General features: G+C 62.0%; 52 protein-coding genes (2 of these 52 only partly in view). 16 read left to right on the top strand and 36 right to left on the bottom strand.

Annotated elements, in window-relative coordinates:
* Nucleotides 1-677 carry the 5' end (the start) of a TonB-dependent receptor gene (locus ACF8R4_RS05350; protein ID WP_060497911.1) on the bottom strand. Its footprint begins 1372 nt before the window's first position, so the window shows 677 of its 2049 coding nt (coding positions 1-677); it begins with the start codon at nt 675-677; its stop codon lies beyond the left edge, outside the window.
* A gap of 164 nt (nt 678-841) precedes the next feature.
* Between ACF8R4_RS05350 and ACF8R4_RS05345 the strand changes: the two genes are divergently transcribed.
* Nucleotides 842-1063, top strand: a complete 222-nt coding sequence (locus tag ACF8R4_RS05345) for a VF530 family DNA-binding protein (RefSeq protein ID WP_003252112.1) — start codon at nt 842-844, stop codon at nt 1061-1063.
* Between the two features lies 1 nt (nt 1064).
* Nucleotides 1065-1700, top strand: coding sequence for a Pr6Pr family membrane protein (locus tag ACF8R4_RS05340; RefSeq protein ID WP_060497910.1), 636 nt, complete (start codon nt 1065-1067; stop codon nt 1698-1700).
* Between the two features lie 57 nt (nt 1701-1757).
* Here ACF8R4_RS05340 and ACF8R4_RS05335 read toward each other — a convergent pair whose 3' ends face one another.
* The 3 genes from ACF8R4_RS05335 to ACF8R4_RS05325 all read right to left on the bottom strand — a co-directional run bounded on the left by ACF8R4_RS05335 (nt 1758) and on the right by ACF8R4_RS05325 (nt 6293).
* A complete protein-coding gene (locus ACF8R4_RS05335; protein WP_060497909.1) occupies nt 1758-2519 on the bottom strand; it encodes a siderophore-interacting protein in 762 nt (253 codons plus the stop codon).
* A complete protein-coding gene (locus tag ACF8R4_RS05330) occupies nt 2512-3057 on the bottom strand; it encodes a PadR family transcriptional regulator (protein WP_060497908.1) in 546 nt (181 codons plus the stop codon). Before ACF8R4_RS05330 ends, ACF8R4_RS05335 begins: the two co-directional genes overlap by 8 nt.
* A gap of 89 nt (nt 3058-3146) precedes the next feature.
* Nucleotides 3147-6293: a transglycosylase domain-containing protein gene (locus ACF8R4_RS05325; RefSeq protein WP_060497907.1), complete on the bottom strand. Its 3147-nt coding sequence runs from the start codon at nt 6291-6293 to the stop codon at nt 3147-3149.
* A gap of 392 nt (nt 6294-6685) precedes the next feature.
* Between ACF8R4_RS05325 and ACF8R4_RS05320 the strand changes: the two genes are divergently transcribed.
* Complete coding sequence (locus ACF8R4_RS05320) at nt 6686-8104, top strand: amino acid permease (protein WP_060497906.1); 1419 nt, start codon at nt 6686-6688, stop codon at nt 8102-8104.
* Nucleotides 8105-8145: 41 nt separating this feature from the next.
* Here ACF8R4_RS05320 and ACF8R4_RS05315 read toward each other — a convergent pair whose 3' ends face one another.
* Nucleotides 8146-9765, bottom strand: coding sequence for an FMN-binding glutamate synthase family protein (locus tag ACF8R4_RS05315; RefSeq protein WP_016713720.1), 1620 nt, complete (start codon nt 9763-9765; stop codon nt 8146-8148).
* A gap of 238 nt (nt 9766-10003) precedes the next feature.
* Between ACF8R4_RS05315 and ACF8R4_RS05310 the strand changes: the two genes are divergently transcribed.
* Nucleotides 10004-10417 (top strand): NUDIX domain-containing protein, encoded by a 414-nt coding sequence (locus tag ACF8R4_RS05310; RefSeq protein WP_104833330.1) that lies wholly within the window; start codon nt 10004-10006, stop codon nt 10415-10417.
* Here the strand turns inward: ACF8R4_RS05310 and metR are convergent.
* Nucleotides 10401-11318: a transcriptional regulator MetR gene (gene metR / locus ACF8R4_RS05305; RefSeq protein ID WP_392491831.1), complete on the bottom strand. Its 918-nt coding sequence runs from the start codon at nt 11316-11318 to the stop codon at nt 10401-10403. The two genes, ACF8R4_RS05310 and metR, sit on opposite strands and share 17 nt — an antisense overlap.
* Nucleotides 11319-11514: 196 nt before the next feature.
* On the opposite strand from metR, the gene ACF8R4_RS05300 reads away from it, so the two are divergent.
* Nucleotides 11515-12510 (top strand): alpha/beta fold hydrolase, encoded by a 996-nt coding sequence (locus ACF8R4_RS05300; RefSeq protein ID WP_156867759.1) that lies wholly within the window; start codon nt 11515-11517, stop codon nt 12508-12510.
* A gap of 25 nt (nt 12511-12535) precedes the next feature.
* Here ACF8R4_RS05300 and ACF8R4_RS05295 read toward each other — a convergent pair whose 3' ends face one another.
* From ACF8R4_RS05295 to ACF8R4_RS05265, 7 genes are all read right to left on the bottom strand, one after another.
* Nucleotides 12536-12871 (bottom strand): GlpM family protein, encoded by a 336-nt coding sequence (locus ACF8R4_RS05295; protein ID WP_104833329.1) that lies wholly within the window; start codon nt 12869-12871, stop codon nt 12536-12538.
* Between the two features lie 25 nt (nt 12872-12896).
* Nucleotides 12897-14225 carry a sigma-54 dependent transcriptional regulator gene (locus ACF8R4_RS05290; protein ID WP_060497901.1) on the bottom strand — a complete coding sequence of 443 codons (1329 nt, stop codon included), beginning with the start codon at nt 14223-14225 and terminating at the stop codon, nt 12897-12899.
* Nucleotides 14222-16126 (bottom strand): ATP-binding protein, encoded by a 1905-nt coding sequence (locus tag ACF8R4_RS05285; protein ID WP_060497900.1) that lies wholly within the window; start codon nt 16124-16126, stop codon nt 14222-14224. Before ACF8R4_RS05285 ends, ACF8R4_RS05290 begins: the two co-directional genes overlap by 4 nt.
* A gap of 73 nt (nt 16127-16199) precedes the next feature.
* The gene (locus tag ACF8R4_RS05280; RefSeq protein WP_003258023.1) at nt 16200-16934 is read right to left on the bottom strand and encodes an amino acid ABC transporter ATP-binding protein; all 735 of its coding nucleotides are present in this window, start codon (nt 16932-16934) and stop codon (nt 16200-16202) included.
* Complete coding sequence (locus tag ACF8R4_RS05275; RefSeq protein ID WP_060497899.1) at nt 16931-17602, bottom strand: amino acid ABC transporter permease; 672 nt, start codon at nt 17600-17602, stop codon at nt 16931-16933. Before ACF8R4_RS05275 ends, ACF8R4_RS05280 begins: the two co-directional genes overlap by 4 nt.
* Complete coding sequence (locus ACF8R4_RS05270) at nt 17603-18349, bottom strand: amino acid ABC transporter permease (RefSeq protein WP_060497898.1); 747 nt, start codon at nt 18347-18349, stop codon at nt 17603-17605. It lies immediately after the preceding gene.
* A 146-nt stretch (nt 18350-18495) separates the two neighbouring features.
* A complete protein-coding gene (locus ACF8R4_RS05265) occupies nt 18496-19413 on the bottom strand; it encodes a glutamate/aspartate ABC transporter substrate-binding protein (protein WP_060497897.1) in 918 nt (305 codons plus the stop codon).
* A 339-nt stretch (nt 19414-19752) separates the two neighbouring features.
* Between ACF8R4_RS05265 and ACF8R4_RS05260 the strand changes: the two genes are divergently transcribed.
* Nucleotides 19753-24063 carry an NEL-type E3 ubiquitin ligase domain-containing protein gene (locus ACF8R4_RS05260; protein WP_104833327.1) on the top strand — a complete coding sequence of 1437 codons (4311 nt, stop codon included), beginning with the start codon at nt 19753-19755 and terminating at the stop codon, nt 24061-24063.
* A 34-nt stretch (nt 24064-24097) separates the two neighbouring features.
* Here ACF8R4_RS05260 and glpD read toward each other — a convergent pair whose 3' ends face one another.
* The 4 genes from glpD to ACF8R4_RS05240 form a co-directional block, all read right to left on the bottom strand.
* Complete coding sequence (gene glpD, locus ACF8R4_RS05255; protein ID WP_060497895.1) at nt 24098-25636, bottom strand: glycerol-3-phosphate dehydrogenase; 1539 nt, start codon at nt 25634-25636, stop codon at nt 24098-24100.
* A gap of 172 nt (nt 25637-25808) precedes the next feature.
* Nucleotides 25809-26564: a DNA-binding transcriptional repressor GlpR gene (glpR, locus tag ACF8R4_RS05250; protein ID WP_016713733.1), complete on the bottom strand. Its 756-nt coding sequence runs from the start codon at nt 26562-26564 to the stop codon at nt 25809-25811.
* 102 nt (nt 26565-26666) lie between these two features.
* Nucleotides 26667-28166, bottom strand: a complete 1500-nt coding sequence (gene glpK / locus ACF8R4_RS05245) for a glycerol kinase GlpK (RefSeq protein ID WP_060497894.1) — start codon at nt 28164-28166, stop codon at nt 26667-26669.
* Nucleotides 28167-28217: 51 nt separating this feature from the next.
* Nucleotides 28218-29069 (bottom strand): MIP/aquaporin family protein, encoded by an 852-nt coding sequence (locus ACF8R4_RS05240; protein WP_156867756.1) that lies wholly within the window; start codon nt 29067-29069, stop codon nt 28218-28220.
* A gap of 303 nt (nt 29070-29372) precedes the next feature.
* Here ACF8R4_RS05240 and ybaK point away from each other — a divergent pair, with 303 nt between their 5' ends.
* Nucleotides 29373-29843, top strand: coding sequence for a Cys-tRNA(Pro) deacylase (ybaK, locus tag ACF8R4_RS05235; protein WP_016488787.1), 471 nt, complete (start codon nt 29373-29375; stop codon nt 29841-29843).
* A gap of 38 nt (nt 29844-29881) precedes the next feature.
* Here ybaK and ACF8R4_RS05230 read toward each other — a convergent pair whose 3' ends face one another.
* A complete protein-coding gene (locus ACF8R4_RS05230) occupies nt 29882-30991 on the bottom strand; it encodes an ABC transporter ATP-binding protein (protein WP_060497892.1) in 1110 nt (369 codons plus the stop codon).
* Nucleotides 30988-31908 carry an ornithine carbamoyltransferase gene (argF, locus tag ACF8R4_RS05225; protein ID WP_060497891.1) on the bottom strand — a complete coding sequence of 307 codons (921 nt, stop codon included), beginning with the start codon at nt 31906-31908 and terminating at the stop codon, nt 30988-30990. Before argF ends, ACF8R4_RS05230 begins: the two co-directional genes overlap by 4 nt.
* Before the next feature lie 374 nt (nt 31909-32282).
* On the opposite strand from argF, the gene ACF8R4_RS05220 reads away from it, so the two are divergent.
* Together ACF8R4_RS05220 and grxD are read left to right on the top strand one after the other, a co-directional pair.
* Nucleotides 32283-34391 carry a molybdopterin oxidoreductase family protein gene (locus ACF8R4_RS05220; RefSeq protein WP_156867755.1) on the top strand — a complete coding sequence of 703 codons (2109 nt, stop codon included), beginning with the start codon at nt 32283-32285 and terminating at the stop codon, nt 34389-34391.
* 91 nt (nt 34392-34482) lie between these two features.
* Entirely contained in the window at nt 34483-34818 is a 336-nt protein-coding gene (gene grxD / locus ACF8R4_RS05215; RefSeq protein WP_016713741.1) for a Grx4 family monothiol glutaredoxin, read from the top strand.
* Nucleotides 34819-34875: 57 nt separating this feature from the next.
* On the opposite strand, the gene bfr is transcribed toward grxD, so the two are convergent.
* Together bfr and ACF8R4_RS05205 are read right to left on the bottom strand one after the other, a co-directional pair.
* On the bottom strand, nt 34876-35349 hold the full coding sequence (bfr, locus tag ACF8R4_RS05210) for a bacterioferritin (protein ID WP_060497889.1): 474 nt from the start codon (nt 35347-35349) through the stop codon (nt 34876-34878).
* A gap of 201 nt (nt 35350-35550) precedes the next feature.
* Entirely contained in the window at nt 35551-35769 is a 219-nt protein-coding gene (locus ACF8R4_RS05205) for a bacterioferritin-associated ferredoxin (protein WP_060497888.1), read from the bottom strand.
* Nucleotides 35770-35993: 224 nt separating this feature from the next.
* Between ACF8R4_RS05205 and ACF8R4_RS05200 the strand changes: the two genes are divergently transcribed.
* Nucleotides 35994-36596 carry a peroxiredoxin gene (locus ACF8R4_RS05200; RefSeq protein ID WP_003254945.1) on the top strand — a complete coding sequence of 201 codons (603 nt, stop codon included), beginning with the start codon at nt 35994-35996 and terminating at the stop codon, nt 36594-36596.
* Nucleotides 36597-36731: 135 nt separating this feature from the next.
* Here the strand turns inward: ACF8R4_RS05200 and rnt are convergent, their stop codons facing one another.
* A complete protein-coding gene (rnt, locus tag ACF8R4_RS05195) occupies nt 36732-37343 on the bottom strand; it encodes a ribonuclease T (RefSeq protein WP_225917480.1) in 612 nt (203 codons plus the stop codon).
* A gap of 59 nt (nt 37344-37402) precedes the next feature.
* Nucleotides 37403-38449, bottom strand: coding sequence for a dihydroorotase (pyrC, locus tag ACF8R4_RS05190; RefSeq protein ID WP_016713746.1), 1047 nt, complete (start codon nt 38447-38449; stop codon nt 37403-37405).
* Nucleotides 38450-38579: 130 nt separating this feature from the next.
* Between pyrC and ACF8R4_RS05185 the strand changes: the two genes are divergently transcribed.
* Both ACF8R4_RS05185 and ACF8R4_RS05180 read left to right on the top strand, forming a co-directional pair.
* Nucleotides 38580-39506 carry an OmpA family protein gene (locus tag ACF8R4_RS05185; RefSeq protein WP_104833323.1) on the top strand — a complete coding sequence of 309 codons (927 nt, stop codon included), beginning with the start codon at nt 38580-38582 and terminating at the stop codon, nt 39504-39506.
* Nucleotides 39507-39791: 285 nt separating this feature from the next.
* Nucleotides 39792-41009, top strand: coding sequence for an argininosuccinate synthase (locus ACF8R4_RS05180; RefSeq protein WP_060497886.1), 1218 nt, complete (start codon nt 39792-39794; stop codon nt 41007-41009).
* Between the two features lie 61 nt (nt 41010-41070).
* On the opposite strand, the gene ACF8R4_RS05175 is transcribed toward ACF8R4_RS05180, so the two are convergent.
* Entirely contained in the window at nt 41071-41547 is a 477-nt protein-coding gene (locus ACF8R4_RS05175) for a hypothetical protein (RefSeq protein ID WP_060497876.1), read from the bottom strand.
* A 369-nt stretch (nt 41548-41916) separates the two neighbouring features.
* On the opposite strand from ACF8R4_RS05175, the gene ACF8R4_RS05170 reads away from it, so the two are divergent.
* Nucleotides 41917-42540 (top strand): response regulator transcription factor, encoded by a 624-nt coding sequence (locus ACF8R4_RS05170; RefSeq protein ID WP_019096559.1) that lies wholly within the window; start codon nt 41917-41919, stop codon nt 42538-42540.
* A 56-nt stretch (nt 42541-42596) separates the two neighbouring features.
* Here the strand turns inward: ACF8R4_RS05170 and ACF8R4_RS05165 are convergent, their stop codons facing one another.
* From ACF8R4_RS05165 to metG, 7 genes are all read right to left on the bottom strand, one after another.
* Nucleotides 42597-42773, bottom strand: a complete 177-nt coding sequence (locus tag ACF8R4_RS05165) for a PA3496 family putative envelope integrity protein (RefSeq protein WP_012273877.1) — start codon at nt 42771-42773, stop codon at nt 42597-42599.
* A gap of 104 nt (nt 42774-42877) precedes the next feature.
* The gene (gene nth, locus ACF8R4_RS05160; RefSeq protein ID WP_009684568.1) at nt 42878-43516 is read right to left on the bottom strand and encodes an endonuclease III; all 639 of its coding nucleotides are present in this window, start codon (nt 43514-43516) and stop codon (nt 42878-42880) included.
* 4 nt (nt 43517-43520) lie between these two features.
* The gene (locus ACF8R4_RS05155; protein ID WP_060497875.1) at nt 43521-44045 is read right to left on the bottom strand and encodes an Rnf-Nqr domain containing protein; all 525 of its coding nucleotides are present in this window, start codon (nt 44043-44045) and stop codon (nt 43521-43523) included.
* The gene (locus tag ACF8R4_RS05150) at nt 44038-44640 is read right to left on the bottom strand and encodes an RnfABCDGE type electron transport complex subunit G (protein WP_060497874.1); all 603 of its coding nucleotides are present in this window, start codon (nt 44638-44640) and stop codon (nt 44038-44040) included. Before ACF8R4_RS05150 ends, ACF8R4_RS05155 begins: the two co-directional genes overlap by 8 nt.
* A complete protein-coding gene (locus tag ACF8R4_RS05145) occupies nt 44637-45611 on the bottom strand; it encodes an RnfABCDGE type electron transport complex subunit D (protein WP_392491819.1) in 975 nt (324 codons plus the stop codon). The genes ACF8R4_RS05150 and ACF8R4_RS05145 overlap by 4 nt, the downstream gene beginning before the upstream one ends.
* Complete coding sequence (locus tag ACF8R4_RS05140; protein ID WP_392491817.1) at nt 45608-46156, bottom strand: Rnf-Nqr domain containing protein; 549 nt, start codon at nt 46154-46156, stop codon at nt 45608-45610. Before ACF8R4_RS05140 ends, ACF8R4_RS05145 begins: the two co-directional genes overlap by 4 nt.
* An 89-nt stretch (nt 46157-46245) precedes the next feature.
* Nucleotides 46246-48285 (bottom strand): methionine--tRNA ligase, encoded by a 2040-nt coding sequence (metG, locus tag ACF8R4_RS05135; protein ID WP_060497871.1) that lies wholly within the window; start codon nt 48283-48285, stop codon nt 46246-46248.
* Nucleotides 48286-48444: 159 nt separating this feature from the next.
* On the opposite strand from metG, the gene apbC reads away from it, so the two are divergent.
* Complete coding sequence (gene apbC / locus ACF8R4_RS05130) at nt 48445-49539, top strand: iron-sulfur cluster carrier protein ApbC (protein WP_060497870.1); 1095 nt, start codon at nt 48445-48447, stop codon at nt 49537-49539.
* Between the two features lie 104 nt (nt 49540-49643).
* Here the strand turns inward: apbC and ACF8R4_RS05125 are convergent, their stop codons facing one another.
* Nucleotides 49644-49853 (bottom strand): cold-shock protein, encoded by a 210-nt coding sequence (locus tag ACF8R4_RS05125; RefSeq protein WP_003254922.1) that lies wholly within the window; start codon nt 49851-49853, stop codon nt 49644-49646.
* 328 nt (nt 49854-50181) lie between these two features.
* Here ACF8R4_RS05125 and dcd point away from each other — a divergent pair, with 328 nt between their 5' ends.
* Together dcd and ACF8R4_RS05115 are read left to right on the top strand one after the other, a co-directional pair.
* Nucleotides 50182-50748: a dCTP deaminase gene (dcd, locus tag ACF8R4_RS05120; RefSeq protein ID WP_003258001.1), complete on the top strand. Its 567-nt coding sequence runs from the start codon at nt 50182-50184 to the stop codon at nt 50746-50748.
* Nucleotides 50749-50842: 94 nt separating this feature from the next.
* Nucleotides 50843-51070: a hypothetical protein gene (locus ACF8R4_RS05115; RefSeq protein WP_060497869.1), complete on the top strand. Its 228-nt coding sequence runs from the start codon at nt 50843-50845 to the stop codon at nt 51068-51070.
* Nucleotides 51071-51076: 6 nt separating this feature from the next.
* Here the strand turns inward: ACF8R4_RS05115 and pdeM are convergent, their stop codons facing one another.
* From pdeM to ACF8R4_RS05095, 4 genes are all read right to left on the bottom strand, one after another.
* Nucleotides 51077-51727: a ligase-associated DNA damage response endonuclease PdeM gene (pdeM, locus tag ACF8R4_RS05110; RefSeq protein ID WP_060497868.1), complete on the bottom strand. Its 651-nt coding sequence runs from the start codon at nt 51725-51727 to the stop codon at nt 51077-51079.
* Nucleotides 51724-54174, bottom strand: coding sequence for a ligase-associated DNA damage response DEXH box helicase (locus tag ACF8R4_RS05105; RefSeq protein WP_104833318.1), 2451 nt, complete (start codon nt 54172-54174; stop codon nt 51724-51726). Before ACF8R4_RS05105 ends, pdeM begins: the two co-directional genes overlap by 4 nt.
* Nucleotides 54175-54241: 67 nt before the next feature.
* Nucleotides 54242-55357 (bottom strand): succinylglutamate desuccinylase/aspartoacylase family protein, encoded by a 1116-nt coding sequence (locus tag ACF8R4_RS05100; protein WP_060497866.1) that lies wholly within the window; start codon nt 55355-55357, stop codon nt 54242-54244.
* 100 nt (nt 55358-55457) lie between these two features.
* Nucleotides 55458-56035 carry the 3' portion of an ATP-dependent DNA ligase gene (locus ACF8R4_RS05095; RefSeq protein WP_200929142.1) on the bottom strand. It continues 1081 nt past the right edge of the window, so 578 of the gene's 1659 nt are visible here — the last part of the coding sequence; the start codon falls outside the window, past its right edge; its stop codon occupies nt 55458-55460.

The raw sequence follows: 56035 nt of genomic DNA, 5'->3' as shown, positions 1-56035 counted from the left end.
TCCAGGCGGTGCTTGCTGCCGGGCTCGTCAGCGTCACGTACCTTGGAACTGCGGGCATAGCCGGGGATGCGCAGGTCGTTGAACTGGCGACTGTTGGCATCCAGGTGTAGGGCAAAGGCACCGTTGCCGGCCTCCAGCTTGCCAGCGCTGCTGCGGGTGGTGTCGGCGCCGCCGTAGCGCAGCTCACCGGCACCGTGAATGCCCTCGATGGGCGTATCCGGGATGCGGTTGTCGAAGGTGTTGACCACACCGCCGATGGCGTTACCGCCGTACAGCAGGGCGGCAGGGCCACGGACGATCTCGACACGGTCGACGGTGACCGGGTCCAGCGGCACGGCATGGTCGTAGGACAGCGACGAGGCATCCAGCGCGCCGACGCCATTGCGCAGTATACGAATGCGGTCGCCGTCCAGGCCACGAATCACCGGGCGGCTGGCGCCCGGCCCGAACCAGGTGGAGGCGACACCGGGCTGTTTGTTCAGGGTTTCACCGAGGCTGCCGTGCTGTTGCTGCAACAGGTTGTCGCCTTCAAGCACGGTGCTGGGAGCGGCCAGCTGGCGATTGCCCAGCGGGTTGGCGGTGATGACCTGGGGTTCGAGTTCCACGGCCTGGCTGGGCGATGCAGCCAGCCAGAGCGCGACGGCAAGTGGGGAGAGGCGAAGCGGTGAGTACAGCATGGGGATGGGGCGTTCCTTGGCAGAGGCTTCTGTAATGTTACAACATAACATATGCATTTCAGCACAGAGGTTTTGCCCATGGCCAGCGGTTTTTCTGTCGAGTCGACTGATCCCACCCACCACTACACTCGTGTAAGGTGCGCATCTTTCCTACGGAGCACAGCATGAGCACGGCCCAACACAACGCGCTACACGGCAAGACCCTTGAGCAGATCCTTACCGAGCTGGTGGCGCACTACCAATGGCAGGGCCTGGCCGAACGCATCGATGTGCGCTGCTTCAAGAGCAACCCGACCATCAAGTCGAGCCTGACCTTCTTGCGCAAAACACCGTGGGCGCGGGAAAAGGTCGAGCAGTTGTATGTGAAGCTGCAGCGCCAGGCCTGACATGGCACAGCGTCCATGGCTGAGCGGTATGGCTGTACTGGGCTGGTTCGGTCTGACTGTGCAGGTGTACCTGGTGCTGGTGGCGCGCTGGCAGGAACAGGCCAGCCTGATTGGCGGCCTGATCAACGTGTTCGGGTACTTCACCGTGCTGAGCAATACCTTGGTGGCGACGGTGCTCAGTTATGCAGCGTTTGGGCGGGAAGGGCGTGCCAAGCGTTTTTTCCTGTCTCCTTCGGTGAGTTCAGCCATTGCTGCCAGCATCCTGCTGGTTGCGTTGGCCTATAGCCTGTTGTTGCGCCATTTGTGGCAGCCGCAAGGCTGGCAGTGGCTGGCGGATGAACTGCTGCACGACGTGATGCCGGTGCTGTATGCCTTGTATTGGTGGTGCGAGGTGCGCAAGGGCACGTTGCGGCTATGGCACCTGGCGGTCTGGGCGATATACCCGGCGGTGTACTTTGCCTATGCGCTGTGGCGGGGGAGCGAGATTGGCGTGTATGCCTATCCGTTCATCGATGTGGCGAGCCTGGGGTATGGGCAGGTGATGCTCAATGCCTTGGGCGTGTTGGCGGGGTTCTGGGGGATTGGTCTCGTTTTGCTGGGGCTGGATCTGTGGCGTGGGAGGTACAAGTTTGCTTAGCCTGTCCCGGCCTCTTCGCGGGCTGCCCGCGAAGAGGCCGGACCTGGAAACGACAGTTTATTCGTCGTCCGCAGTCCCGTCAGCACGCCAGTAGGCCGCAGCCTTCAGCGCATCTTCCGGCACCCCTTTTTCCAGCAGCAGCGCCTTGGCCTGGCGGGTCAGGGCTTTTTCCAGCGCCACCCAGCCATACAACCGGCCTTGCGGCAAGGTCAGGTTCTTCACCAGTGCCAGCAAATCTTCCTGCTGGCGGCGCACCCAGATCACTTCAACCTGAGCCTTGCTCGGCAGTGGCTGGCGCTCCTGCTCATCTTCGATCTGAATCACCGCCAGCACCTGGCGGCCCGCTGGCAACGCTTCCAGCCGACGGCCAATTGCCGGAATGGCCGTTTCGTCACCAATCAGCAAATAGCTGTCGAAAATGTCCGGCACCACCATTGAGGCCCGTGGCCCGGCGATATGCAGGGTTTGCCCCGGCGCGGCCTGCGCAGCCCAGGTGGAGGCAGGGCCGTCACCGTGCAGCACAAAGTCGATATCCAGCTCATTGGCCACCAAGTCGATACGCCGTGGTGTGTACTCGCGCATGGTGGGCCGTGCACCACCGTCACGCCCCAGATTACGGGCCTCGATAGCCTGCTGTTGTTCTGGCGTTTCGGCGAATAGCAGCTTGATATGGTCGTCGCTGCCCACGCTGGTGAAGCCTTGCAGCTCGGTACCACCCAGGGTGATGCGGCGCATGCGCGGGGTGAGGTCGGTGACCCGCAGTACCTGCAGGCGGCGTTGGCGGATCTCGTGATTGACGCGGTGGATGGTGTCACTCATGGGGGGGCTCCCTGACAGGTTCGGCCGGCCCGGAGGCAATGGCCTTGGCGGTATGGTTGAGCAGGTCGCGAACCCGTTCGATTTCTTCCGGTGTCCAGCGGCCGCTGTGCATGTGCAGTGCGTGGCGCAGGTTGCCGACCGCTTCGTGAATTTCTGGCGGGCGGTCATGGCCGCGCAGGGCGCGTTTGCTGACTTCGATGCGCATACGCACGCCATCCAGCGCGACAGCTTGCTCGGCCAGCGCATGGCGGCCGGCATCGGTAATGGCGTAGAGGCGTTTGCTGCCCTGTATCTGGCCGCTGATCAGCTCGGCTTCTTCAAGGAAGTTCAGCGTGGGGTAGATCACCCCGGGGCTTGGGCTGTAGCTGCCGTCGAACAGGTTTTCGATCTGGCGGATCAGGTCGTAACCGTGGCCGGGCTGTTGGGCCAGCAGGTCGAGCATCAATAGCTTGAGGTCTCCGGGGGCGAAAACGCGTGGGCCGCGCTCGCCACGGCCAGGGCGCCGTTCGAAGGGATCATGGGGGGTGTGTTCGCGCATGGGGACAGGGCTCCGTCGTTTGCGATATATCGTAAGATATTACTCAAGATATATCTAAAGACAAGCCCTTTAATGCCAATGATTATCATCTATTCATTCGATACGTTCCCAGCTGCGGGTGTGTGCACGGCAACCTGCGGCGGTTTGCATTCATTCGGATTGCCCGGCTGCAGGTACGGCATGAGGATCGGGGCCATGCCCTTAAGCACCTGCACCGGCAGCGCCGAGGTGAATTTGAACGCCTCTGCCGAGCGCCCCGGGACGAAGGCGGTGAGGGTGCCGAAGTGGTTGTCGCCCAGGAAGAACACGAAAGTGGCGGTACGGTTCAGCGAGCGCGAGCCAATCAACCGGCCGCCGGCGCCGAAGCTTTCGATGCGGTTGTCACCGGTACCGGTCTTGCCACCCATCACCAGTGGCGTGCCGTCCTGCAGCTTGAAACTGCCGGAAATACGCCGTGCGGTACCTGCGTCTACCACTTGCGACATGGCGCCTTTCAGGGCACGCGCGACTTCAACCGGCAGAATCCGCACACCCCGGTCAGGGTCGGTGATCAGCTTGGTTTCGTAAGGTGTATTGGCCGCAAAGTGCAGGGTATCGATACGCAAGGTTGGCAGGCGAACGCCGTCGTTCTGGATGATGCCGACCAGTTCGGAAAGGGCAGCAGGGCGGTCGCCCGAGCTGCCGATGGCAGTGGCCAGCGAAGGCACCAGGTGGTCGAATGGATAGCCCACGCGTTTCCAGCGTTGGTGGATGTCGAGGAAGGCTTCGATCTCGACCATGGTGCGGATGCGGCTGTCGCGGGCGCCTTGGTGGCGGCTCTTGAACAACCAGCCGTACACCTCCTGGCGCTCGAAGCGGCTGGCGTTGACCATCTCGGTCAGGGTCGAGCTGGGGTTCTTCAGCAAGTAGCCGAGCAGCCACAGGTCGAGCGGGTGGACTTTGGCGATGTAGCCTTGATCAGGCAGGTCGTACTTGCCTGGGCCATAGGCGTCGTACATTTCCGACAGGCGACCGTCGGTCAGCTTGCCCAAGGCAATCTTGTCGCCCTTGAGGTGGGCACGGACGAAGGCATTGAAGGTTTCCTGGCCGGCTTCGGGGAACAGGTAGCGGTGCACTGCCGCCAGCCGCTGCGGCGTTACGCGCATGCTGTCGAGGAAGGTGTCCAGGCGCTGCTGCGAGGTCTTGCGTTGGTATTTCTTCCAGAAGCGCATCAGGTAATTGGTACCTTCCTTGTCCGCGAAGCGGGCCAGGTATTCCTGGCGGCGCGGGTCGGCGTCGTCCTTTAGCAGCGGCACGCGGTTGTACGGCTGCTGGTAGGTCACGTAGCGCACCAGGTCGCGCATCAGGCGGATGAACGGCAGGTTGATCGATTCGCGCAGGGCATCCTTGAGCGTCGGGTTGCGGTTGTTGTCTTCCTTGCGGAAGTTGTTGAACACGTGCATGCCGCCACCGGTGAAGAAGGCTTCACCGGTGTTGGCGGAATACTTGCGCTCCAGCGCCGCATCAAGCATGGCATCCAGGCTCTGGTTCTTGCTGTTTTGTGCAAGCCACTCCAGCGACCACTGGGTAATGCGGTCGAGTTCGGCGACTTCGACCTTTTTCAACTCGGCGGCGGGTTTGCCCGCGTACTTGTCGTGCAGCTCGGCGATGATTTCCAGGTAGGTGGTCAGCACCCGCAGCTTGGCAGTCGAGCCCAGCTCCAGCTTGCTGCCTTCGTTGATATCGAAAGGCTGGTTGGTGCTGTCGGTCTGCACCCGCACCCGTGAGCCGTCGCCGGTGCGCTCGAACAGGGTAAAGCTGTAGCTCACCTGGTCGGTGGTCTTGCTGGTCAGCAGTCGCTCGCCGATCAGGCCGATCTGCGCTGCGAATTCGGGGTCGGCAAGGTTCTTCAGGTACTGGCTCACTTGCAACTGCAAATCTGCCTGCAAGGTGCTGGTGGCCGACAGGTCGAGGCGGTCGAGGTCGTACAAAGGGCGGTTGAGCATGGCGGCCAGGCGGTTGCGTGCCAGGCTGATGCCCTTGTTGGTCACAATCGGCACGATGGTCGGCTGCGCGACCCAGTCGCGGTACACCGCCTTGCTGGCCAGTGCGGCATCGGCCAAGGGCTGTTCGATCACCTTATTGGCGGCCAGCACGCGGATGTGCGAATCGGTGAGTTCTGCCAGCTCGCCCCGGCCCTTGGACAGGTAATGCGAGGGGCGGCGCTGGGCAATCATCAGTGACAGCACCTGGCGCAGGGCCAGGCCGCGTGCGGCCATGCTCTCGGGGTCGCTGGCCGTGGAAGTCAGGGCCTGGTTGACCTGGTCGAAGTCGGCGCCGTACCACACCCGCAGGCCTTCGGCCATGCCATGCACTTCGCCATGCCCCGGTACAGCCGAGAGAGGCACGCTGTTGAGGTAGTCACGCACGATACGCTGACGAGCCGCAGTCGTGTCAGGGCCGCCTTGGTAGGCGCGCACGCTGGCGGAAATCATCTGGCGGATTTTCTCGGCCCCCGAGACCGTCAGGCCGTCTGGTGAGTGGCGGTACTTTTCCAGCTGCGTGGCCAAGGTACTCCCGCCAGCGGACTGGCCGGGCAACGCCAGGTGCTTGGCCACCTGGCTGTAGGCTGCCTTGGCAAAGCGTGGCCAGTCCACGGCCGGGTTGTTGCGCGGGTCCTGGGTGTCGAGCAGGTCGCGGTTTTCGATGAACAGCAGGCTGTTGACCATCACCGGCGGGATCGCCGCAAAATCAGGGTACAGGTGCTGCGGGTAGTTGTACTGGTACAGCGTGTCGCCACGGCAGTCAGTGATCGACAGGCCGGCCTGGATTTTCTCGATGTAGGGCACGAACAGCCCGTGATCGACGTAGTTCATCAACGCTGGCGAGAACTTCACCTGCTCGCTGATCAGGTAGTCGCGCTTGAGCAGCCGTGGCAGGAACTCGCCCAACGCGCTGTAGCCCAGGCGTTTGTCGAACGGCCCTTCACCCGGGTACACGATGGCATCGCTCGGGCCTGGCTGCAGCGAATAGGTCAGCGTGCCGGCCAGTTTGCTGAACTCTCGCGATTGCAGCTCGGACGTGCGGAATTCGTCATACGCCGCAAAGCCGATGGCAACCAGCGCCACCAGCAGGATAAGGATGATCAGCCGCCACCATAGCCGACGCTGACGGGGTGACTTGGGTTGTGGCGTCTCGGCCGGAGGTATCTCGGGTGCTTCCGTTCTGGTTGGTTCCGATTGCCACAGTGCGCCCATAGTCTTCTATCCGGCCAGGTATTTTCGTCTTGCTTGTCTGAAGCTTAGACGTTGAGCGGGTGGGGTGAAAAATTTGTAGGAAGGGAAGAAAGACGAGGTAGGGCTATGCGGCTTTGGTGTGGGTTTCTTCGTACCGGGATGTTGCTATGGTGCCCGCGCGATCGTGATGAGTGCGACGCGATCCCGGGGTTCTCGCCAAATTTCTGCACATATACAGTGAAAACCCCTACAACGCTCTTCCTATACTGCTCGCCCCCTTCGACCTGCCGGGCGCTCTATTCCGGCATACGGGCCGGCCCACAAGGCCAGCCTGGCAAGCCAACGCCACGCCTATCGGCATGGCGGGTGCTGCACGAAGGTCAAATCCAATAACAAAATGAGGTTGTATTGCTATGCCAGTCGGCAACCACCCTGCCCACGGCCCTGCCACTGAAGGCGGCCCGCTCAAGCGTGAACTGGGCGAACGGCACATCCGTCTGATGGCGCTGGGCGCCTGTATCGGCGTCGGTCTTTTCCTGGGTTCGGCCAAGGCCATCGAAATGGCCGGCCCTGCGATCATGCTGTCCTACATCATCGGTGGCCTGGCCATCCTTGTGATCATGCGCGCCCTTGGCGAAATGGCCGTGCACAACCCTGTCGCCGGCTCCTTCAGCCGTTATGCCCAGGACTACCTGGGCCCGCTGGCGGGCTTCCTCACCGGTTGGAACTACTGGTTCCTGTGGCTGGTGACCTGCGTTGCCGAAATTACCGCAGTGGCCATCTACATGGGCATCTGGTTCCCCGACGTACCCCGCTGGATCTGGGCCCTGGCGGCGCTGAGCAGCATGGGCGCGGTCAACCTGGTAGCGGTGAAGGCCTTCGGTGAATTCGAGTTCTGGTTCGCCCTGATCAAGATCGTCACCATCATCGCCATGGTCCTGGGCGGTATCGGCATCATTGCCTTTGGTTTTGGCAATGACGGTGTGGCTATGGGCATTTCCAACCTGTGGAGCAACGGTGGCTTCATGCCCAATGGCGTGACCGGCGTGCTGATGTCGCTGCAGATGGTGATGTTCGCTTACCTGGGCGTGGAAATGATCGGCCTGACCGCCGGCGAAGCACGTAACCCGCAAAAGACCATCCCGCAGGCCATCGGCTCGGTGTTCTGGCGGATCCTGCTGTTCTACGTGGGTGCGTTGTTCGTGATCCTGTCGATCTACCCGTGGAACGAGATCGGCAGCCAGGGCAGCCCGTTCGTGATGACCTTCGAGCGCCTTGGTATCAAGACTGCGGCCGGCATCATCAACTTCGTGGTCATCACAGCGGCACTGTCGTCGTGCAATGGCGGCATCTTCAGCACCGGGCGCATGCTCTACAGCTTGGCGCAGAACGGCCAGGCGCCAGCGGCCTTCGCCCGTACTTCGAAGAATGGCGTACCGCGCAATGCGCTGCTGCTGTCGATCGGCGCGCTGTTGCTGGGTGTACTGGCCAACTACCTGGTGCCGGAGAAGGTCTTTGTATGGGTCACCTCGATCGCAACCTTCGGTGCGATCTGGACCTGGGTGATGATTCTGCTCGCACAGCTCAAGTTCCGCGCAGGCCTTACCACTGCCGAGCGCAAGGCACTGAAGTACCGCATGTGGCTGTGGCCGCTGAGCTCCTACTTGGCGCTGGCGTTCCTGGTGCTGGTGGTTGGCTTGATGGCGTACTTCGAGGATACCCGCGTGGCCCTGTACATCGGCCCGGCGTTCCTGGTGCTGTTGACGGTGCTGTATTACGCGTTCCGTCTGGCGCCGAAAGAAGTTCAAGGTGTAGCAAATACCGCGTCCTGACCTGAAATAGCCGGGGCTGCACAGCAGCCCCGGGGCTTTCCTCAGGCAGCTACTTCACTGTGCGGTTCAAAACTGTCCGCCCGCGCCAGTTGCCACATGCGTGAATAGAACTGCCCGTTCACCTCGCCCGTCAGCAACTCCCCCGGCTTCAAGAACACATGCATCTGCGAGAACAGCTTGATCTCGGTGGCCGAGATGCGCCGCACCAGGTGCTTGGCCTCCAGTTGCGCAGGGTGCTCCAACCCTGCCGCGGCAAGCATTTCAGCCAGGGCACGCAAGGTGTTGTGATGGAAGTTCAGCACCCGTTGGGCCTTGTCCGGCACCACCAGCGCACGCTGGCGTAGTGGGTCTTGTGTCGCCACCCCAGTCGGGCACTTGTTGGTGTGGCAGCTCTGCGACTGAATGCAACCGATGGCAAACATGAAGCCGCGCGCCGAGTTTGCCCAGTCAGCGCCAATCGCCAGTACGCTGGCGATGTCGAAGGCGCTGACAATCTTGCCGCTGGCCCCGAGCTTGATCTTGTCGCGCAGGTTCAGGCCCACCAGGGTGTTGTGCACGAACAGCAGCCCTTCGCGCAGCGGCACACCGATATGGTCGGTGAATTCCACCGGCGCCGCGCCGGTGCCGCCTTCCTTGCCATCGACAACAATGAAGTCGGGCAGGATGCCGGTTTCCAGCATGGCTTTGGCGATGCCCATGAACTCCCAGGGGTGGCCCAGGCAGAATTTGAAACCGACGGGCTTGCCCCCGGACAATTCACGCAGCTGTGCGATGAACTGCATCATCTCGATTGGCGTAGAGAAAGCGCTGTGGCGCGACGGCGAGATGCAGTCCTCACCCATCAGCACGCCACGGGTCTCGGCGATTTCCTGGGTGACCTTGTGTTTGGGCAGGATGCCGCCATGGCCGGGTTTGGCGCCCTGGCTCATCTTGATCTCGATCATGCGCACCTGCGGGCTGCGCGCCTGGGCGGCGAAGCGTTCGGGGTCGAAGCGCCCGTCTGGCGTGCGGCAACCGAAGTAGCCACTGCCCAGTTCCCAGACTAGGTCGCCACCGTGCTCGCGGTGGTAAGGGCTGATGCTGCCCTCGCCGGTGTCATGGTGGAAATTACCCAGCTTGGCACCCTGGTTGAGGGCGCGGATGGCGTTGGCACTGAGCGAGCCAAAGCTCATTGCTGAAATGTTGAAAATCGATGCCGAGTACGGCTGGCTGCACTGCGGCCCGCCGACAATGACGCGGAAGCTGGACGGGTCGGCCAGTGGCGCCGGGCGCATGGAGTGGCCGATGAACTCGAAGCCGGACTCGTACACGTCAATCAGGGTGCCGAACGGCTTGTCCGAGGCCTCGTTCTTCGCCCGGGCATACACCAGCGAACGCTGGGCGCGGGAGAACGGCAAGGCGTCGCTGTCCGATTCCAGCAGGTACTGGCGAATTTCCGGGCGAATGGCTTCGACCAGGTAGCGGATGTTGCCCAGGATCGGGTAGTTGCGGCGCACCGCATGGCGTTGCTGCAGCAGGTCGAATACGCCGATCAGGCTGAGGATGCCAGTGGTCAGGGTGAACGGCCACAGCCATTCGTGGTGGGTGAAGGGCAGGCTCGCCAGGGTGAACAGCACACAGGCGGCGAAGAAGGCATAGCGACTGAGAAGTGACAGGCTCATACGGGGTCCTTACGATGGCGCGGTCAGGCTCAGGGCCTGGGGCAAACCCCGACCATAGCCAAGTTGCGGGGCGCTGCAAATTAAAATCGGGGTAGCGAAAATCATTCTCGAGTCGAGGGCATGACCACAGCCGGAACACATGCCCTGTGGGAGCAGCGGTCTTCTTGTGGCGCTGGCCTTGTCAGGCCAATGATCCTCATGGGATCCTCCCCGGCCATTGTTTCCAGCGAGCCCTCCCATGCCCAACATCATCCGCATCGCCGCTGCCCTGCTGATCGACCCCCAGGGCCGTACCTTGCTGGTGCGCAAGCGCGGCACCGAGGCCTTCATGCAGCCAGGTGGCAAGATCGATGCCGGCGAATCACCGGTGCAGGCGCTGGTGCGTGAGCTGTATGAAGAGCTGGGGCTGAGCATCAACGCGGACCAAGCCGTGCACCTGGGCCGGTTCAGTGCACCGGCCGCGAACGAACCAGGTTTCGAGGTGCAAGCCGAACTGTTCCGTGTCGACAGCGCCGCGCCGGTAACGCCGGCTGCGGAGATCGACGAGGTGGTGTGGCTGGCCGCCGATCAAGCACCAGCCCTAACGCTGGCGCCTTTGACCCGGGACCTGATACTGCCGCTGTACCGCCAGGCAGTCAGCGCACCGCGCTGACGCCATCAAGCGTGGCGAACGAGGTATCTTTGGCGGTCAACAGGAAGTCGCGCATGTACGGCGCATCGAGCATGTCGGTGCGCACGGCAGCATAAAGGGTGGCGAACAGGCCTTTTTCACCCAGGCGCTTGCCCTTCACATAGCCGCGTGAGCTGTACTCGTGCAGCGCCCAGTGCGGCATGCCGCAGACCCCACGGCCGCTGGCCACCAGTTGCATCATCATCACCGTCAGTTCCGAGGTGCGCACCGCAGCCGGCTCGATGTCGGCCGGTTCCAGGAAGCGGGTGAAAATGTCCAGGCGGTCGCGCTCCACCGGGTAGGTGATCAGCGTCTGGTCGAGCAAGTCTTGCGGCACGATGTAGGATTTGCTGGCCAGCGCGTGCTGGTTGGCCACGGCCAGCATCGCTTCGTACGTGAACAGCGGTACATACGTGATACCTGCCAGGTCCACCGGGTCGGAAGTCACTACCAGGTCGAGGTCGCCGCGTGCCAGGGCCGGCAGCGGGGCGAAGGCAAAGCCGGAGGCCAGGTCCAGCTCCACTTCCGGCCAGGCATCGCGGAACTGGTCGATGGTCGGCATCAGCCACTGGAAGCAGCTGTGGCATTCGATGGCCATGTGCAGGCGTCCGGCGGTGCCACCGGCCAGGCGCGCAATGTCGCGCTCGGCGCCGCGCAGCAGGGGCAGGGTGGCATCAGCCAGTTGCAGCAGGCGCAGCCCGGCACTGGTGAAGCGGATCGGCTTGGTTTTGCGCACGAACAGCGGCAGGCCCATGCGTTCTTCCAGCTCCTTGAACTGATGCGACAGCGCCGACTGGGTCAGGTGCAGGCGCTCGGCGGCTTCCACCAGGCTGTCGGCTTCGCGCAGGGCATGAAGGGTTTTCAGGTGACGGATCTCCAACACAGCTGACTCCGGGGTGTAGGATTGAAGAAACAGGGAATGAGTTGAGTTTCTCTCATGTTGCCGTGCCTGTCGACTGGGCGTTCAGCCGCACCGTCTGGCGGGAGTCATGAAACTGTCACCGAACTGTGGCAGCGCGCCCGAACAGAATTCATCAGACTCGCGCTCTACTGGGTATCTGCATTCTGGTGTTTCTTTCATGCGGGCTTATTGGCTTTTTCTTATCTTCCTTTTCAGCGTACCTGCCAGCTTCGCCGGACAGCGTTGTGACGCCCGTGTACCGGTGCAGCGCGCCGAGCTGGGCGCGGTCAGCCTGGTGTACCAGAGCGTGGGCGCGCCGCGTGATCCGGCCTTGCTACTGGTCATGGGCCTGGGCGGGCAACTGATCCACTGGCCGGACGATGTGGTCGAGGCATTGTGCCGCCAAGGTTTCAGGGTTATTCGCTACGACAACCGCGATGTGGGGCTGTCACGCTGGAACCAGATGCCGCCGTCGGCCAACCTGACGGTGGAGCTGCTGCGTTACAAGCTGGGCCTGCCAGTGGCGGCGCCTTATACGCTGACCGACATGGCAGACGATGGCTTACGCCTGATGGACGCCTTGGGGGTGCGCCAGTTTCATGTGCTGGGCGTGAGCATGGGCGGCATGATCGCCCAGCACCTGGCGGCCATGGCTCCCGAGCGCGTGCGCAGCCTGACGTTGGTCATGTCCAGCTCAGGCGCGGCGGGGCTGCCAGCGCCGGATCCGGCGCTGGTGCAGTTACTGGCCCGGCGCAGCGCGCCCAGCCGCGAGGTGGCCATCGAGCAGCAGGCAGACTTGTTGGCGGCGTTGGGCAGCCCTGAGGTGCGGGACGACCGTGCCGTGTTGCTGCACCAGGCAGCGGTGGCCTACGACCGGGCGTTCAACCCGGACGGGGCCAAGCGCCAGATCATGGCGATTCTGGCCGAGCCAAGCCGCGTCGAGCTATTGAACCAGTTGAGGGTGCCGACCCTGGTGGTGCACGGCACGGCTGACCCGTTGCTGCCGGTGATGCATGGCGTGCACCTGGCGGCGCATATACAAGGCAGCCAGCTGCGCTTGATACCAGGGCTGGCGCATCGCTTCCAGGAGCCGTTCAAGGCACCGCTGCTGGGGGCTGTGTTGCCTTATCTGCAAGCGCATCGGCAGGACGTGACGCATATTGCCGGGCTTTGAACTGCTATGCGTCAGCCGGCCTGTTTCAGTGCATCCGCACCCACAAGGTCACCAGCACGGTCGCGGCCATCAGCCAGGCCACCGTGGCCAGTGCCAGCGATGCCTCCAGGCGCAGGCGGTCAACCAGTACATACAAGGTTGCCAGGTACACGAAATACGGAATGATCGACCACATGCCGAACAGGATGGTGGTCTTCAGGTCGGTAATGCTGCGCCCCTTGCCAACAATGTAATGGGCAATCAGGGCAAAGGTGGGGAACAGCGGCACCAGCCCGGCGATGTAGTAGTTACGCGTCTTTGACAGCACCGCTAGCAGCAGTACCACGCCAGCGCCCAGGGCCGCTTTGAATACCAGGTCCACGTTGTTATTCCCGTTTGGGTTGAGGTCATCCGAGGCCGTATTTCTTCACTTTGTCGAACAACGTGGTCTTGGCCATGCCCAGCTCCTGGCTGGCCTGGCTCAGGTTGCCCCCGGTGCGTTGCAGGGCATCGCTGAGCAGGTTGCGTTCAAACGCCTCCACCGCCTCGGCAAAGCCCAAACCCTGGCTGGCGCCGCTGCTGGGGCCTTTCTTGAACGCCGGCAGGCCAAGCGCATAGCGTTCGGCCACGTTGCGCAATTCGCGCACATTGCCTGGCCAATCGTGGGCCATCAGGCGCGACAAAGTCTGGCTGTCCAGCGTCGGGGGTTCTCGGTCAAAGCGCAGGGCCGACTGCTGCAGGAAGTGTTCGAACAGTTGCAGGATGTCTTCGCGGCGTTCGCGCAGTGGCGGCAGCTCCAGGGTGACCACGTTCAGCCGGTAATACAGGTCGCTGCGGAACTGGCCGCTCTGGCCCAGGCTGTCGAGGTCGGCCTTGGTCGCGGCAATTACCCGGCAATCCACCGGGATGCTCTGGTTAGAGCCCAATCGTTCCAGGGTACGTTCCTGCAGCACGCGCAGCAGCTTGATTTGCAGGTTGATCGGCATGCTCTCCACTTCGTCGAGGAACAGCGTGCCGCCGTTGGCGTGCTCGATCTTGCCGATGCGGCGTTTGCCGGCGCCGGTGAAGGCGTTGGCCTCATGGCCAAAAATCTCGCTTTCGAACAGGTTTTCCGGCAAGCCGCCACAGTTCAGCGCCACGAACGGTTGGCTCTGGCGGCGGCTGAAATCGTGCAGGCAGCGTGCGACCAGCTCTTTCCCAGTGCCGGTTTCGCCTTCGATCAGCACGTTGGCTGAGGTATCGGCGACGTTGGCGATCAGTTCGCGCAAGTGCTCCATTGCGGGGGAACGGCCAATGATGCGGCCCTCAAGGCTGCTCTGCTCGGCCAGTTGGCGGCGTAGGGCCACCACTTCTCGCGACAGCCCGCGTTGCTCCAGTGCGCGGCGCACCACATCGACCAGGCGCTCGGGGGAAAACGGTTTTTCCATGAAGTCGTAGGCGCCGTTACGCATGGCGCCGACGGCCATGTCGATATCGCCATGGCCGGTGATCAACACCACCGGCAGGCTCCGATCACGGGCCTTCAGGCGGTTGAGCAGTTCCAGGCCGTCCATGCCCGGCAGGCGGATGTCACTGACGACAATCCCGGCGAAATCGTCGCCGATGCGTTCCAGCGCCTGCTCGGCGCTGCCCACGCCTTCGCAGGCGATATCTTCCAGCGCCAGCGCCTGCTGGCAGCCGAGCAGCACATGCGGATCGTCTTCGACGATCAGGACGGTAAGAGGCGCTTGGTTCATGGGTGCTCTGCCGATTCGCTAGGGGGAGAAACCAGGGGTAGGGCCAGGACGAAGGCCGTGCCGCCAGTGGCGGGGTGCTCGACGTTGAGGCTGCCCTTGGCGGCGGCGGCAAGGCTCGCCGACAAGGTCAGGCCCAGGCCCAGGCCATGTTCGCCCGGTTTGGTGGTAAAGAAAGGTTCGAACAGGTGCTTGCGCGCCTCGGCATCGATGCCGTGGCCATTGTCGCGCACCTGCAAGCGGTACTTGTCGCCCTGCAGTTCGCCTTCCAGCCATAGCTCGGGCAGTGGTTGCGCGGCCATGGCATCAAGCGCGTTGCCGATCAGGTTGACCAGAATCTGTTCGAGACGCGTCTGGTCGATAGCCAGTTGCTGGTCGTCGAACTGGTGGTGCAGCTGCAAATGGCAGGCGCTGATGCGGTTGGCCAATACTTGCAAGGTGGCTTCCACTGCCTTGGCCAGCGAGGCCTGGCCGCTGTCATCGCCGCGCCGGGCGAAGGAGCGCAGGCTCGCAGTAATACGGCCCATGCGGTCGATCAGGTCGTTCATGGTGCGCAGGTTGGTGCTGGCGGTTTCCAGTGCCCCACGTTCGAGGAAACGCACCGTGTTGCCAGACAAGGTGCGCAACGCGGCCAGCGGCTGGTTCAGCTCATGGGCGATACTGGTGGACATTTGCCCGATGGCCGCCAGCTTACCGGCCTGCACCAACTCATCCTGGGCGTGGCGCAAGGTTTGCTCGGCATGCCGGCGCTCGCGAATTTGCCCCTTCAGGCGTTCGTTGCTGGCGCGCAGGTCGGCGGTGCGCTCGGCAATCCGCCGCTCCAGCTGGCTATTCGCTTCCTCAAGGGCTTCACGGGCTGCCAGGCGGGTGGCGATGACCTTGCGTCGTTCGTTCCAGGCGATGCCGAGGATCGCCAGCAAGGCGAACGCCACGCCCACCAGAATGCCCTGCACCATGGACTCGCGACGCAGGTCCTGCAGCGGGGTCAGCAGGGTGAAATGCCAGGGTGTATCCACCAGGCGACGGGTCTGTGCCAGGTAGGCAACCTCGTGAGGTTTGCCTTTTGCGGTTTCGCTGTTGGCCGGGAAGGTCAGTTTTTCCACGCCATCGGCCAGGGTTTCCCGGGCCAGTGGCTGCAACTCGTTCAGCGGCCACCAGTAGTATTGCAGGCTGCGCGCCAGGCGCTCCTTGATTTGCGGGGTCAGCGGGCGCACCGACTTCAGGCGTCTGGCCGGGTCGCTGGAAAGGATGATGATGCCGTTCTCGTCACTGACGAACGCCTCCAGACGGGCACGTTGCCAGCGCTCCTCAAGCGTGTCCAGGCGCACCTTGATCACGGCCACGCCAATGATCTTGCCGTGCTCCTCCAGGCCATGAGCCAGGTAGTAGCCAGCCTCGCCAGTGGTGCTGCCGATGCCATAGAAACGCCCAGGCTCACCGCGCACGGCTGTCTGGAAGTAGGCGCGGAACGACAGGTCTTCACCCAGGAACGAGTCGGCGTCGCGCCAGTTGCTGGTGGCCTGTACCCGGCCATTGGTATCGAGAACGAAGATGGCCCGGCTGCGGCTGCGCCGATTCAGGCCCTCAAGGTATTCGTTTACCGTTTGCCGTGAGCCGCCGTCCGGGTCGGTGAGCAGGTGCGAGACGCTGTCTTCCAGCTCCAGCAGGCTCGGCAGGTAGGTGTACTTGCTGATTTCGCTTTCGACCGCGCGCGCGTGCAGCTCCAGCTGGCGCTCACCGTTTTCGCTGAGGGTGCGAATGCCGTTGCTTTCGCTGATCAGGTAGCCAGCCATTCCCAGGCCGACCATCAGCAGGATGATCAAGGGCGGCAGCAGCAATTGACGGAGCAGGCGGGAATTCACGGCAGGCTTGGCAGGGAGAAGAAGCGAAGGGTCGCATTTCATCACAGTGGCCTTGTCACGACCAGCGCCAACTGCCCGAAAGGGCAGCGGCGCCGACCGGTTCAGTGAAGCAAAATCAGTGTTGCAGGATCTTGCTGAGGAAGTGCTGGGTACGCTCGTGGCGGGCCGACGGGTTGCCGAAGAAGTCTTCCTTCTGGCAGTCCTCGATGATGTTGCCCTTGTCCATGAAGATGACGCGGTTGGCCACTTTGCGGGCGAAGCCCATTTCGTGGGTCACGCACATCATGGTCATGCCTTCGTGGGCCAGTTCGACCATGACGTCCAGTACTTCGTTGACCATTTCCGGGTCCAGCGCCGAGGTCGGTTCGTCGAACAGCATGACGATCGGGTCCATCGACAGGGCGCGGGCAATGGCCACACGCTGCTGCTGGCCACCGGACAGCTGGCCGGGGTGCTTCTTGGCGTGGGCACCGAGGCCGACGCGGTCGAGCAGGGCCAGGCCCTTCTTGGTCGCTTCGGCTTCGCTGCGGCCGAGCACCTTGCGCTGGGCAATGGTCAGGTTCTCGGTGATGGACAGGTGCGGGAACAGCTCGAAGTGCTGGAACACCATGCCAACCCGGGAGCGCAGCTTGGGCAGGTTGGTCTTCGGGTCGGCAATCGAGGTGCCATCGACCACGATGTCACCTTTCTGGAAGGGTTCCAGGGCGTTCACGCACTTGATCAGGGTGGACTTGCCCGAACCCGACGGGCCACACACCACGACCACTTCACCCTTCTTGACCTCGGTGCTGCAGTCGGTCAGTACCTGGAAGTCCCCGTACCACTTGTTGACGTTCTTGATGGAAATCATACGGTGATCCTTTTTTGCAGGCGCTTGACCAGCCACGAAGCGGAGAAGCTGATGAGGAAGTACACGACACCGGCGAAGATCAGGAACTCATGGGAGCGCCCGATGATGTCGCCGTTGGAGCGTGCCGAGTTGAGGAAGTCCACCAGGCCCACGGTGTATACCAGCGAGGTGTCTTGGAACAGGATGATGCTCTGCTGCAGCAGCAGCGGGGTCATCTTGCGGAAGGCCTGGGGCAGGATGATCAGGCGCATGGTCTGGCCGTAGGTCATGCCCAGGGCCTGGGCGGCGCCCATCTGGCCCTTGGAAATCGACTGCACGCCGGCGCGGACGATTTCGCAGAAGTAGGCCGCCTCGAACATCATGAAGGCCACCACACACGAGGTGAAGGCACCCACGGGGGTGTCCTCGCCGGTGATCCAGCGCAGCACGAACGGCACCGCCAGGTAGAACCAGGTGATCACCAGCAGCAGCGGGATGGAGCGGAAGTAGTTGACGTAGGCACCGGCCACGTTCGACAGCAGTTTGTTTGACGACAGGCGCATCAGCGCCAGAATGGTGCCCAGCACGATGCCGCCGACTACGCCCATGACCATCAACTGCAGGGTCATGACCATGCCGTCCCACAGGGCCGGCAGGGCCGGGATGATTTCGCTGAAATCCATGTCCATTTATTTGCCCCCTACGGAAATCAGGCCAGGCACCGAGACTTTCTTCTCGACCATGCGCATCAGCAGCATCAGGCCCATGTTCAGGGTGAAGTAGATCAGCGTGGCCAGGGTAAAGGCCTCGAACAGGTTGGCCGAGAACTCGGCGGTTTGCTTGGTTTGTGCCAGCAGCTCCATCAGGCCGATCAGCGAAGCCACAGAGGAGTTCTTGAACACGTTCAGGAATTCTGAGGTGAGCGGTGGAATGATGATCCGGTAGGCTTGCGGCAGCAGCACGTTGGTGTAGATCTGCGGCAGGCTGAAGCCCATGGCACGGGCAGCGGCTTCCTGGCCGCGGGGCAGCGCCTGGATACCGGTACGTACCTGTTCACACACGCGGGCGGCGGTGAACAGGCCCAGGCAGATGACCACGCTGATCAGTGCCGAGGTCGTGGGGTTGAGGTCTTGCTTGAACCATTCCTGCAGGCCTTCGGGCAGCAGGTCCGGTACCAGGAAGTACCAGATGAACAGCTGCACCAGCAGCGGCACGTTGCGGAACAGCTCCACATAAGCGGTCGCGATGCTGGACACCAGGCGGTTCGGCACGGTACGCATCACACCGAGGACCGAGCCCAGCAGCAAGGCGATGATCCAGGCGGAAATGGCGATGGCGATGGTCCAGCCCAGACCGGTGACGTACCAGTCCAGATAAGTTTCGCTGCCCACGCCGGTGGACTTGAAGAACACGCCCCAGTCCCAGTTGTAATTCATCGGGATTTCCCCTCAGACGGTTGTTTCACGGGCACCTTCGAGCATCCGGGGGCGCTGGGCGCCCTCGGATGAAAGGGTAGACACTAATGCGTGGCCTGTGGGTTCAATCGTGCGCGGATGCGCACCAGGCCATTAAACGCTGAGGATCAGGACTTCTTCTCGTCCGCCGCCTTGTCGGTCGGCTCGGCGATCAGTTTCTTCAGCTCGTCGCTCATCGGGAACTGCAGGTTCAGGCCCTTTGGCGGGATCGGCTGCTGGAACCACTTGTCGTAGCTCTTGTTGACTTCGCCTGACTTGAAGTAACCGACAATGGCGTCATCGACCGCTTTCTTGAAGGCTGCGTCATCCTTACGCACCATGCAGCCGTAGATTTCGTACGACTGCGGGGTGCCGGTGATGACCCAGTCCGACGGTTTGCGGGCTTTGGCCATTTCGCCGGCGAGCAGGGCATCGTCCATCATGAATGCCACGGCGCGGCCGCTTTCGAGCATGTTAAAGGCTTCACCGTGGTCCTTGGCGGAAATCACGTTCATCTTCATCTGCTTGTCGGCGTTCATCGCCTTGAGGATGCGTTCGGACGTGGTGCCCGCGGTGGTTACCACGTTCTTGCCGGCCAGGTCCGGGAAATCTTTGTATGCAGGCGCACCGTCCTTGACCTTGGTCAACAGGCGGGTACCGACTTCGAAGATGCCGACCGAGAAGCCGACTTGCTGCTGGCGTTCGACGTTGTTGGTGGTGGAGCCGCACTCCAGGTCGACGGTGCCGTTCTGCACCAGCGGGATGCGGGTTTGCGAGGTGACCAGGTTGTATTTGACCTTGATGTCAGTACCCAGTTGCTTCTTCAGGGCGTCGACGACAGCCAGCTGGATGTCATGCGAGTAGCCCACGGGCTCGGGTTTGCCGGCCAGATAGGAAAACGGGATGGAGGAGTCGCGGTGGCCCAGGGTGATGGTGCCCGAATCCTTGATCTTCTTCAGGGTGCCAGTCAGTTCTTCGGCCATGGCCGGCGAAGCGATTACAGCGGCCGCGATGGCGGCGCCCAGCAATTGACGAACGATACGCATCAAATTTTCCTCGACGTGTTTGTTTTTTTTATGGAGCCGTTGGCGGACTCTTTCGTTCAACGAATACAGCAAGAAGCGAGTGCATTCGGCTACCAAGTGTAGAGCATGAGTCGTGCCAAGCTCTGTGTTTGATCATAACGCCGCGAAAAACCTGGGGATTAAGCTTTTCTGACATTATTGTCAGATGGCTTTGCGTACGGCTTTCCGAATGAGTGACAAATGTTCATTCGTAAATCCGAACGAGTTGCGGAGTTCGCCCGTCGTCTCGTGGTACATAGGTGCCGCGTGTTGGTGTCATGGTCGTGATGTCCTGATGTGCTGTCATCAGGAGATTCAGACATGCCCACCCGCCATACCCCAGACGACTCCATCGACTGGCTGATCGCCGAACGTTTACCGGGCTGGTTACGCGTCGCTCGGCCAGACCAGGTCCGTGCCCTGCAGCGCGCCCTGGCCAGGCAGGAGCAGGTCAACCAGCAGTTGGGCGAGCTACTGGCCGCGATCCCCAGGCTAGATGTTTTCGCCGAGCGTCTGCTACTGGCCGCCCTGCGCGAAGCAAGGGTGGCCGATACTGATGTGCGCAACAGCACTGTGACGATCACCGAACAGGTGTATTACCCCTCGGTCGCAGAGAAACTCTACCGGCCCAAGGGGACGCGTGTGACGAGGCAAAGCCTGCTGGCGGCGGCGCTGCACAATTATCACGTATCCGAGACCAGGCCATTGGCCGGTCGCAAAGGGGTGCTCACGGATGCCCATGGCACCGTGCTGGGGCTCGGTATCGAGGCCTTTGCGGGGCGTTGCCGGGCCTTGGATGTGGGCGGGCAATACCAGACGTTGCTGCAACGGCAGCTCGGCACAGGTGATGCGCAGGGCAAAGGCTCGCCCGCCGTACGCGGGCTTATCGAAGAAAGCCTGCGGGCACAGTTGGAGGTAGCGGTACGTCTGGCGACATTGAAAGGTGAACTGAGCGAGCGTCACTACCTGCAGTTGCTCCCGTTGATGGCATCGGTCCCTATTGTCCCGCCTGTGGCCGATGCTGTGGTCGCTCGCCAGTTGTATCTGCTGGGTAAGTGTATCCACGGCGTGTTCACGTTCGAAGTGCAACATGGCGACAACCCAGCTGAGGTGATTGCCTACGTGCCTGGGATGGCGCAACAACCGGTGCGCATGCACGCCTCCTGGCAGGCGTTTTACGACTGGGTGGCACAGTGGTTGAACGAAGCTGGGCCGAGGGCATTTTTTGTCCGGTTTATTCTGGAGCGTGATCGGCTGTCGTTCTTCCAGGCCCTGAATGAGCGCCTGCACTCTCGACCTGTGGGCGGTGCGGCGAACCTTGATGGGCGCAACCTGGCCATTGATGGTGGCCTGTTCGCCCATCTGCGTGGTTTGCAGCTCAGCAAGCTGTTTGATGATGCCCGCATGCTTGCAAGGCCAACCGGGGATGAAGACCAGGCGGACCGGCAAGCACGCCTGCAGGGCTATGAGTCACTGGCCTTCGATGTGTTGGGCGTTGCCGGGATGTTCGTGCCGCTGCTAGGCGAAGTCATGACCGTGGTGTTCGCGGCGCAGATCGCTACCGAGGTATACGAGGGTTACGAGGACTGGCGCCTGGGTGATCGCAAGGGGGCGCTGGAGCACCTGTTTGGCGTGGCAGAAAATGTGGCCGCTGGCTTATTGATCAGCGGGGGGGTGTCGGCCGGCATGCGGGCGCTGCAGCGAGTGCCATTCGTCGACGAGCTGCGGCCAGTGGTCGACAGTGCCGGGCAATTGAAGCTCTGCTCGTCAGAGCTCCCAGGCTATGCGATGGATGCCGTGCAGCAGCCACTACTGGGCAGCGACTTTTGGCAGCTTCCCGAGGGCGGCGGGCTCTATCGTGTCGAGAGAGAGCCTGGCAGCGGCTCCTCGTTCATTCGTCACCCCATCCGCAGCGAGGCTTACGCACCCAGGATCGAGCGCACCCCCAGCGATGGTTGGCGCCACGCCCTGGAAAGCCCCCAGGAGTGGCAAGGTGTGGGCTATCTGATGCGGCGTCTGAGCAGTCGCCTGGCCGGGCTATCCGATGCCACTGCCACGCACTTGGCGCAGATCACTGGTTTTGATGAGTCGCACTTGCGCGGCCTGCACCTGGAAAACGCTCCTGTGCCGGCGCGGATGCTCGATGTGATGGAGCGTTATCAGCTGGCAACTGAACTGGCGCCGCTACGTGGTGAAGCGCTGGAGGCGCGTTTCAACGAGCGTCAGCCAGCGTTGACCAGCGATGAACAGTTGCTGATTCGAGACTTTCCGGGGTTGTCCGTGCGGGGCGCCAGGGAGATTTTCAGTGAGGCCAGCGGCACCCAGATTGACCAGCTCAAGCGCTCGCGGCGCGTACCGCTGGCGCTGGCGGAGCGGGCGCGCTGGTGGTTGCGTGACAGCCGCCTGGACAAGGCCTGTACTGGCCTGCTGCTGCCGCAGTGGGCGAGCGAGGACAGCGCACGGTTGGCGTTGGGCCTGATCGACCTGCGGGCGCCCTGGTCGCCGGAGGTGCGAATCGAGTTGCGCGCGCAAAGTGCGCAGGGGCGTGTGCTGGTTGCGCAAGGCAGCGAGCAGGCGCCCCGGGTCAAGCGCATCGTACGCCAGGCTGAAGGTTATGCCCTCGCTGGCAGTGAGGCAGAAATTCTGCCTTTGCTCGATGTGCTGGCGTCATGCCTGGACCCGCAGCAGAAAACCCTCCTGGGCAGTGGTGCGCCGTTTACCACGACCAGGTTGCGTGACAACCTTATCCAAGCGGCTGCCAGTGATCGCGACCAGGTTGCCAGGTTGCTCGGCCTGGCACCGGTCGGCCTGGGTATCCGCCCACCCAGGCGTATTGCCGATGGCCGAATCGGCTATCCGCTGAGCGGGCGAGGCGATAGCAGCCGGCGTGCAATGAGGCGGGGTATTCATCAGATCTTCCCAACCCTCAGTGACGAACAGCTGCAGGCCTATGTGCTGGAGGTCATCACCCGCCGTGAGGGGCTGTGGGCGCATTACCGTGGCCTGCAGGAACAGCTGGCGGCATTGCGACAAAACTTGAACGCCTGGCAGCGAGCAGGCGGTACTCCGCTGGAAGTCCTGCAACGGCGCCGGGTGGCCACCCACATTCGGCGCAGTTGGCGGCGCAAGATCAGCAACGATGGCGGTGAGTACGTACTGATACTCGATGGTGAGCGAGTAGGCAGCCTGCCGCAGCTGCCGGCGGGTGTGAGTTTTTCCCACATCAGGCGCCTGGTGTTGAGAAGCATGGAGCTTGCTGCGCTTGATGAAGCGTTTCTCGAGCGTTTTCCCAACCTGGTCGAGCTGAACCTCAGCGATAACCGCCTCGTGCAGGTGCCTGCTGGCGTAGAACGCCTGGAGCAGCTCAGGCAGTTGCACCTTTCGCGCAACAGCATTGTGTTGAACAGCGTTGGCGAACAGCGGCTGCGCGCGTTGACGCGGCTGCAGGTGCTGGACCTTTGCCACAACCCATTGGGCCGTGCGCCTGAGCTGATGGAGTTGCGTAACTTGCGTGATGTGCGGCTACGCTCCACGGGGTTGGCGACGATCCCTGAGAGGGTCACCTGGCGCGCGCTGGTCGACCTGCGCGACAACCAGATACAGACGGTACGCCAGGACCTTGAGGTCTTGCGAGCGCGCGTGGACCAACTGGCCTTGCATGACAATCCGCTCGACAGTGCCGGTGAGCAGCGCCTTGATGATGCCGCTGAAATGGCGCAAGCCGGCGCGCGTGGCAGTATTGCCTATCGTCATCACCCGCTGGACGACGCGGTGCGTGATCAATGGCTGGGCACCACGTTGGACGACCTCTACACCCGCCGAAAACAGAGTTGGAATACGTTGCGTCAGGAAACCGAAGCGGCGGGGCTGATGCGTTTTCTGTCGGACTTTGCCTCCTCAGAGGACTTCCAGTCGCACCCTGGGCACTTCAGGAAGCGTATCTGGCATATCCTGGATGCCTGCGAGCAGCACGAGCAGCTGCGGCTGCGGGTGTTCCAGGAGGCCTCTGGGCAACGGACCTGCGAAGACCGGCTGCTGCTGGTGTTAGAACAGTTGGAGCTGGCCGTGCTGGTGGAACGGGCGACGGCAAACGTTCCCCCGGCCCACGTCGAGGGCAAGCTGCTGCGCCTGGCGCAGTCACTGTTCCGGCTCGACGAGGTGGACCGGATAGCCACGCGACACATCGAGCGCATGCACCGCAGCGGCGAGGCACTGGTGGATGAAGTCGAAGTGCGGCTGTACTACCGGCTCAAGCTCAGGACCATGCTTGACCTGCCCATCGAAGCCGACGAAATGCATTACGAGAGCTATGCCAACGTCACCACCAGCGACTTGCTCCGAGCCAGAAGTGACGTGCTGGCTGCGCAAAATCCCGCCAGCGAGATTGCCGCGCTTTCCCAGCGCCCGTTCTGGGAGGCCCATGTCCGCGAGCGCTACCCCGAGCGGCTCGAGGCTCAGTTGCAGCCGGTGCAGTTGCTACATGAGCAGAACGAGGCGGACCTGGAGGCCGGGCATATCGACGAATGGACCTATGTGAAGCGCAGCAACGGCCTGATGCACGAATACGAGCTGGCCGAACGCAGGGTATTCACAACCCTCGCCAGAGAAGTGTACGAACGCTTGAACGCGTAAAGGGAAGCCCCGGCTTTGCCTGCCGGGGCCTCTTTCAGGCAGCGCGGTTTTGGGCGCGATCGGCTTGGGCTTTCTGCAGGTAGTCGCGCAGCACCTGCTGTTCGGCGGGGCTGGTGAACAGGCCGAGCTTGGTGCGGCGCCAGAGGATATCGTCGGCGCTGGTGGCCCACTCTTCACGGCAGAGGTAGTCCACTTCGCGGCCGAACAGGCCACCGCCGATCGATTGGCCGAGGTCCTCGGGGCCGTTCACACCTTCCAGTAGGCGCCATACCCGGCTGCCATACGTCACGGCCCAGCGCTTGGCGATATCAACCGGCAACCAGCCATGGCTGGCCAGTACGTTATCGACCAATGCCTGCGCACTGGTCATGTTTTCGCCGCCGGGCAATGGCGCGCTGGCGGTCCAGCTGCCACGCATCTGGGTGAAGAACGGTTGGAGTTCGCCCATCGCCGACTCGGCCAGCTTGCGGTAGGTGGTCAACTTGCCGCCGAACACCGACAGCAGTGGCGCCTGGCCTTCCTCGGCAGACAATGCCAGGGTGTAATCGCGGGTGACCGCAGAAGGGTTGTCTGATTCGTCGTTGCACAGCGGGCGCACGCCGGAATAGGTGTGCAGGATATCGCTACGGCTGAGCTGATGATTGAAATGTTCGTTGACCACCTTGAGCAAGTAATCGGTTTCGCCTTCGGTGATCGCTACGTTGGCTGGGTCGCCGCTGTATTCGCGGTCGGTGGTACCGATCAGGGTGAAACGCTCCAGGTACGGAATGCAGAAGACGATGCGCTGGTCTTCGTTCTGCAGGATGTAGGCATGTTCGCCTTCGTACAGGCGCGGCACGATCAGGTGGCTGCCCTGGATCAGGCGAATGCCATACGGCGCGTCGAGCTTGAGATCATCCTTGATGAAAGTGGCGACCCAAGGGCCGGCTGCGTTGACCAGCGCACGGGCGCGAATGCTCTGTTGGCTGCCGTCGGCATGCTGCAGTTCAACCTGCCACAGGCCGTCTACACGCTCGGCGCGCAGGCAACGGGTTTGAGTGTGGATGTGCGCACCGGTCTCGCGAGCGGCCATGGCGTTGAGCACTACCAGGCGGGCGTCGTCAACGGCGCAGTCGGCGTATTCGAAACCGCGGGTGATCGCAGGCTTAAGCGGGTAACCCGGGCCAAAGTGCAGGCTGCGCGAGGCGCCCAGGCGCTTGCGCTTGCCCAGGTGGTCATACAGGAACAGGCCGGCGCGGATCATCCAGGCCGGGCGCAGGTGCGGGCGGTGCGGCAGCACGAAACGCATGGGCTTGACGATGTGCGGGGCCTTGGCCAGCAGCACTTCACGCTCGGCCAATGCTTCGCGAACCAGGCGGAACTCGTAATGCTCCAGGTAGCGCAGGCCACCGTGGATCAGCTTGCTGCTGGCCGACGAGGTGTGCTGGGCCAGGTCGTCCTTTTCGCAAAGGAATACCTTCAGGCCACGACCAGCGGCGTCGGCAGCGATGCCCACGCCATTGATGCCACCGCCAATCACGGCGAGGTCATAGCAGTCGGCGAGTGGGGGCTGGGACGAAACGGGCTGGGACACGGGCAAGGCCTCCTGAGGCTGTTCACATCGAATATGAACATTGATGTTCGTTTCCGAAAATACTAGCGCAACAGAAAGCCGGTCGCCAGTCAGTCTTTATAGAAAAAACTGATCATGACAGTAAAGTGAACATTTACGAAAATGGCGGGTTGCTTGGCAGCCCGCATGCGGTTCACACCACCTCGAGGCGGATCTTGTACTGGTTGAGCAACTGGGTGAGGGTGGTCGTCGGCGCCTGGTCGGTTACCAGGCAATCGACCAGGCTGATCGAGCCCAGACGCACCATAGCGTTGCGCCCGAACTTGCTGGAGTCGGCGGCAAGGATCACTTGCCTGGCATTGGCGATGATGGCCTGAGACACCCGAACTTCCTGATAGTCGAAGTCGAGCAGGCTGCCGTCTTCATCGATGCCGCTGATGCCGACCAGGGCGAAGTCGACCTTGAACTGGTTGATGAAATCGACACTGGCCTGGCCGACCACCCCGCCATCGCGACGTACCGTGCCACCGGCCACCAGCACTTCGAAGTCATCCTTCGCGGCGAGGATTGCAGCCACATGCAGGTTATTGGTGATGACCTTCAGGTGGTTGTGATTGAGCAGTGCCCGGGCGATGGATTCGGTGGTGGTGCCAATGTTGATGAACACCGACGCATGGTCGGGAATCTGCCGGGCTACGGCTTCGGCGATGCGTTGCTTTTCGTCGCGCATCTGGTCGGCACGCATGGCGTAAGCGGTGTTTTCCACGCTCGAGTCGTAGGCCGCGCCACCGTGGTAGCGACGTAGCAAATTGAGTTCGGCCAGCTGGTTGATATCGCGGCGGATGGTTTGCGGTGTCACGACGAACAGCTGCGCCATTTCTTCGATACTGACGTAACCGCGCTCACGCACCAGTTCGAGGATTTGTTGTTGGCGGGGGGGCAGATTCATGGGGCGGTCCTTTGGGGCTGCCGGACAAATTCTGCAATGATGCCGTAGGACGCGGATGACGGCCAGTAGACGATTGGGGCCGCGTGGCGGCCCCGATAGGCATTACGCCTCGTGATCTTCCCAGTCACGGGTGCGCTCGACCGCTTTTTTCCAGCCGGCATACAGCTTCTCTTTCTGCGCTTCATCCAGCTGTGGGCTGAATTCGCGCTCGATGATGGCTTTATCTCGCAGCTCGTCCAGGCCACTCCAGAAGCCACAAGCCAGGCCAGCCAGATAGGCGGCGCCCAGCGCTGTGGTTTCGCGCATCTTCGGCCGCTCTACGCAGGTGCCAAGGATATCGGCCTGGAACTGCATGAGGAAGTTGTTGGCCACCGCACCACCGTCCACACGCAGCTCGGACAGGCGCTGGCCGCAGTCCTGCTGCATGGCATCGAGCACGTCGCGGGTCTGGTAGGCGATCGACTCCAGTGCGGCGCGGATGATGTGGTCCACCTTCACGCCACGGGTCAGGCCGAACAGCGCGCCACGGGCATACGGGTCCCAGTACGGGGCACCCAGGCCTGTGAAGGCGGGCACCAGGTAGACGCCGTTGCTGTCCTTGACCTTGCTGGCGAAGTACTCGGTATCCAAAGCATCGTTGACGATTTTCAGTTCGTCACGCAGCCATTGCACGGTGGAACCACCGTTGAACACCGCACCCTCCAGTGCATAGGCCACCTCGCCACGCGGGCCGCAGGCGATGGTGGTGAGCAGGCCATGGGACGACGTTACCGCCTTGTCGCCGGTGTTCATCAGCAGGAAGCAGCCGGTGCCATAGGTGTTCTTGGCCTGGCCTGGCTCCACGCACATCTGGCCAAACAGTGCCGACTGCTGGTCGCCAGCGATACCGGCGATGGCGATGCCGCTCTTGGTGTGGCCGTACACTTCCGAGGACGGGCGCACCTCTGGCAGCATCTGGTGCGGGATGCCCAGGATCTCCAGCAGCTTTTCATCCCACTGCAGGCTGTGGATGTTGAACATCAGCGTGCGCGAGGCATTGGTGTAGTCGGTGACGTGTACCTTGCCGCCGGAGAACTTCCAGATCAGCCAGGTATCGATGGTGCCGAACAGCAGCTCGCCACGCTCGGCACGTTCACGCGCGCCTTCGACGTTGTCGAGGATCCATTTCAGCTTGGTGCCGGAGAAGTAGGGATCGGTGACCAGGCCGGTTGTTTCGCGAATGTAGTCTTCATGCCCGTCACGCTTGAGCTGGGCACAGATTTCGGTACTGCGGCGGCACTGCCAGACGATGGCGTTGTACACCGGGCGACCGGTTTCCTTGTCCCATACCACGGTGGTTTCGCGCTGGTTGGTGATGCCCAGTGCGGCGACCTGAGCATGGCTGATACCGGCCTGGGCCAAGGCTTCGACCATGGTCGCGCTTTGCGTGGCGAAGATCTCCATCGGGTCGTGCTCGACCCAGCCCGCCTGCGGGTAATGCTGGGCGAACTCACGCTGGGAGGTACCCACCACATTGGCGTCGCGGTCGAAAATGATCGCCCGCGAACTGGTGGTGCCCTGGTCCAGGGCGATGATGTAGTTCTTATCCTGGGTGTCTGTCATGGTCGTAGGCCTTGCAAAAATAGGGGGTCAGGGCTGGGCGTGATGCCGGCATCAATTGGCTTGAGTATCGCCCTGGCGGATGTCATTTGTCTCAGGGTTCGCGGCTGGTGCCGTTGGCAAGTTGCGGGCGATAAGGCCGCGATAGGTCGCGGCACCCACGCAGGCGCCAAGGATCGGTGCGAACACCGGAACCAGGAAATAAGGAATATCCCGCCCGCCAGTGAAGGCTATTTCGCCCCAGCCGGCCAGGAAGGTCATGAGTTTTGGCCCGAAGTCGCGGGCCGGGTTCATCGCAAAGCCGGTCAAGGGGCCCATGGCACTGCCGATCACGGCAATCAGCAGGCCGATCAGCAGCGGTGCCATGGCGCCGCGTGGCAGGCCGTTGTTGTCGTCGGTCAGGGCCATGATCACAGCCATCAGGATGGCGGTGATCACCACTTCCACCAGAAATGCCTGGCCGGTGGACAGCGACGGGTGTGGGTAGGTGGAGAACACCGAGGCCAGCTCCAGGCTGGCTTCGCTACCGCGCAACATGGCGTGGGCCTGTTCGAAATCGAAGAACAGGTTGCTGTACAGGGTATACACCAGCGCTGCGCCACAGAACGCGCCGCACACCTGGGCCAGCATGTAGAAGGGCAGCTTGCGCTTGTCGAAACCGGCAAACAGGGTGAGGGCGATGCTCACGGCCGGGTTCAGGTGCGCGCCGGAAATGCCGGCGGTGAGGTAGATCGCCATGCTCACGCCGACGCCCCAGATGATACTGATTTCCCATAGGCCGAAGCTGGCGCCGGCGACCTTGAGGGCGGCAACGCAGCCGGTACCGAAAAAGATCAACAGGGCGGTGCCGAGGAACTCGGCCAGGCATTGGCTGGACAGCATGGGTTGGCGTAGAGCAGTCGTCATGTATGACCTCGTTTTTTTTGTTGTGAGGCGCGTGGCGCTCGACAGCAAAGCCCGGTGTCTATCCCCATTGACCCCGGGCAGATGTAGGAAATGCACCTTATAAGTGCACCATTTATTCAAAAGCGAAAAAATATAGACAAGAAACGCTGATGTCAAAGGTCGAAAGTGAACGACCAGTCACGATATGGCCGCTAAAATCAGCTGCGGATCCCCGTGCTAGAGGCGCCCAATTGCGGTGCGCTGGCTGGGATGTGGGAATTGTCCTAAAGTAGCCGCCGAGCCGTCCAAGACCGGAGCCCCTGCATGACCCCCGCCCTAGACCTGTTGAAGAAGCACCGTGCCGAGCACCGCGTGCACAGTTATGAGCATGACCCGAAGTCGGCGTCGTATGGCCTGGAGGCAGCGGAAAAGCTCGGGCTTGACCCGCAACAAGTGTTCAAGACCTTGTTGGCGAGCAGCGAGAAGGGTGAATTGTTGGTGGCGGTGGTCCCTGTGGTGGGCACTTTGGACCTGAAGGCCCTCGCCCATGCTGCCGGGGTAAAGAAGTGCGAAATGGCCGACCCCGCGGCGGCGCAGCGTGCCACAGGTTATCTGGTCGGCGGGATCAGCCCGTTGGGGCAGAAGAAACGTCTGCGGACGTTCATTGATGATTCAGCGCAGAACTTTGCAACCATCCATGTCAGTGCTGGACGGCGTGGGCTGGAAGTGGAGTTGGCTGCAGCGGTGTTGGCCGAGCATACCCAGGGCAAGTTTGCCGGGATCGGTCGAGGCTGAGACTTCCGGGGCCGCAAAGCGGCCCCAAGTATCTAAAGTCAGGTCGCCGAACTGTACCGACGGACCCCGTTCTCCTGGCGCGGCAATTGCGCCGCCACACTGCCCGGCACCGGGAACAACACCAGGTGATCGGCCTTCACCGCAATCCCCACATCTCCACCCACCTGATGGTCGACATGGCTGGGGAAAATCGCTTCCAGCTGGCTGCCGGTCGGCAATTGCAGGCGATACAAGGTCGATGCCCCCAGGAAGCTCTTGCCGACGATAACCGCCCTCAGCGGGCTGTCCGGCGCATACACGATATCGTCCGGCCGCAGCAGCACGTCCACCGAACTGCCCGGCGCCATGATGTACGCACGGTTGCCGCGCAGTTCACCCAGCTCGGTATTGACGGCCTCGTGGCTGCTCATCTGCCCACGGATGAAGTACCCCTGGCCAATGAAGCTGGCCACGAACGGCGTCTGCGGTTCGTGATAAAGGTTGTAGGGCGTGTCCCACTGCTCCAGGCGGCCTTCCTTGAACACACCGACGTGATCGCTGACGGCAAAGGCTTCTTCCTGGTCATGGGTCACCAGGATGGCGCTGGTGCCACGGCTCTTGAGAATATCGCGAACCTCATGGCTCAGGCGCCGGCGCAACTCCACGTCAAGGTTGGAGAATGGCTCGTCGAGCAGCAGCAACTGCGGTTCTGGCGCCAGCGCGCGGGCCAGGGCGACCCGTTGCTGCTGGCCGCCAGACAGCTCATGCGGGTAACGCCCGCCCAGGCCGCCCAGCTTGACCAGTTCCAGCATCTCTTCGATGACGGCGGCCTGGCGTGGGTGCTTGGCGATGCCAAAGGCAATGTTCTGCGCCACGGTCAGGTGCGGGAACAGCGCGTAGTCCTGGAACACCATGCCGATGCGGCGCTTTTCCGGGGCCAGGGTGAAGCCGGCGCGGGAAATGACGTCGCCGGCCAGCTGGATTTCACCGTCATGCACCGGCTCGAAGCCGGCAATGGCGCGCAGGGTGGTGGTTTTGCCACAACCGGATGAACCCAGCAGGCAACCGATATCGCCTGCGTTCAGGTGCAGGTTGAGGTTCTGGACGATGCGCTGGTCGCCATAGCCGCAGGCGAGGTTGCGCAGGTTGAGCAGTAGGGGTTGACTCATGCGTGGTGGTAAGCCGGTTCTACAAGGAATTCGAGAAGCGCCTTCTGTGCATGCAGGCGGTTTTCAGCCTCGTCCCAGGCGACCGAGCGAGGGTCGTCGAGCAGGTCCTGGCTGATTTCCTCGCCACGGTGGGCGGGCAGGCAGTGCATGAAGAGGACATCGGGTGCCGCCAGGTCGAGCAGTTCGCGGGTGACCTGGTAAGGCGCGAAATGCGCCAGGCGCCGCGCAGTTTCCTCCTCCTGGCCCATGGAAGTCCAGACATCGGTGACCACAAGGTGTGCGCCACGTACGGCTTCCTTGGCGTCACGGATGATCTGCACGCGGTCACCGCCCAGCGCCATGAAGCGTTCATCCGGCTCATAGCCTTCGGGGCAGGCGATACGCAGCTTGAAATCGAACTGCCGGGCAGCCTCGATATAAGAGTTGCACATGTTGAAGCCATCGCCGATCCAGGTCACGGTCTTGCCCTGGATCGAGCCGCGGTGTTCCAGGAAGGTCTGCATGTCGGCCAGCAGCTGGCACGGGTGCGACTCGTCGGACAGGCCGTTGATGACCGGTACGCGCGATTTGGCGGCGAATTCGGTCAGGGTACTGTGTGCGTGGGTACGGATCATCACCACGTCGACCATGCTCGACAGCACGATGGCGCTGTCGCCGATCGGCTCGCCACGGCCCAGCTGGGTATCGCGCGGCGACAGGAAGATGGCCTGGCCGCCGAGCTGGATCATGCCGGCTTCGAACGACACCCGGGTGCGGGTCGAGGACTTCTCGAAGATCATGCCCAATACGCGGTTCTTCAGGGGCTCGAACAGCACGCCTCGCTTGCGCAGGTCCTTCAGCTCGATGCCGCGGCGGATCACCCCGAGCAATTCGTCGGTGGTGAAGTCCAGCAGGGAGAGAAAGTGCCTAGCGCTCATGATTGACTACCTTATCTGCAACGGTATGCAGGTCGACCGTATGGTTTTTTTTGACAACGGGAGTGACCTGCGGCGTAAGCCGCACGGGGCGGACGAAATAGGGAAAGGCGCAATACTATAAGTAAATGTCGCCTCAAGCCAAGGGGGGAAACAGCGGCCTGTTTGAAAGGATGTTGCAAAGGGTGTCTTTACCCGCGGGCCGGTGCTGTTTTTTATTTACTACACAGGGTTGTACACGGCTTGCTGGCAATTTGGCAAATGGCTGTCGCGAATCGTGCGCCTGATGTCGGTGGATTCACACGGCGAAGGGCGCTGGCCCGGGGGAGGGGCCGGGCGCATAGTCACTGTTCGACAACAACAAGGCAGAGGCGGCCATGACTAAGACCCTGCACCACCGTGCCTGTCACCTGTGCGAAGCGATCTGCGGGTTGAACATCGAAGTCAGCCACGAAGACGATGGGCGGGCGCTGATCAGCTCAATCAAAGGCGACCCCGAAGACCCTTTCAGCCGTGGCCATGTCTGCCCCAAGGCTGTGGCTCTGCAAGACATCCAGACCGACCCCGACCGCCTGCGCCAGCCGCACAAGCGGGTGGGGCAGCGCTGGGAGGCCATTGGCTGGGACGAGGCCTTTGCCCTGGCCGCCGACAAGCTGTGGGTGATCCAGCAGGCGCACGGGCGCAATGCCGTGGCGGTGTACCAGGGTAACCCGAGCGTGCACAACTATGGCCTGATGACCCACAGCAACTACTTCCTTGGCTTGCTCAAGACGCGCAACCGTTTCTCGGCCACGTCGGTGGACCAGTTGCCACATCATCTGGTCAGCCACCTGATGTATGGCCATGGTCTGCTGCTGCCGATCCCGGATATCGACCAGACCCGCTTCATGCTGATTCTCGGCGGCAATCCGTTGGCCTCGAACGGCAGCATCATGACCGTGCCCGATGTAGAGAAGCGCCTGAAGGCCTTGCGCGCGCGGGGAGGGCGTCTGGTAGTGGTGGACCCGCGGCGCAGCGAGACGGCGGCCATGGCCGATACCCATCTGTTCATTCGCCCGGGTGGCGATGCGGCCTTTTTGTGCGGCTTGCTCAACACCCTGTTCGAAGAGGGCCTGGCGCAGGGCTCGCACTTGCCGGTCAACGGCCTGCAACAAGTGCGCGAAGCACTCGCGCCGCTCAGTGCCGAGGCCATGAGCGTGCATTGTGGTATTGCCGCGTCGGATATCCGCCAGCTGGCACGGGATTTCGCCGCTGCAGGCAAGGCCGTGTGTTATGGGCGCATGGGTGTCTCTACCCAAGCCTTCGGTACACTCTGCCATTGGCTGGTGCAACTGATCAACCTGGTGACCGGCAACCTCGATCGTGAAGGCGGCGCGTTGTGTACGGAGCCTGCCGTCGATCTGGTGGCGACCACCTCGGGTGGCCATTTCAACGCCTGGCAAAGCCGGGTATCGGGCTTGCCCGAGTACGGTGGCGAGTTGCCCGTGGCGGCCCTGGCCGAAGAGATGTTGACACCAGGCGAAGGGCAGGTTCGCGCGCTGGTGACAGTGGCCGGCAACCCCGTGCTATCCACCCCTAACGGCCGCCAGCTGGATGCAGCGCTGGAGGGGCTTGAGTTCATGCTCAGCCTCGACCTCTACATCAACGAAACCACCCGGCATGCCGACCTGATCCTGCCTTCCACCAGCGCGCTGGAAAACGACCACTACGACAGCACCTTCAACCTGCTGGCCGTGCGCAACGTCACCCGCTTCAATCGGGCGATCCTGGCCAAGCCGGAAGGGGCGCTGCACGACTGGGAAATCTTCGTCGGCCTGGCGCGGGCATTCGCCAGGCGCGCCGAGCTTGAATTGAAACCAACCGTGGCGCCTGCGCAGATGATCGACCTGGCCTTGCGCAAAGGGCGCTATGGCGACGCAACACCGTGGCGGTTATCCCTGGCAACACTGGATGAGCACCCGCACGGCCTTGATCTAGGGCCTTTACGCAGGAACCTCGCGGCACGCCTGGCGACGGTCAGCAAGGCTGTTGAAGCTGCACCTCAGGTATTGCTGGACGACCTGAGTCGCCTCGTACAACTGGCGCCCCCTGTAGCGGGTGAACTGCTGCTGATCGGCCGCCGCCATGTGCGCAGCAACAATTCATGGATGCACAACTTCCATCGCCTGGTGAAAGGCAAGCCACGCCATCAGTTGTTGATGCACCCGCAAGACCTGCAAGCGCGGCACCTGCAGGACGGCCAGCGGGTGCGTATCCGTTCGCGTACGGGTGATCTGGAAATCGAGGTGCAGGCCTGCGAAGACATGATGCCGGGTGTGGTCAGCCTGCCCCATGGCTTCGGCCATGGCCGCCAGGGCGTACACATGCAGATCGCCCAGGCACAACCCGGCGTGAGTGCCAATGACCTTACCGACGAGCGCTTTCGGGACGCGGTTTCCGGCAACGCTGCACTCAATGGCGTGCCCGTGCAGGTAGAGGCCGCATGAGCAATGGTAAGGCCGAGCACGCCGCTCGGCTTTCCGTTACAATGCGTCACCGTGCCGACGACCGCGTCGGAAAGTTCAGCTGAGGTGCTAGATGGATATCATCGATACGATCAAAGAGCAGATTGCCAACAACACCATTCTGCTTTACATGAAAGGCTCGCCGAATGCCCCGCAGTGCGGGTTCTCGGCCAAGGCATCGCAGGCTGTGATGGGTTGTGGCGAGAAGTTCGCCTACGTCGACATCCTGCAGAACCCGGAAATCCGCGCCAACCTGCCAAAGTACGCCAACTGGCCGACCTTCCCACAGCTGTGGGTAGCCGGTGAGCTGGTTGGCGGCAGCGACATCATGCTGGAAATGTTCGAGAAGGGTGAGTTGCAGACCCTGATCAAGGAAGCGGCTGCCAAGGCCAAGGCGTCCGAAGCCTGATTTTCCGGCAAGCATAAAAAAACCCGCGGATCGCGGGTTTTTTTATGCGGTGAAGAATTACTCTTCGCCCATTTGCGACTGCAGGTAATTCTCGATAGTGATCTTGTCGATCAGACCCAATTGGGTTTCCAGCCAGTCGATGTGCTCTTCCTCGGACTCGAGAATATCTTCAAGCATGTCACGCGAGCCGAAGTCGCCAGCCGTTTCGCAATGCGCAATGGCCGCCTTCAGGTCTACCAAGGCTTTCTTCTCGAGCTTCAGATCACACTCGAGCATTTCCTTGGTGTGCTCGCCGATCATCAGCTTGCCCAGGTCCTGAACGTTCGGGATACCTTCGAGGAAGAGAATACGCTTGATCAGTTTGTCAGCGTCTTTCATCGCGTGGATGGATTCCTTGTACTCGAGCTTGCCGAGTTTGTTCAGGCCCCAATCTTCGTACATGCGTGCGTGCAGGAAGTACTGGTTGATCGCGACCAGCTCGTTTCCGAGGATCTTGTTGAGATGCTGGATGACGCTTACGTCGCCTTTCATTGCGGGTTCCTGCCCTGAAGAAGTGTGCCAATACAGTGAAGTTTGAGCCCGATACTTAGGAGTGTCAAACCTAAGTTATTGAATAATAAGTGAAAATTAATAGGAATAAGAATGTTTGTGAACCGCGTTGCGGCGCTAACTTATTGAATTGCAGGCATAAAAAAACCGGACACAGGGTCCGGTTCTTTGAATTCTGGGGTTTCAGGCTGCGGTAAATTCTACGGGGTAGGGCAGGGCTGCCTGGCTCACCTGAAGCTCTGCCAGGGTCTCACGGACCACCTGCTTGGCCAGGCAGGCGCATTTGCCACACTGGCTTGCGACATTGGTCGCGGCTCGCACTTCCTTGTAACTGCAGCATCCTTCATAGATCGCATCGCGGATCTGTCCGTCGGTAACGCCGACACAAAGACACACATACATAAGGGCTGACCATCGCGGGTTGAGTCGATGGGTTGGAGCTTAATGTTAATGAGAATGCTTGTCAAAGGACTTTCTGGAAGGGCCGTGCTTGAGCGACCGGCGGTTGGCTGCCTGATGGATTCGGCCTGTCATCAGAAGCCGTGTATGATGGTCGGCCTTTGTTGGATGTCGGGCAAGCCCGTCTGGCCCGGCAAACGGTTTTTCACCCTCATCAGGAGATTACAATGAGCGTACTCGTTGGTAAGAAAGCCCCCGATTTCACCGTTCCGGCCGTGCTGGGCAATGGCGAGATCGTCGACAGCTTCAACCTGGCTTCGGCCATCAAGGGCAAGTACGGCCTGGTGTTCTTCTACCCGCTGGACTTCACCTTTGTCTGCCCGTCCGAGCTGATCGCCCTGGACAACCGCATCCCGGACTTCCAGGCCCGTAACGTAGAAGTGATCGGCGTGTCGATCGACTCGCACTTCACCCACAACGCCTGGCGTAACACCCCGGTCAACAACGGCGGCATCGGCCAGGTGAAGTACACCCTGGCTGCCGACATGACTCACGAAATCTGCAAAGCCTACGACGTCGAGTCCGAAGGCGGCGTGGCTTTCCGTGGCGCCTTCCTGATCGACACCAACGGAGTTGTCCGTTCGCAGATCGTCAACGACCTGCCACTGGGCCGTAACATGGACGAGCTGCTGCGCCTGGTTGACGCCCTGCAGTTCCACGAGGAGCACGGCGAAGTCTGCCCTGCCAACTGGAAAAAAGGCGACAAAGGCATGAACGCTTCGCCAGAAGGCGTTGCTGCCTACCTGAGCGAGAACGCCGGCAAGCTGTAATTGCTGCGTGCATGAAAAAACCGGCCCTGGTGGCCGGTTTTTTTTGCTTCAAGTTTTAAGCTGCAAGCTTCAAGAAAAAACGAGCGCGTGCTGTCTGCCCTTTCTTGCTGCTTGAAGCTTGTGGCTTGCAGCTGCTTAGTCGTTGAAGTCGCGCCAGCCGCCCATTTCTTTCCAGCGGTTGACGATGCCGCAGAACAGCTCTGCCGTCTTCTCGGTGTCGTATCGCGCCGAGTGCGCTTCACGCCCGTCGAAGTCGATGTCCGCACTTTGGCAGGCGCGCGCCAGCACGGTCTGCCCATACGCCAGGCCCGCCAAGGTAGCGGTGTCAAAGCTGGAGAACGGGTGGAACGGGTTACGCTTCAGGTCGTTGCGCGCTACCGCTGCATTGAGGAAGCCCAGGTCGAAGCTGCTGTTATGGCCGACCAGGATCGCCCGCTTGCAGCCATTGGCCTTGAGCGCCTTGCGCACGCCACGGAAGATGTCGGTCAGCGCGCTTTCCTCGCTGACGGCCATGCGCAGCGGGTGGTCCAGCTTGATACCAGTGAACTCCAACGCCGCGGCTTCGATATTGGCACCCTCGAACGGCTCCACCCGGTGGAAGTAGGTGTGCTCGGGGAACAGGAAGCCTTTCTCGTCCATGCCGATGGTGACGGCGGCAATTTCCAGCAGGGCATCGGTGGCGCTGTTGAAACCACCGGTTTCCACATCCACCACGACCGGCAGGTAGCCACGGAAACGCTCGGCCATCGGGTGGCGCGAACCGCTGCTGCCCTGGGAGTCCAGGTCGTCTTCGTAGAGGTCTTCGCTCACGCGTTGTCCTCCAGCAGGCGCCAACGCAGTTTTTCACCCGCGCGCAGCGGGATTACCGTCTGCTCGCCAAACGGCAGGCTGTCCGGGGCGGTCCACTCTTCGCGGACCAGGGTAATGGTGTCTGTGTTTGCAGGCAGGCCATAGAAAGCCGGACCGTGCAGGCTGGCAAAGCCTTCCAGCTTGTCCAGTGCGTTCCGTTGTTCGAACGCTTCGGCGTACATTTCGATGGCCGCATAGGCGGTGTAGCAACCGGCGCAACCGCAGGCGGCTTCCTTGGCGTGGCGGGCGTGAGGTGCCGAATCTGTGCCGAGGAAGAACTTCGGGTTGCCGCTGGTGGCCGCATCCAGCAGCGCCACCTGGTGGGTGTTGCGCTTGAGGATCGGCAGACAGTAGAAGTGCGGGCGAATGCCGCCAACCAGCATGTGGTTGCGGTTGTACAGCAGGTGCTGGGCGGTGATGGTCGCGCCAACGTTGGCCGGGGCCTCGGTGACGAACTGCGCGGCATCGCCGGTGGTGATGTGTTCGAACACCACTTTCAACGTAGGGAAGCGCTCGACCAGACGGCGCATATGCTCGTCGATGAAGCGCTTCTCGCGGTCGAACACGTCAATTTCGCTACGGGTCACTTCGCCATGCACCAGCAGGGGCATGCCAACTTCCGCCAGTGCCTCGATGGCCGGAAAGATGTTGTCGATGCTGGTTACGCCCGAGTCGGAGTTGGTGGTGGCGCCGGCCGGGTACAGTTTGGCAGCGTACACGATGCCGCTGGCCTTGGCCGCGCGGACGTCCTCGGGGCTGGTACGGTCGGTGAGGTACAGCACCATCAGCGGCTCGAAGCGGCTACCGGCCGGGCGCGCGGCAAGGATGCGCTCACGGTAGGCGCCAGCCTCGGCGGCATTGCGCACCGGGGGAACCAGGTTTGGCATGATGATGGCACGGGCGAAGGTGCGCGCCACGTCGCCAACGGTGTGGGGCAGGACGGCACCATCGCGCAGATGGATGTGCCAGTCGTCGGGGCGCAGGAGGGTCAGGCGATCGGACATTGGGGATTCCAGGCGGGTCGAACTCAAGCCCCAATGCTACCGGAAAACCCTGGGTCGAGCACGGCTATCAAGTTTTCCGGCCAGCGTCCGATAGCTTGCAGGTAAGCCGTCAGAATTTGTGGAGCCGCCCGTGCGCCAGCGTTACCTAGCCCTGTTGACCCTGTTCGCCTGCCTGCCGGCCGGTGCACTGACTTTCCAGACGCGCATGGAGAACATCGCCTGGAAGGTCGAGGGTGACCAGTTCGAGTGCCGCCTGATCCAGCCGATCGAAGGTTTCGGCAGTGGTGAGTTCGTGCGCCGTGCAGGTGAGCAGCCGGTGTTCCAGTTGCGCTCGGACATCAACGTACTGGGTGCAGGCACCGCCAGCCTGCTGGCGGCCGCGGCCCCATGGCAACCCGGGCGTGGCGACATCAACCTGGGCAGTGTGCGCATGGCCCGTACCGGTGTGCTGTTCAGCTCCTCCCAAGGCCAGGCCAGCCGCCTGATCAATGGCCTGCTCGACGGGCGCAGCACGGTGGTGCGCAACTATGCCGGTGAGGCGGGCAGGCCGATGGAGGTGCGGGTGTTGCCGGTCAGCTTTGCCAAGGCTTACAGCGACTATCAGGCCTGCGCGGGCAAGCTGCTTGCGATGAACTACGACCAGGTGCGTCAGACTCAGGTGGGCTTCCCGGGGGGCGGCATTGAACTGGATGAAGCCGCCAAGGCGCGTCTGGACCTGATCCTTGACTACATGAAAGCCGACCCGACGGTTAACCACATCGAGCTCGACGGCCATTCGGACAATAGCGGCAACCGCCTGACCAACCGCGACCTGTCGCGCCGTCGGGCATTGTCGGTGGCTGATTACTTCAAGGCCCATGGCTTGAAGGAAGAGCAGATCATCGTGCGCTTCCATGGTGAGCAGTACCCGGTGGCGAAAAACAACAGCCCTGCCAACCGGGCGCGCAACCGGCGAGTGAATATCGAACTGGACCGGGTTGCGGTGGTTGAGAAGCCGGTGGAGAAACCCGCCGAAAAAGCCCCTGAGCCAACGGCTCCTGCCCCAGCGGCTAAGTAAACCGCATTCTTTTCTTACGGCCTCCTCAAACGTTGGGAGCCTGCGCAGTCCCTGTGGGAACGGGCAAGCCCGCGATGCAGTAGATGGCACCGGCTGCGCCGGTGTTCGCGGCGGTTCGGCGCCCCGACAAGCCCGCTCCCACAGGTTCGGCGTCATGCTCAGTGGCGCCGTCGCCCTTCCGACAGTTCCTGTCGCTTTGTCGTCAGAAGCTGTCGCCCCACTGTAATTTTATCTGCAAGGCCGTTAGAATCGATCCCTTTCCGTACAACCCCGTGGAGTGATGGCATGGCGGACGTAAAAAAGGTCGTACTGGCGTATTCCGGCGGCCTTGATACTTCGGTGATTCTCAAGTGGCTGCAGGATACCTACAACTGCGAAGTGGTGACCTTCACCGCTGACCTGGGTCAGGGCGAAGAGGTCGAGCCGGCCCGTGCCAAGGCTCAGGCAATGGGCGTTAAAGAGATCTACATCGACGACCTGCGCGAAGAGTTCGTGCGTGATTTCGTGTTCCCGATGTTCCGCGCCAACACCGTCTACGAAGGCGAGTACCTGCTGGGTACTTCCATCGCCCGTCCGCTGATCGCCAAGCGCCTGATCGAAATCGCCAACGAAACCGGTGCTGACGCCATTTCCCACGGCGCCACCGGCAAAGGTAACGATCAGGTTCGTTTCGAGCTGGGTGCCTATGCCCTCAAGCCTGGCGTCAAGGTCATCGCCCCGTGGCGTGAGTGGGACCTGCTGTCCCGCGAGAAGCTGATGGACTACGCCGAAAAGCACGGCATCCCGATCGAGCGCCACGGCAAGAAGAAGTCGCCGTACTCGATGGACGCCAACCTGCTGCACATCTCCTACGAAGGCGGTGTCCTGGAAGATACCTGGACCGAGCACGAAGAAGACATGTGGAAATGGAGCGTCTCGCCTGAGAGCGCCCCGGACCAGGCGACCTACATCGAGCTGACCTACCGCAACGGCGACATCGTTGCCATTGACGGCGTCGAGAAAACCCCGGCCACCGTCCTGGCCGACCTGAACCGTATCGGTGGTGCCAACGGCATCGGCCGCCTCGACATCGTGGAAAACCGTTACGTCGGCATGAAGTCGCGTGGCTGCTACGAGACCCCTGGCGGCACCATCATGCTCAAGGCGCACCGTGCCATCGAGTCGATCACCCTGGACCGCGAAGTCGCTCACCTGAAAGATGAGCTGATGCCGAAGTACGCCAGCCTGATCTACACCGGCTACTGGTGGAGCCCTGAGCGTCTGATGCTGCAGCAGATGATCGACGCTTCCCAGGTCAACGTGAACGGCGTCGTGCGCCTGAAGCTGTACAAGGGCAACGTTACCGTGGTTGGCCGCAAGTCGGACGATTCGCTGTTCGATGCCAACATCGCGACCTTCGAGGAAGATGGCGGCGCCTACAACCAGGCCGATGCCGCAGGCTTCATCAAGTTGAACGCACTGCGCATGCGCATTGCCGCCAACAAGGGCCGTTCGATGCTCTGATTGCGCGCTCGTGCAATGAAAACCCCGGCTTAAGCCGGGGTTTTTTTTGCGTGCAGAAAAGTCAGGGCATTGAACTGTGTTGGCTCACAACATCGCCCTCGAGCGCACTGATCGACAGCTGCGCACATTGACGTTTGTCCAGGTTGCAAAAGCGCCATATTCGGGGCGGCACGGGCGGTTGGGCAAGTGCATGCAGGAGTTGTTGTTCCATCATGCGATAGGCGTCGGGGCCGGAAAACATGAACGTGACAGGCCCGCCTTGCGCCGCCTCAGGGGCATCACTGATGACACTGCTCAGAGCTGGGGTTTTGTCGAGTGCCATCTTATTTGGTGGCGGGCTGTAGAACGACTTGTAATTGAAGTTGAGCGTGAGAAAAAACAGTGCCGTCAGAAAGAACGGAAAGCCTACCAGGAACCAGGTGTAAAGCTTTTGGCTGGACTCGCTTAGAAAAGGCAGTGTGGCAAGGGCGGAGGCTTCGATAATCCCCGCAAAGATGGCAATGATCGTCAGCGGGGCAACAGGTTGTGCTTGGGTCATGTGGGCCATCTCCAGCGGTTTTGCCCATCATTACCTTACTGCGATACTCAACTAAAGACTGGATTGTTTTCCCGGTGAGGAATAATCGACATAAAGCCACTCGGCTTTGTTTTTTCAGCGCGTTTGAGTTGGACGTTTCGCCAGCAGATGTTCAGTTTTCAACTGGTGCGTTTTTGCAGGCGGGTGATACCGTTGTTTTGGTACTAAGGAACGCGTTTGTTACAACCTTGGTCTTGAAGTGTAGGAAATTTCTGTAAGTGTTGTAAGTTTTGTCTGTCCATGAGTTTCGTCAGTAAATCGCCGCGCCAGCAAGCGTCCTGTCGGTTATCGTGGCGTGCCAAAGCAAAACAATGAATGAATGGATATCGCATGAATAAAGTGCTTATCGTGGATGATCATCCGGTCATACGCTTGGCCGTACGCATGCTGATGGAGCGGCATGGGTATGACGTCGTGGCGGAGACCGATAATGGGGTGGCTGCGCTGCAGCTTACTCGGCAACACCTGCCGGATATCGTGGTGCTGGATATCGGGATCCCGAAACTGGATGGCCTGGAGGTGATCGCCCGCATGACGACGTTCAGCCCGGCTAGCAAGGTCCTGGTGCTGACATCGCAGGCCCCGGGCAACTTCTCGATGCGTTGCATGCAGGCGGGCGCTGCGGGATACGTGTGCAAGCAGCAGGAACTTACCGAGTTGTTAAGCGCCATCAAGGCAGTGTTGTCGGGTTACAGCTACTTCCCCAACCAGGCCTTGCATGCGTCACGTGGCAGGGGGGCGGGAAGCGAGGTGGACATGGTCAATCGCCTCTCCGCGCGTGAAATGACGGTGCTGCAACAACTGGCGCGAGGGCGTTCGAACAAGGAGATTGCCGACAGCATGTACCTCAGCAACAAGACGGTCAGTACCTACAAGTCGCGGCTGCTGCTCAAGCTCAATGCACGGTCGCTGGTCGACCTGATCGAGTTGGCGCAGCGGCAAGGACTGAACTGACTGCCAAGCCTTGAAGCCTCCAGTCAGGAGGCTTTGCCAAGGCTACAGGTCTGGCTTTACAGGTCGTAGTCGAAATCGGCCAACTGCTTTTGCAGGCGCCGTTCTTCCAGCATGTTATCGATGGTGCGGCGTTTGCTCAGGTTGGTCTTTGCTGTTTCCACCTGAGGCTCCGCGTCGTCGTCTGCGGCAACAAAATCATCTTCGATCGACAGGTCGTCTTTATCGGTACTCATGAGTCGCTCCAAGCCAAGGGGCCATTGGCCGTCCTTATAACCAGAAAGCAGACGCCGGTAAAAAAGATTTTTTCAATCGTGGTGAGGGGTTTCCAGCTATCGCCTCAATCGTCGGAGGTTTTGTGCTTGTACTCGCACAAATCTTCGATCCTGCAACTGCCGCACCTTGGCTTGCGCGCCTGGCATACGTAGCGCCCGTGCAGGATCAGCCAGTGGTGGGCATCGAGCAGGTAATCTTTTGGCACGAACTTGACCAGTTTCTTTTCCACTTCCAGCACCGTTTTGCCAGGCGCAATACCCGTGCGGTTACTCACCCGGAAGATGTGGGTGTCCACCGCCATGGTCGGTTGGCGGAACGCTGTGTTGAGCACCACGTTGGCGGTCTTGCGGCCCACACCGGGCAACGCCTCCAAGGCTTCGCGGGTTTGTGGCACCTGGCTGCCGTGGCGTTCGATCAGCAGCCGGCAGGCCTCTATGACATTCTTGGCCTTGCTGTTGTATAGCCCGATGGTCTTGATGTACTCGCTAAGGCCTTCAACGCCCAAGGCATAGATGGCCTCGGGCGTATTGGCGACGGGGAACAGGCGGGCAGTGGCCTTGTTGACGCCGACGTCGGTGGATTGCGCGGACAGTGTCACGGCGACCAGCAGCTCGAACGGGGTGGTGTAGGCCAGTTCTGTCTTCGGGTCTGGGTTGTCTTCGTGCAGCCTGCGAAAAATCTCCAGGCGTTTGGCGGCATTCATGAAATCAGAGCTTTCCTTGACGACGTGGGTGGGCAGGGCCCGGACGCAAGCGATTGTACAAGGCCAGCAGCAGTCCGAGCAGTAGCAGGGCGCCCGGGGCCAGGTTGGCCACGTGCAGGTTGGCAACGTTGGCCAGCCATTGGCGGCTGGCGCCGAGCACCAGGCAGAGGGCAAATACCGCACAGAAATACCCGGCGAGCATGCGCCAGCGGCCTTGATCGGGCAGCAGATGATCGCAGGCCAGGCACTGCAGGCACAGCAGGGCAGGATAATGGCCCAGGGCAAGTGCCAAAGGCAGCGACCCTGCGCGCAAGGCCATTTGCAGGCAACTGGCCAAGGCTGCCAGCATCAGCAGGCTGGCTGGCACATAGGCCCAGCTGGCCAGGCGCTGGCGCAGCGGTGTCAGCAAAAGCTGATGCAGGCTGCCCATCACGACTGCGCACAGGCCAATGGCGATGCCCTCATGCAGCGTTCGGGTCGCACCCAGCAGGGGTGTCAGGCTTACGGCCAGCAGGCAAAACCTATTCATGTGCCGCACCCTCCAGCAGTGCGCTGCGCTGCTCATCGAAATAGCTCAGCGCCTCTTGCAGCGCGGTGATCACCGCCCGTGAAGTCACGGTCGCGCCGGCCAGTTGGTCAAAGTCACCCTGGTCCCGCTTCAGCGCCCAATGGTCGCCCTGATGGCGGTTGTCGAACTGCCCCAGCCAGTGCAACTGCGGGTCGCCCAGGCGTGCGCCCAGACCGGGGCTTTCCTGTTGCTCCATGACCTGGCTGCCGATCAGGCGGCCATCTGTGGCGATGGCCACGCTCAGTACGATGGGTCCGGCATAACCTTGGGTTTGAGTGACCAGGACGATCGCGCTTGGTTTGCCTGCCATCGTGGCACGGTAAGCCGCCAGGATGCGGCTGTTGGGCCGCTGCGCCTCGGGCTTCGCGAGCGGGCTGTCCAACGGTTGGTTGTCATAACTGCCCTCGGGCAGCACGGCCAGCCGTTGACGGCTTTGCAGTTGCTTCTCGGCACCGGTGATGGCTGGGCCGGTCAAGTGCCGCCATGCCAGCGTGGCGGACACTGCCAATACCCCAATCAGCACCAGCAGGCTCACATCATGCGTCAGGCGTTTCATCGGGCGGCCTGTTGGGGCTTTGCCGCAAGGCGTTCAAGCGTTGGTGCCATGAGGTTCATCAGCAGGACGGCGAACGCGGTGCCATCCGGGTAGCTGCCCCAGGTGCGAATCAGGTAGATGAGTAGCCCGGCACCCAGGCCGAAGTACAGCCTGGCCCGTTCGTTCTTGGGCCCCGACACCGGCTCGGTGGCAATGAAAAAGGCTGCCAGCATGGTCGAGCCGGAGAACAGGTGCAGCAAGGGTGAGCCGTTGGAGTCCGACCCAGAGCCGTTCCAGCCCAGCAGGCTGAACACGAACAGCCCTGTCAGCAGGCCCAGTGGTGCATGCCAGCTGATCACCTTGCGCTGCAACAGGAACAGGCCGCCGAGCAGGAATGCCAGGTTGACCCATTCGCTGCCGCGCCCGCCGATGTTGCCGAAGCCTGGATGGCTGGCGAACAGCTCCTCGATGGTCAGGCTGCGGTTGTGGCGCAGGCCGTCGAGCAACGTCGGCCGGGCCCAGGCGTCGATCTGTTCGCCTGCGGTGAATACCTGCTGCAAACTGTCGAACAGGCCTGGGGGTTGCCCCGGCCAATGGTTCATCTGCAACGGGAAGCTCAGCAGCACGAAGGCATAACCGACCATGGCCGGGTTGAACGGATTGCGTCCGACGCCGCCAAAGGCCTGTTTGCCGAAACCGATGGCAACGCTTGCCGCGACCACCGGCAACCACCACGGGGCCAGGGTGGGCAGGGCGGCCGCCAGCAGCACGGCGGTTACCAGTGCGCTGCCGTCGCCTAGCGCCGTGCTCAGCGGTTGGCCGCGCAACGCCAGCAGCACAGCTTCGCACAGCAATGCGGCGGTGGCACTTAGCAACAGGTTCAGCAGCATGCCCCAGCCATGCAACCACAACAACGCCAGCAGGCCAGGCAAACAGGCCAGCAGGACCAGGCCCATACTCGTGCGCAGTCGCGGATCGGGCTGGCTGATCATTGTCCGAACATACCGTTAAAGCCAGAAAATGCCATGGCCATCACCCCGGCGCCGATCAACTCGAGCGGCAGGCCGCGCAGTGCGCCGGGGATATCGGCATGGGCACTGCGCTGGCGCAAGTCGGCGAACAGCACCAGTGCCAGCCAGAAGCCGCCGCCCGCCAGTAAACCTTGCAGCAGCGTCGAGGGCCAGGCGCTGTCATCGCCTGCCTGCTGCAGGGCGAGCCCCAGCACTGCGGCATTGCTCGACAGCAGCGCTGGCAACCCGACTACGGGCCAGGCCGGGCGCCACTTGCCCAGCAGCCACGGCAAGCCCCAGGCGAGCAGTGCCAGCCAGGGCAATAACAGGAACAGGGCAAGGTCGGGGATGTGCAGTGGGGCAAGTACCCCCCGCATCAGCAAGTGTGCGCCGATCGTGCCCAAGGCAATGCAAAGAGCGCAGGCCAGGCCATGCACATGCAGGTTCAGCCGGGGGATTGGCTGCTGCAACAGGCACAGGTGATTGACCAGCGCGGCGCCGATCAGGACCAGAAGGTAATCGCTCATGAGATGACGATAGCCGGGAATGCAGGTGATTGTCCGGTAATCAAGGCGCAGAAGAAACTGCCCCGGCACGAGGGCCGGGGCAGGGGGTGTCACTTGATGCGCTGGCCTGGCTTGGCGCCGCTGTCCGGGCTCAGCAGGTAGATTTCTTCACCGCCAGGGCCGGCAGCCATGACCATGCCCTCGGATACGCCAAAACGCATTTTCCGGGGCTTGAGGTTGGCGACCATCATGGTCAGGCGGCCTTCCAGTTTGGACGGGTCGGGGTAGGCCGACTTGATGCCGGAGAACACGTTGCGGCGCTCGTCACCGATGTCCAGGGTGAGTTGCAGCAGTTTGTCGGCGCCCGGCACGGCTTCGGCTTTGACGATCAGCGCCACGCGCAGGTCGACGGCAGCGAAGGTGTCGAACTCGATTTCTGCCGACAGCGGGTCCTTGGTCAGCTCGCCGTTGCCGGCCGGGGCCTTGGCTTCGGCAGCCAGCAGGTCTTCCTTGCTGGCGGCGACCATGGCTTCGACCTTGGCCGGTTCGATGCGGCTCATCAAGGCCTTGAACGGGTTCAGTTTATGGTTTTCCAGGCGCGACAGGTGGTCGCTCCAGGCCAGCGGGGCAACGTTGAGGAACGCCTCGGCGTCTGCTGCCAGCACCGGCAGTACCGGCTTGAGGAAGATCACCAGCTGGCGGAACAGGTTGATGCCCTGGGCACAAATGGCCTGCACTTCATCCTGTTTGCCTTCCTGCTTGGCCAGCGACCACGGTGCCTTGTCGGCGATCCAGGCGTTGGCGCGGTCGGCCAGTGCCATGATTTCACGCATGGCGCGGCCAAAGTCACGGCCTTCATAGGCTTCGGCGATGGACGGAGCGGCAGCCAGGAAGGCTTCGGTCAGCTCAGGCGCGGCATCACCGCTTACCATCACGCCTTCGTTGCCTTTGTGGATGAAGCCGGCGCAGCGGCTGGCAATGTTCACGACCTTGCCCACCAGGTCGGAGTTGACCTTCTGCACGAAGTCTTCCAGGTTCAGGTCCAGATCGTCGACGCCACGCCCCAGCTTGGCTGCGTAGTAGTAACGCAGGTATTCCGGCTGCAGGTGATCGAGGTAGGTACGGGCCTTGATGAAGGTGCCGCGCGATTTCGACATCTTCGCGCCGTTGACGGTCAGGTAGCCATGCACGTTGACGGCAGTCGGCTTGCGGAAACCGGCACCTTCGAGCATGGCTGGCCAGAACAGGGCGTGGAAGTTGACGATGTCCTTGCCGATGAAGTGGTACAGCTCGGCCTTGGAGCCTTCGTTCCAGAACGCATCGAAGTCGAGTTCCGGGCGGCGTGCGCAAAGGTTCTTGAAGCTGGCCATGTAGCCGATTGGCGCGTCCAGCCACACGTAGAAGTATTTACCCGGTTCACCGGGGATTTCGAAGCCGAAGTACGGCGCATCGCGGGAGATGTCCCACTCTTGCAAGCCGGAGTCCAGCCATTCGGCCAGTTTGTTGGCTACCGCGTCCTGCAGGGTGCCGCTGCGGGTCCACTGCTGCAGCATGGCCTGGAAGTCTGGCAGCTTGAAGAAGAAGTGCTGGGAGTCACGGAGCACCGGGGTGGCCCCGGAGATCGCCGATTTGGGGTTCTTCAGCTCGGTAGGCGCGTAGGTGGCACCGCACTTTTCGCAGTTGTCGCCGTACTGGTCTTCCGCCGCGCACTTGGGGCAGGTGCCCTTGATGAAACGGTCGGCCAGGAACATGCCCTTTTCCGGGTCGAAGTACTGGGTTACCGAACGGGTGGCGATGTGCCCGGCTTCACGCAGGCGCGTGTAGATCAGGCCCGACAGCTCGCGGTTCTCTTCGCTGTGGGTAGAGTGGAAGTTGTCGAAATCCACCAGGAAATCGGCGAAGTCGCTACTGTGCTCGGCCTGGACGTTGGCGATCAGTTGCTCCGGGGTGATGCCTTCCTTCTCGGCGCGCAGCATGATGGCCGAGCCGTGGGCGTCGTCGGCGCAGACATAGATGCACTGGTTGCCACGCATTTTCTGGAAGCGGACCCACATGTCTGTCTGGATGTACTCGAGCATATGGCCTAGATGGATGGATCCATTGGCATAGGGCAGTGCGCTGGTGACGAGAATCTGACGTGGCTCGGACATGGTGGCTCGGCTACTTATCTGGCTACGGGGTAAAAATTAAGGGTGATCGGCCACTATAAAGGGCTGGCGAAGATATTTCACCCCGCATGCGCATCTACTGACGATTGACGGGTTAGGATAGGCGCCTGTTTCACATTCAGTTTGCCAATGGGAGTCTCCATGAGTGCCGTCACCCGTGCCGCCGTCGAAGGCGTGCTTCGCCAGTACACCGACCCCTACCTGAACCAGGATCCGGTCAGCGCCGGTTGCGTGCGCGCCATCGACATCCAGGGCGGGCAGGTCAGCGTGCAATTGCAGCTGGGCTATGCCGCCGCTTTGTTCAAGAATGGTTGGGCCCAGGTATTGCAGACGGCCATCGGCAACCTTGAGGGCGTCAGCAGCGCCCAGGTATCGATCGACTGCGTGGTCGCCGCTCACAAGGCCCAGGCCCAGGTGCCGGCCATGGCCAACGTCAAGAACATCATCGCCGTGGCCTCGGGCAAGGGCGGTGTGGGCAAGTCGACCACTGCGGCCAACCTGGCGCTGGCGCTGGCCCGCGAAGGCGCACGGGTGGGTATTCTCGATGCCGATATCTACGGCCCTAGCCAAGGGGTGATGTTCGGTATTGCCGAAGGCACCCGCCCGCAGATTCGCGAGCAGAAGTGGTTTGTGCCGATCAAGGCCCATGGCGTGGAGGTCATGTCCATGGCCTTCCTCACCGACGACAACACACCGATGGTCTGGCGCGGCCCGATGGTTTCCGGTGCGCTGCTGCAACTGGTCACCCAGACCGCCTGGAATGACCTGGATTACCTGGTCATCGACATGCCGCCGGGTACCGGCGACATTCAGCTGACCTTGGCGCAGAAAGTGCCGGTGGCGGGCTCGGTGATCGTCACCACGCCGCAGGACCTGGCGTTGCTGGATGCCAAGAAGGGTGTGGAGATGTTCCGCAAGGTCAACATCCCGGTGCTGGGCGTGGTCGAGAACATGGCCGTGCACATCTGTTCGAATTGCGGCCATGCCGAGCATCTGTTCGGCGAAGGCGGCGGTGAGAAACTGGCCAGCCAGTATGGCGTTGACCTGCTGGCGTCGTTGCCATTGTCGATGTTGATCCGCGAACAGGCCGACAGCGGCAAGCCGACGGCGATTGCCGAGCCGGAAAGTCAGATTGCCATGGTCTACCAGGAGCTGGCCCGCCAGGTGGGTGCGCGGATTGTGCTGCAAGAGGCGGCGGCGCCGGCGATGCCGAGCATTACCATCAGCGAAGACTGACCTGAAACCGAGTTGCCTGCTTCGCGGGTAACTCGGTTTTTCAGGCAGGCATAAAAAAACCCGCCAGAAGGCGGGTTTTTTTGAAAGCTAGAAGCTAGATCGACTTAGGCGATCTGAACTTCTTCAGCCTGCATGCCTTTCTGGCCGCGGGTAGCGACGAAAGTAACAGCCTGGCCTTCTTTCAGGGTTTTGAAGCCGTCAGCTTGGATGGCTTTGAAGTGCACGAACAGGTCGTCGCCCGACTGAGGGGTGATGAAGCCGTAGCCTTTCTCATCGTTGAACCACTTAACAACACCGGATTGACGGTTGGACATTTTTCTGTCTCCTTGGACAATTTGATAACGGTCAGGAAAAACCCTGCCCGGGACTGAGCGCAAAGAGAGCAGAAAATTCAGCGATGGGCCGATCAGGATCGTGCATCAAACTAGAGATTCTCGGTGTCACGTGCAGCACAGTGGCGCCACCTTACCCCACTTTCCGCAACCTGCCAATGGTCAGAAGGCGCTTTAAGCAAATTCGGATCGACGGCGGCTGCAGCCCCCGCCCGGCGCGGGATGAGGCATAGAACTTTAACCTGGGCGCCGGGACCGGTAAGATGCGCGTCACGATTTTCACCACGCAACTCTTCAGGACACCCCCGCCATGAGCATAAAATCGGACAAGTGGATTCGCCGCATGGCGCAGGAACACGGCATGATCGAACCGTTCGTCGAGCGCCAGGTGCGCGGCGAACAAGACAGCCGGGTGATCTCCTTTGGCGTCTCCAGCTATGGCTACGATGTCCGCTGCGCCGACGAATTCAAGGTGTTTACCAACATCAACTCGGCTACCGTCGACCCGAAAAACTTCGATGCCGGCAGCTTCGTCGACATCAAGAGCGACGTGTGCATCATCCCGCCAAACTCTTTTGCCTTGGCGCGCACCGTCGAATACTTCCGCATTCCGCGTGACGTGCTGACCATTTGCCTGGGCAAGAGCACCTACGCCCGTTGCGGCATCATCGTCAACGTCACCCCGCTCGAGCCCGAGTGGGAAGGCCACGTGACGCTGGAGTTCTCCAACACCACCACGCTGCCGGCGAAGATCTACGCCAACGAAGGCGTGGCACAGATGCTGTTCCTTCAGTCTGACGAAGAATGCGAAGTGTCCTACAAGGACCGTGGCGGCAAATACCAGGGCCAGCGCGGCGTCACCCTGCCGCGTACCTGAGCCGACAAGCGCGGGGAATTACCCGCGCCTTTGGCACTCCAACAAAGTAACGCCGGTGCGCATGATGTGCATCGGCTTTCGTCAGGAGCAGCCAATGAAACTCCATCCCGCAATCAGTGCCAAGCTGGCAGGCCTGCAGCCCAACCACGTGGGGTTGTTGCCCTGGTCATTGCTGGCGCACCCGCTGCCCATGCAGGCGGGGGGCGTGCCCCATCAGCCTGACCCCGATACCCCGCGGCCCCCAGAGCCTGGCGAGAGGCCACCCATGGAGCCGGGCGAGCCGACCTTGCCGGATGAGCCGCCGCCAGCACCTGTCGCCTGAGCGCCGTTACAGCGGCCAGACGCGCCCGGCGCCAGCCAGGTATACCCGGCTGGTGCCGGATGGCGCGATCTTCCAGCCGCCGGTGAACTCGCCGAATGCCGGCAGCAGGCTGACGTGAGCGTCGATCAGGAAGCACGGCAGTCGCAGGCGCTGGCGGGCCGTGCCGCGTAGCACAAAGACCGGGTGCACATGGCCGGCCAGCACTGGGTAAGCCGGGTGAGGTGCTGGTTCGTGTTGGAGCGCGAAAGGTTCCAGTATCCAGGGCTCGTCCTTGACCTCAATGCGAAGCGATGCAGGTGGATCGCCTGCGTTACGATCATGATTACCGCGTATCAGTACAATGTTCAGGTGCGCGTGGCGCTGCCGCCACGCATGCAGCCTGGCCAGCGTTGCTGGCGCCCGGGCAGTGCGTGCATGCAGGAAGTCCCCGAGGACGATCAGCTGGTCGCAGTCATGGGCTGCCAGCAAGGCATCCAGCCGGGTGAGCGTTGCGTCTGTGGTGCCTCGCGGCACAGGCTGGTGCAGGGCACGATAGCTGGCAGCCTTGCCGATGTGTACGTCGGCCACCAGCAATGCTCGGCGGCTGGGCCAATAGATGGCCTTGTCGGCAAGCAGCCAGAGCACCTGGCCTGCGTGTTCGATGGGCTGGTGACTCATGCCTTGCCTGCCGCTTGTTCCAGTTCTGCAACCATTCGCGCAATCCGGTCTGCCAGCTTCTCGGTGCTCAGCGTCTCGCGCATGCCCTCTACCAGTAAAGCGAAGGCCAGCGGCCCCGGTCGCTTCAATACCTGCAGGTCCAGCTTCAGGCTGGCCATTTTCAGCAATTGCCGACGCAGCCGCTCGATCTCCAGCTCCTCGCCCAGCACTTCGTCCCGTGCCTGGCCGAGTAGCAGGTTACCGGCGTCATGCTTGCGAAATACTTCATAGAACAACCCGCTGGATGCCTGGATCTGTCGAGTGCTCTTCTGTGCCGCTGGGTACCCGCCAAACACCAGCCCGGCAATCTGGGCAATTTCGCGAAAACGCCGCAGTGCCATTTCCCCTGCATTCAGGCTGGCCAGCACATCTTCCAGCAAGTGCTCGGTACCCAGCGCTTTTGGCAGGTGCGTTGTCCAGTCCACCGGTGCAGGGCTGAGCAGTTCGAACCCGTAGTCGTTGACGGCAATCGATACCGACAGCGGTTGTACGCGGCTGACCCGCCAGGCAATCAGGTTGGCCAGGCCCAGGTTGGCCAGGCGCCCGGCAAAGGGGTACAAGAACACGTGCCAGCCCTGGCGGGACTTGAAAGTCTCGGCCAGCAGCGTGCCGGTGGTTGGCAACGCCGACCACTGTGCCTGCAACGCCAGCAGCGGGCGCACGGTTCGCATCTCCGGGCCGTCAAAGCGGCCATGGGCCGCAGAATCGAGCTGCTCGACCAGGGCATCGGCCAGTTCGCTCGATAGTGGCATGCGCCCACCGTTCCAGCGTGCCACCGCAGCCTTGCGTGCGGTGCTGCGGCGCACATAGGCGGTCATGTTTTCCACGCGTACCAGTTCCAGCACCCGCCCGGCAAACACGAGCGTGTCGCCGGGACGCAGGCGGGCGATGAACGCTTCTTCGACACTGCCCAGCGTCTTGCCTCCGCCGCCCTTGCTCCAGTATTTCAGTTGCAGGTTGGCGTCGCTGACGATGGTGCCGATGCTCATGCGGTGGCGCCGTGCCAGGCGTTCGCTGGCAACCCGGTAAACGCCGTCGGGCTGGGGCTCGACGCGCTGGTAATCCGGGTAGGCGGAAAGTGAACTGCCACCGTGGCAGACGAAGTCCAGCGCCCACTGCCACTGGCTGTCGCGCAACGTGCGGAAGGCCCAGGTGCTGCGCACTTCGGCCAGTAGCTGCTTGGGTCGAAAGCCACTGCCCAAGGCCATGCTGACCAGGTGCTGCACCAGCACGTCCATGCACAGTTGCGGCGAGCAGCGGGCTTCGATGTGCCCGGCCATCAGTGCTTGTCGGGCTGCAGCTGCCTCCACCAGTTCCAGGCTGTGGGTAGGTACCAGGGTGATTCGCGAGCGCCGCCCCGGTGCGTGCCCGGAGCGCCCGGCCCGTTGCATCAGGCGGGCGATGCCTTTGGCCGAGCCGATTTGCAGCACCCGTTCCACGGGTAGAAAGTCCACGCCAAGGTCAAGGCTGGACGTGCAGATCACCGCTTTCAGGCTGCCCTGCTTGAGGCTACGTTCCACCCAGTCGCGGGTATCGCGGGCCAGCGAGGCATGGTGCAGGGCGATCAGCCCGGCCCAGTCAGGGCGGGCTTCAAGCAGGGCCTGGTACCAGAGCTCGGCCTGGGCGCGGGTGTTGGTGAACACCAGGCAACTGGCACTGGCCTCGATTTCCCGGCTGACCTGGTCGAGCATCTTCAGGCCCATGTGCCCGGCCCAGGGGAAGCGATCGATCGCTGTTGGCAGCAGGGTGTCGACTTGCAGCGCCTTGTCCTGTCGGCCCTGTACCAGCAGGCCGCCTTGCGGCAGCAGAACGTCCAGCGCATGTTGCAGGTTGCCCAGGGTGGCGGAGAGGCCCCAGGTCGGCAGGCCTGCATGCCAGTGGCGCAGGTGGGCCAGGGCCAGCTGCAGTTGTACCCCGCGCTTGTTACCCAGCAGTTCGTGCCATTCATCCACCACCACCAGCCGCAGGGTGGCGAAATCTTCGCGGGCCTGCGCGCGCGTCAGCAGCAGCGTCAGGCTCTCGGGTGTGGTGACCAGCACACTTGGCAGGCGCCGAGCCTGTCGGGCTCGTTCGGCGCTGCCTGTGTCACCGCTGCGTACCCCAACGCTCCACGGCAGCGCCAGTTCATCCACGGGCACCTGCAGGGCGCGTGCGGTGTCGGCAGCCAGGGCGCGCATGGGCGTCACCCACACCACCTGCAATGGCGCCGGTTGGCTGCCTTGGGGCTGGGGCTTGAACGCACGAAGCGCGGCGAGCCACACGGCGTAGGTTTTGCCGGCACCGGTACTGGCGTGCAGCAGGCCGGATTCGCCGCGTGCCACAGCAGCCCAAACGCGGCGCTGGAAAGCGAATGGCTTCCAGCCACGCCTGGCAAACCAGGCATTGGCAAGGTCGGTGGCAGCGGGCATGAGGCGAGTGGTCCTTCGAAGGCTGTGCTTCTACAGACCGCCCGCCAGGTGCAATGGTTTTACCGAATCAGTTGCCCAGCAGGTAGCCACTGCGACATACCTGCTCGCCAGCAACATGGGCGATGACCATACCAGAAGTGGCCATGCGCCTTACGCTGCGGGCATATAGCAGGCCCGGTTGGCTGTTGCGCACTGCCGTTACCCGATCACTGAGCGGGTCGATGACTTCGGCAATCAACTGCCCGGCTTCCAGGTACTGTCCGGGTTTGGCGTGATACACCAGCAACCCGCCCAGTGGCGTCACTACCGGTTCGACAGCAGCCAGCGGCGTGGCCGGGCTGGGCAAGGGTGGCAGGGCAGGGCTGGCGCCTTCGATAACGCCCGCGTGGGTAAGGAAGTCGAGTATCGCCTGGCAGTCTTTGCTGGCCAGGTCATGGCTGACATCGGCCTGGCCGCGCAGTTCTACAGTTACCGAGCAGCAGCCCAGCGGGATCGGGAAGCGCTTGCCGAAGCGTTGCTGCAACTGCCACCAGACCAGGCTGAAGCACTCATCGAACGACTGCCCGCCCGAGTCGGTGGCCAGCAGGCTGGCCTGGGCGCCCAGGTAGCGGGCCAGCGGCTCGATGTGTGGCCAGGCATCGGGTGTGGTGTACAGGTGTTCGACCGCCTCGAAGTCGCAGTGCAGGTCCAGCACCATGTCGGCATCGCAGGCCAGGCGCTGCAGGATCAGGCGCTGGGCTTGCAGCGGTGTGCGGGCCGGGTGCGCGTCCAGCCCACGACGCAGGTATTCGCGGATCAGCTCGACGTTGTGCGCCGGGTTCTGGGTAAGGTGTTCTTCTATCTGGTCGCCGATGCTGTCCGACAGGTCGACGAAGTTGCGGTTGAAGTTCTCGCCGCTTTGCAGCTCGAAGCGCCCCAGCGGTGCATCCAGCAGCACTTGCTCTAGGCCGACCGGGTTGGCCACCGGCACCAGGATGATCTCGCGCTGCAGGCGGCCTTGTTCTTCCAGTGCTGTCAGGCAGCGCTTGAGGTGCCATGCCACCAGCATGCCGGGCAGTTCGTCGGCATGCAGGGAGGCCTGGATATAGACTTTGCCGCCACTGCGAGGGCCGAAGTGGAAGCTGTGCAACTGGCGGGTGATGCCCGGAACGGGTGAGAGCAGGTCGTGGGTTGAATGGTGCATGGTGGTCCTGGATGCGTGGCGAATACGGTCTGCGACACAGGTCGGCACACTGATAGAAGCATAGTTTTCAGCGTTGCGCCTCAATGGAGTCGCCACCTTTTCAGGCCAGCAGTGCCTGCAAGGTGGCCAGGTCATCGGCCTCTTCCACCGGCTTGTCCAGCCGCCAGCGCAGCATGCGCGGAAAGCGCACGGCAATACCGCTCTTGTGGCGCCTGGACAAGGCAATGCCTTCGAAGCCCAGTTCGAACACCAGCGTAGGCGTTACGCTGCGTACCGGGCCGAAGGTTTCCACCGTGGTCTTGCGGATAATGGCATCGACCTTGCGCATTTCTTCGTCACTGAGCCCCGAATAGGCTTTGGCAAAGGGTACCAATGCTCGCCCCGGGGTGCCGGCCGGTGCGTCCCATACGGCGAAGGTGTAGTCGCTGTACAGGCTTGCACGCCGGCCGTGGCCGCGTTGGGCATAGATCAGCACGGCATCGACGCTGAACGGGTCGATCTTCCACTTCCACCAAGTACCCATATCCTTGGTACGCCCCACGCCGTAAAGGGCCTCGCGCTGCTTGAGCATCAGGCCCTCGACACCCAGGCTGCGCGACTGTTCGCGCTGGTGGGCAAGGTCGGCCCAGTCCGGGCCTGTCAGCAGCGGCGACAGCAGCACGGGGGCAAGCGGGTGCG

It is taken from the genome of Pseudomonas sp. FYR_2, from assembly GCF_043106425.1.
Taxonomy (GTDB): Bacteria; Pseudomonadota; Gammaproteobacteria; order Pseudomonadales; family Pseudomonadaceae; genus Aquipseudomonas; species Aquipseudomonas monteilii.
The sequence above is the reverse complement of the archived record's forward strand: the minus strand, read 5'-3'. Positions and strand labels throughout refer to the sequence as shown.

Bases quoted from the DNA above. Each gene is read 5' to 3' on its own strand.
- ACF8R4_RS05180 (WP_060497886.1), top strand. From the start codon at position 39,792: ATGGCGGACGTAAAAAAGGTCGTACTGGCGTATTCCGGCGGCCTTGAT.
- ACF8R4_RS05285 (WP_060497900.1), bottom strand. From the start codon at position 16,126: ATGAAATGCGACCCTTCGCTTCTTCTCCCTGCCAAGCCTGCCGTGAAT.
- ACF8R4_RS05150 (WP_060497874.1), bottom strand. From the start codon at position 44,640: ATGAAACGCCTGACGCATGATGTGAGCCTGCTGGTGCTGATTGGGGTA.
- ACF8R4_RS05230 (WP_060497892.1), bottom strand. From the start codon at position 30,991: ATGAGTCAACCCCTACTGCTCAACCTGCGCAACCTCGCCTGCGGCTAT.
- argF (WP_060497891.1), bottom strand. From the start codon at position 31,908: ATGAGCGCTAGGCACTTTCTCTCCCTGCTGGACTTCACCACCGACGAA.
- ACF8R4_RS05345 (WP_003252112.1), top strand. From the start codon at position 842: ATGAGCACGGCCCAACACAACGCGCTACACGGCAAGACCCTTGAGCAG.
- grxD (WP_016713741.1), top strand. From the start codon at position 34,483: ATGGATATCATCGATACGATCAAAGAGCAGATTGCCAACAACACCATT.
- ACF8R4_RS05280 (WP_003258023.1), bottom strand. From the start codon at position 16,934: ATGATTTCCATCAAGAACGTCAACAAGTGGTACGGGGACTTCCAGGTA.
- ACF8R4_RS05205 (WP_060497888.1), bottom strand. From the start codon at position 35,769: ATGTATGTGTGTCTTTGTGTCGGCGTTACCGACGGACAGATCCGCGAT.
- ACF8R4_RS05290 (WP_060497901.1), bottom strand. From the start codon at position 14,225: ATGAACCAAGCGCCTCTTACCGTCCTGATCGTCGAAGACGATCCGCAT.
- ACF8R4_RS05170 (WP_019096559.1), top strand. From the start codon at position 41,917: ATGAATAAAGTGCTTATCGTGGATGATCATCCGGTCATACGCTTGGCC.
- ACF8R4_RS05145 (WP_392491819.1), bottom strand. From the start codon at position 45,611: ATGATCAGCCAGCCCGATCCGCGACTGCGCACGAGTATGGGCCTGGTC.
- ACF8R4_RS05310 (WP_104833330.1), top strand. From the start codon at position 10,004: ATGCCCAACATCATCCGCATCGCCGCTGCCCTGCTGATCGACCCCCAG.
- ACF8R4_RS05335 (WP_060497909.1), bottom strand. From the start codon at position 2,519: ATGAGTGACACCATCCACCGCGTCAATCACGAGATCCGCCAACGCCGC.
- ACF8R4_RS05330 (WP_060497908.1), bottom strand. From the start codon at position 3,057: ATGCGCGAACACACCCCCCATGATCCCTTCGAACGGCGCCCTGGCCGT.
- ACF8R4_RS05340 (WP_060497910.1), top strand. From the start codon at position 1,065: ATGGCACAGCGTCCATGGCTGAGCGGTATGGCTGTACTGGGCTGGTTC.
- bfr (WP_060497889.1), bottom strand. From the start codon at position 35,349: ATGAAAGGCGACGTAAGCGTCATCCAGCATCTCAACAAGATCCTCGGA.
- ACF8R4_RS05125 (WP_003254922.1), bottom strand. From the start codon at position 49,853: ATGTCCAACCGTCAATCCGGTGTTGTTAAGTGGTTCAACGATGAGAAA.
- ACF8R4_RS05100 (WP_060497866.1), bottom strand. From the start codon at position 55,357: ATGCACCATTCAACCCACGACCTGCTCTCACCCGTTCCGGGCATCACC.
- ACF8R4_RS05260 (WP_104833327.1), top strand. From the start codon at position 19,753: ATGCCCACCCGCCATACCCCAGACGACTCCATCGACTGGCTGATCGCC.
- nth (WP_009684568.1), bottom strand. From the start codon at position 43,516: ATGAATGCCGCCAAACGCCTGGAGATTTTTCGCAGGCTGCACGAAGAC.
- ACF8R4_RS05105 (WP_104833318.1), bottom strand. From the start codon at position 54,174: ATGCCCGCTGCCACCGACCTTGCCAATGCCTGGTTTGCCAGGCGTGGC.
- glpK (WP_060497894.1), bottom strand. From the start codon at position 28,166: ATGACAGACACCCAGGATAAGAACTACATCATCGCCCTGGACCAGGGC.
- pyrC (WP_016713746.1), bottom strand. From the start codon at position 38,449: ATGTCCGATCGCCTGACCCTCCTGCGCCCCGACGACTGGCACATCCAT.
- pdeM (WP_060497868.1), bottom strand. From the start codon at position 51,727: ATGAGTCACCAGCCCATCGAACACGCAGGCCAGGTGCTCTGGCTGCTT.
- ACF8R4_RS05140 (WP_392491817.1), bottom strand. From the start codon at position 46,156: ATGAGCGATTACCTTCTGGTCCTGATCGGCGCCGCGCTGGTCAATCAC.
- glpR (WP_016713733.1), bottom strand. From the start codon at position 26,564: ATGAATCTGCCCCCCCGCCAACAACAAATCCTCGAACTGGTGCGTGAG.
- ACF8R4_RS05240 (WP_156867756.1), bottom strand. From the start codon at position 29,069: ATGACGACTGCTCTACGCCAACCCATGCTGTCCAGCCAATGCCTGGCC.
- ACF8R4_RS05155 (WP_060497875.1), bottom strand. From the start codon at position 44,045: ATGAATAGGTTTTGCCTGCTGGCCGTAAGCCTGACACCCCTGCTGGGT.
- ACF8R4_RS05200 (WP_003254945.1), top strand. From the start codon at position 35,994: ATGAGCGTACTCGTTGGTAAGAAAGCCCCCGATTTCACCGTTCCGGCC.
- ACF8R4_RS05115 (WP_060497869.1), top strand. From the start codon at position 50,843: ATGAAACTCCATCCCGCAATCAGTGCCAAGCTGGCAGGCCTGCAGCCC.
- ACF8R4_RS05265 (WP_060497897.1), bottom strand. From the start codon at position 19,413: ATGCGTATCGTTCGTCAATTGCTGGGCGCCGCCATCGCGGCCGCTGTA.
- ybaK (WP_016488787.1), top strand. From the start codon at position 29,373: ATGACCCCCGCCCTAGACCTGTTGAAGAAGCACCGTGCCGAGCACCGC.
- ACF8R4_RS05325 (WP_060497907.1), bottom strand. From the start codon at position 6,293: ATGGGCGCACTGTGGCAATCGGAACCAACCAGAACGGAAGCACCCGAG.
- metG (WP_060497871.1), bottom strand. From the start codon at position 48,285: ATGTCCGAGCCACGTCAGATTCTCGTCACCAGCGCACTGCCCTATGCC.
- ACF8R4_RS05220 (WP_156867755.1), top strand. From the start codon at position 32,283: ATGACTAAGACCCTGCACCACCGTGCCTGTCACCTGTGCGAAGCGATC.
- rnt (WP_225917480.1), bottom strand. From the start codon at position 37,343: ATGGCCGAGCGTTTCCGTGGCTACCTGCCGGTCGTGGTGGATGTGGAA.
- ACF8R4_RS05270 (WP_060497898.1), bottom strand. From the start codon at position 18,349: ATGAATTACAACTGGGACTGGGGCGTGTTCTTCAAGTCCACCGGCGTG.
- dcd (WP_003258001.1), top strand. From the start codon at position 50,182: ATGAGCATAAAATCGGACAAGTGGATTCGCCGCATGGCGCAGGAACAC.
- apbC (WP_060497870.1), top strand. From the start codon at position 48,445: ATGAGTGCCGTCACCCGTGCCGCCGTCGAAGGCGTGCTTCGCCAGTAC.
- ACF8R4_RS05320 (WP_060497906.1), top strand. From the start codon at position 6,686: ATGCCAGTCGGCAACCACCCTGCCCACGGCCCTGCCACTGAAGGCGGC.
- ACF8R4_RS05165 (WP_012273877.1), bottom strand. From the start codon at position 42,773: ATGAGTACCGATAAAGACGACCTGTCGATCGAAGATGATTTTGTTGCC.
- ACF8R4_RS05275 (WP_060497899.1), bottom strand. From the start codon at position 17,602: ATGGACATGGATTTCAGCGAAATCATCCCGGCCCTGCCGGCCCTGTGG.
- ACF8R4_RS05315 (WP_016713720.1), bottom strand. From the start codon at position 9,765: ATGAGCCTGTCACTTCTCAGTCGCTATGCCTTCTTCGCCGCCTGTGTG.
- ACF8R4_RS05175 (WP_060497876.1), bottom strand. From the start codon at position 41,547: ATGACCCAAGCACAACCTGTTGCCCCGCTGACGATCATTGCCATCTTT.
- ACF8R4_RS05300 (WP_156867759.1), top strand. From the start codon at position 11,515: ATGCGGGCTTATTGGCTTTTTCTTATCTTCCTTTTCAGCGTACCTGCC.